Source organism: Rheinheimera pacifica (assembly GCF_024809855.1).
Taxonomy (GTDB): Bacteria; Pseudomonadota; Gammaproteobacteria; order Enterobacterales; family Alteromonadaceae; genus Alishewanella; species Alishewanella pacifica_A.
This window is the reverse complement of record NZ_JANUEM010000012.1, coordinates 1-56,852: the sequence shown is the minus strand read 5'-3', so window position 1 is coordinate 56,852 and position 56,852 is coordinate 1. Positions and strand designations below refer to the sequence as shown.

The following is a 56,852-nucleotide window of genomic DNA, read 5'->3' as shown; positions in this document are numbered from 1 at the left end:
GTTTGGCTGCTCACCTTTAACCTTCGCCTGTACTGTTTTAAACATTTTTACCATAGCGCTGCTGTCGCTGTCCCAATGCTCGCCTTTTTGCACTTTAATTTCCAGCATACCGACATTCGGCGATTTTTTACCGTCAGGAAACCAGGCTGCAACAAACGGGTTCCAGTATTTATTGATCAGCGTTTTATCGCGAGTAGCGCGACCAACGCCGGTCAATGATACATACACCTGATTGTCAGCATCGGCGAAAGTTAAACAAACATCATGATCACGCTCTATTTCCAGCACTTTTTCCGTGGATAAATCAGTATAAAACCATAGTGTGCCGTCGTACTCGTCCTGCACTAACACCATAGGACGGGATCTTAGCTCATCACCGTGGCGGGTTGTCAGCATGGCTGTTTTTATCTGTTTAATAAGCTGCCAGATTTTTTGCTTATGCTCCGGGCTGGACATAATTCCTCCTGTTTGTTTATCGGAATAAGGTTGTTTTTAACCGGTGCTAGTGTTTCAAAATCACATACAGCGCATGGATAATGCCGGGGATAAAGCCAAACAGCGTTAGCAGAATGCTAAGCCAGAAATGGCCTTTAAGGCCTACTTCGAGAAAAACCCCCAGTGGTGGCAGGATTATTGCGAAAATAATTTTAATAGGATCAGTTGCGGTAACGGCCATAACAGGCTCCTTCGGTTATCAGTCAGAGGTTATGCTTGCTTAAACTTTTGTTGCTTACTTTAAACTAAGCACTATCTGTGCCGCTTGCAGTAAAAAGGTATCCTGCAGTGTTTCAGCTTGAGGTGGTATTAGGCTGCAGGGCCTTTCAAATCTGGGGGGGTGCCATTATTACTGCAGAGGGGGCGGCCTGTTATATTTAACAGACATTACCCGTCGTAGTTACCTGGTAGCCGCAGGTAAAGCGCATAATTTATAGCGTAGTGTGCAAACTTTACCGGTAGCTAAATAAATACTTCAGTGCAGCGAAAAACAACAAGCCGGTCAATTGACCGGCTTGTTGTTGTGAGGCAGCTAAATGCTATCAGGCTTTAGTAGCCGTAATATATTCGTCTACCAGTTGCTCTAATACATCCAGCGGCACTGCGCCGTTTTTCAGCACCACATCGTGGAACTGGCGGATATCAAACTTATCGCCCAGCTCAGTTTTGGCTTTTTCGCGTAGTTCGATAATTTTGATCATACCAATTTTGTAAGCCGTAGCCTGGGCGGGCATAACGATATAGCGTTCTATGGCTTTTTCTACTGCTGTTTGTGTATTGGGTGTGTTATCCAGCAGGTATTGTATTGCTTGTTCGCGGCTCCACTTTTTGGCGTGAATACCGGTATCTACCACTAAACGGCAGGCGCGCCACAGCTCCATTGCTAAACGGCCAAAATCTGAGTAGGGATCCTGATACAGGCCGATTTCTTTGGGCAGTAATTCGGTATATAAGCCCCAGCCTTCAATATAGGCGGTGTAGCTGCCAAAACGGCGGAACTTGGGCATGTCTTCCAGTTCCTGTGCTATGGCCAGTTGCATGTGGTGGCCCGGGATCCCTTCATGGTAAGCCAGTGCTTCCAGCTCGTATTTGGGCATATCGCTCATGCGGTACAGGTTGGCGTAGTAAATACCGGGGCGGCTGCCGTCCATCGACGGGCGCTGGTAAAACGCTTTGCCGGCGCTTTGCTCACGGAACGCCTCTACCGCTTTTACTATCATGTCGGCTTTAGGTTTTACTAAAAACAACTCGTCCAGCCGGGCGCGCATATTGTCGATAACGGCAGTAGCTTCAGCCAGGTAGGCCGCTTTGCCCTCTTCAGTATCCGGGTAGTAAAACTGTGGATCGGTTTGCATAAACCGGAAGAAGGCTTTTAAGTCACCGTTAAAGCCGGTTTTTTGCATAATAGCCTGCATTTCTGCATGAATGCGGGCGACTTCATCCAGGCCAATCTGGTGTATTTCATCGGCTGTTAAATTGGTGGTAGTAATGCGTTTTAGCTCATCATTGTAAAATGCGGCACCGTCTTTAAACCGCCATACGCCGTCAACGGTACCGGCTTGTTGTTCCAGCGTATTTAAATAGCGGATTAAGCTGGTATAGGCCGGTTTAACACTGGTTAACAGCGCTACTCTGGCTTCATCCATCAACAATTTTTTCGCGTGATCATCAACGTTAAGCTGGCTAATCTTTTTACTGAAATCGGCCAGTAAGGTACTGTCGGCACCGGTATCAAACGGCGCGCCTTTAATAACATTTTCACTGGCTGACAGTACCAGCGGGAACACAAATTTGGGTGGAATAATACCAAGCTCAGCGCGCTTTTTCAGTTGCTCCTGCAGCTGATTAAATAGTGCAGGTACCGCATTTAACCGGGCGATATAAGCTTTAGCATCACTTTCGCTGCTGATGCTGTGTTGGTTGATTAGCACTGATGGCACCTGCGAGTGTGTGCCAAACATCTGGTTAACCGGGTAGCTATACAGCCGCCATTTGGCTTCATCCAGGTTTTGCTGCAGGTTTTGCTGCATTAGCAAATAACTGATGCGGGTACTGTCGTCCAGTTTGCTGACATCAATGGCTTTTAACATGGTTAAATGCTGTTGGGTAAGGGCGATGTCTGCTTCAAAGTGAGTATCGGATAAATCCTGCCATTTATCGTAGTCATCTTTAATGCCCAGCCGGGTTTGCCGTAGCGGATCACGCCGCACTTCATCCATAAATATTTGTTCAAACAGGGCATTGGCTTTATCTGATTCAGACGGTGTTACCACTGCTGACGGTGTATTGCTGTGCTGTGGGCTCTGGTTTTGCTGCGGGCCGCAGCCTGCCAGTAAAGCTGCTGTGATGGCAAGTGGCAGCAAGGCTTTGCGGGTAAAGGCGGTTTTCATACAGGTTCCTGTCTTATTGTTAGAGTAATGGTTTTATTCTACGCAACTGGCCGCAGATGAAAAGGCAATGTATCGCAATGGTATGTGAATCAGCCCTAGATAAACAAGGTGAGTAAATCGTTCAGGTAGCGTGCGCCTTTGTCGGTAACCTGCCAGTGCGTGGCGCTAACGCTGAGCAGGCCTTTTTGCCCGGCATCGCTAATAGCGCTGGTAACTGTACTAAGCGGTAAACCGGTGTAAGCAGTAAAATCGGCTATCGGGCAGGGTTCCAGCAGGCGAAAACGATTCATAAAAAACTCAAATGGCCGGTCTTCGGCCTCAACCTGTTCGCGGCTGTCCATATAGCCACGGCTGATATCCATATAGCCTTTGGGGTGTTTAATTTTCACTGTGCGTAAAATTGCGTTGCGTGAGGGCAGGGTAATTTTGCCATGCGCACCGCAACCAATGCCTAAGTAGTCGCCGTAGCGCCAGTAGTTCAGGTTATGTTTGCACTGATGGCCGGGTTGGCTGTAGGCCGAAATTTCATACTGCTGATAACCATGTTGCTGCAACAGCGCCAGGCCCTGCTGCTGAATGTCCCACAGCGTATCATCTGGTGGCAGTACCGGCGGGCGCGAGGCAAAGGCCGTATTAGGCTCAATGGTTAGCTGATACCACGACAAATGCGGCGGGGCTAAATCTATGGCTTGCTGTAAATCGGCCAGTGCGCCGCTAACATCCTGCTGTGGCAGGCCGTGCATTAAATCGAGGTTAAAGCTGTCAAGGGGCAGGTTTTGTGCCAGCTGTGCCGCCCGTATAGCTTCGCCGCTATCGTGAATACGGCCCAGCGCTTGTAATTGCGCGGTTTGGAAGCTTTGCACACCAATAGAAAACCGCGTTACGCCTGCCTGCACATAAGCGGCAAAACGTTCGGCTTCTACCGTACCCGGGTTGGCTTCCATGGTGACTTCCATATCGGCATCGCAGTTTAGTCGCTGTTTTACGCCGGTTAAAATCTGGCTAATGCCTGCAGCAGAAAACACGCTGGGCGTGCCACCGCCAATAAAAATACTGCTTAGGCTACGCCCGGTTACTAAGGGCAAGTCTTGCTCTAAGTCGGCCAGCAGGTGGGCAATATACTCCTGCTCAGGAATCCCTTGTTTTACTGCATGCGAGTTAAAGTCGCAGTAGGGGCATTTTTGAATACACCAGGGAATATGAATATACAGCGCCAGCGGCGGTAACTGCAGTGCCACTTTTAATGCGCCTGCAGCTGGTTAAGTAATTGCGCCAGTGCTTTACCGCGATGGCTAAGCTGTTGTTTACGTTCGCGGCTTAGCTCTGCGCTGGTACAGCCTTCTGAGGCAATATAAAACACCGGGTCGTAGCCAAAACCACCATTGCCCGCTGCAGCCAGCGTAATTTCACCGTGCCATATGCCATGGCATACCAGCGGAGTGGGATCTTCAGCATGGCGTAAATATACCAGCACACAATGAAACTGCGCTGTGCGCTGTGCCGGTGGTACATTTTGCAATGCATTTAGCAATTTAGTGATATTAGCGGCATCAGTGGCTGCTTCACCGGCGTAGCGCGCCGAGTATATGCCGGGTGCGCCGCCGAGCGCGTCAACCGACAGGCCGGAGTCATCAGCTATAGCCGGTAAACCGGTAGCCAAAGCAGCATGGCGGGCTTTTAAAATAGCATTTTCAATAAAGGTCAGGCCGGTTTCGTCGGCATCGGTTACGCCAAGTTCAGTTTGTGGCACTATCTGGTAGTGGTGCGGTGCCAGCATTTGCGACAGCTCTGCTACTTTGCCTTTATTGCCGGTAGCCAGCACAATTTTTTGTGTCATCGGAAACTCTTTTTAATCTACGTAAAAGGTCTGGTCGAACTGGAGTAATTGCGATTCATTGCCACTGGCTACGGTAATAGCAAAGCTAAAACGCTGTTCGTTATAAAAGGGTAACTGCGCCAGATAATATACGGCATTGCCTTCTACCACTTCGGTAAATTCCAGTTTACGCTGGCGGCCCTGTAAATCTTTGGCAGTGCCGCTTAGCACCACTTTTTGCGCTTGCTGGCTGTTTTTGTCCAGTACCGAGATATTAATAACCGCATTATATTTACTGCGTTGCAGCTGGTATTGCAGGGCTATTTCCGGTGTTAGCAACGGAGCAGGAAAAGCAATGTAGTGTACGTCCCAATTACCCAGTTGTTTTTTTTGTTCAGCCACCGCGCTAAAGCTAATGGCAAGGCCCAACAACAGGGCGGTAATAATGTGTTTCATGGTTACCTCGGTATTGGCACAGGCTATTAAGTATAGTGGTTTAGGCGGTTGTCAGTTGGTTTTTCACCAGCTCTGGCAACTGATTAGGCGCCATTATCAGTATCGTTTTATGCCGCCCGGTTTCACCTTTTTCAATCACTACCTGCGATTTGGCTACGGCAAAGCTTTTAGCCAGAAACTTTTGCAAATGGGTATTGGCTTTGCCATCTACCGGCGGTGCTGTAATGGCAACTTTGATCTCGTCACCATGCAGCTCAACCCAGGCGTCGCGGCTGGCTTTGGGCTGAACATACAGTTTTAACCGTATATCCGCCCCGCACCGGGTTACTGCAATCAAAAGCCCGGAAACCAGTTACTAAACAGAATGTTTAAAAATTGCAGGCCAATCAGCACAACCAGTACCGATAAATCCAGCCCGCCCAGTGGCGGTAAAATATTACGCACAGGGCGTAATAATGGCTCGGTTAGCTGGTGCATAACATACTCAACCGGGCTGCGGCCCTGGCTAAACCAGCTAAGCAAAGCACGGATCACTAAAATCCAGAACAGTAAGGTAAGTATTTCTTTTACCAGAAAAATAAGCGATAGCACTAAACTGGGCATCAACGCTATCTGGCCAAACTGAATAAGCTGCAACACCAGTAATTTTACCAGCATAATGCTGTATGCCAGCAGCAGTGTTGCGGTATCCAGCCTGCCCAGGCTGGGAATAACCCGGCGTAGCGGTAATACCAGCGGGTTGGTGGCTTTTACCACAAACTGGCTGAACGGGTTGTAAAAGTCGGCACGTACCAGTTGTAACCACAGGCGTAATATCATGACCATCAGGTACAGGCTAAACGCAGTATCAATCAGAAATAGCACAGCTTGCATCAGGCTCTCCGCATCTTAAATTATAACAACGATGAAAATTACAAACTCTGCGCCATTTCCTGCGCCCGTTTAATGGCGGCATACATGGCATCTGAAACCATTTTTTCAAGGCCCTGGTTGGCAAAAGTGGTTACTGCTTCGTGCGTTGTGCCACCTTTTGATGTGACCTGTGCACGCAAATCAGCAAAGCTGTGATCGCTGTTCAGTGCCATGGTTGCCGCGCCCAGCGCGGTTTGCGCTACCATTTGTTTGGCTTGTGCTGCGTCAAAACCCAATTGCTCTGCTACTTGCTGCATGGCCTGCATAAAGAAGAAAAAATAGGCCGGTGAGCTGCCGGTAACGGCAATAACATGGTCTATCTGTACTTCATTGTCTAACCAGACATTCATGCCGGTGCCACTGAACATATGATCAACAAAGGCTTTCTCATAGTTAGAGCAGCCCTGTGGCAGCAGGCCGGTAACGCCTAATCCTACCAGTGACGGCGTATTAGGCATAGCGCGCACCAAACGCACCTTACCCAGCCACTGCTGATAGCGTGCTACGGTAATACCGGCAGCCAGAGTAACAAACAGTTTTTCGGCTATCTCCGGTGCGGCATTGATTAGCGTTTCACACAATTCCTGCATCATTTGTGGTTTAACGGCCAGCACAATTACATCGGCTTTGGTTACTGCTTCAATGTTGTCCAGCGTGGTTTGAATACCAAAATCGGCTGCCAGCGCAGTGAGCTTAGGCTGGCTGCGGTTGGCGGCAATAATGTTTTGTGCCGGATAACCTGCGCGCACCATGGCAGCGATAACGCAGCGGGCCATATTGCCAGCGCCGATAAAGGCGACAGTATTGTCATTCATTTGTGTAGTCATTCCTTGTGATAATCTCTTGCGCCAAAAATTGCGGTACCTAATCGTATCATAGTTGCGCCATATCGCAGAGCCAAAGGCCAGTCATCTGACATGCCCATGGATAATTCATCTGCCTGCGGGTAATGCTGCTGTAATATTTTTGACAGTTGCGCCATGGCCGCAAAGGCCGGTTCGCTCATACCCGGTGCCGGTATGGCCATTAACCCTTTTAGCTGCAGCTGTGGCAGGGCGCTTACACCGGTAGCTAATGGCAGCATATCTGCTGGCGCAATACCGGCTTTGCTGGGTTCATTACTGATATTAATCTGTAGCAGCACCTTAAGTGGCCCGAGCATTGCCGGGCGCTGTGCAGCTAAACGCTCAGCAATTTTAAGCCGGTCGATACTGTGTACCCAGTGCGCGGTTTCCGCTACCAGCCGGGTTTTATTTGACTGTAACGGGCCGATAAAATGCCAGGTAATATCTGCATAACTGTTTAATTGCGCTACTTTTTCGGCTAATTCCTGCGGGTAGTTTTCTGCAAACTGGCGCTGCCCGGCCTGATAGGCGGCAACGATTGCAGATCCCGGTTTGGTTTTACTCACCGCCAGCAGTTGCGGTGTGAATTTAGCCGCTGGCAAAGCCTGCAATTTTTCCGTCAGGTTCTGATAGGCGAGGTTAAGTTGTTCTGCTATGTTATTCATAAAGATTGGCAACGTAGAGTAAAAATTGTCATGGATATTACCGAATTATTAGCCTTTAGTGTGCAACATAAAGCGTCAGACTTACACCTTTCCGCCGGTGTGCCGCCATTGATACGGGTTGATGGTGATGTGCGCAAGCTGAATATTCCGCCGCTGACTCATAAAGACGTGCATGCACTGGTGTACGAGATTATGACTGACAAGCAGCGTAAAGAATACGAAGAACACCTCGAAGCCGACTTTTCTTTTGAAGTGCCCAATCTGGCCCGGTTCCGGGTCAATGCCTTTGTGCAAAACCGTGGCGCGGCGGCAGTATTCCGTACTATACCCAGTGAGGTGTTAACGCTGGATGATTTAGGTGCGCCGGAGATCTTTAAAACCATTGCTGAAAACCCGCGTGGCCTGGTGTTGGTTACCGGGCCGACAGGTTCAGGTAAAAGCACCACCCTAGCGGCGATGATTGACTACATTAACACCATGCGCCATGACCATATACTGACGATAGAAGATCCGATTGAGTTTGTGCACAACAATAAATCCAGCCTGATTAACCAGCGTGAAGTGCACCGCGATACCCATAGTTTCAGCAATGCTTTGCGCTCAGCGCTGCGTGAAGATCCTGACGTAATATTGGTGGGTGAATTACGCGATCTGGAAACGATTCGTCTGGCAATGACTGCCGCTGAAACAGGCCATTTGGTGTTTGGTACCTTGCACACCACATCGGCCCCCAAAACTATTGACCGTATTATTGACGTCTTCCCCGGTGAAGAAAAAGATATGGTGCGCTCGATGTTGTCAGAGTCACTGCGCGCGGTTATTTCACAAACTCTGCTGAAAAAGGTGGGCGGTGGCCGTATAGCCGCACACGAGATCATGGTTGGGTTGCCGGCCATCCGTAACCTTATCCGTGAAGATAAAATTGCCCAGATGTATTCGGTAATACAAACCGGTGCAGCTCATGGTATGCAAACTATGGATCAATGCCTGGTAAATCTGGTAAACCGGGGCTTGGTATCACCAAAAGATGCCGCGGCCAAAGCGCAGGACAAAAACACCTTCGGTGCCATGGGCAGGATATAAACACTTATGCAGCTGGTTGATTTTCTGGAAAAAATGGTAGCTGTAAAAGCATCTGATATGTTTGTTACTGCCGGTATGCCGGTAGCGGCAAAGATAAACGGTGAAATGACGCCTATAGATGAAACCCCGCTGACAGATGCAGCCTCATTAAAATTGGTGCTATCGGCGATGAACGACAAACAGCAGCAAGAATTTATGAGCAGCAAAGAGTGCAACTTTGCTATTGCCAATGAGGCGGGGCGGTTCCGGGTATCTGCATTCTGGCAGCGCGACTGTGCTGGTATGGTTGTGCGGCGTATTATTACTAAAATTCCTAATGTGGACGATTTAGGCCTGCCACCAATCATGAAAGAAGTGATCATGTCTAAACGTGGCCTGGTGCTGTTTGTCGGCGGTACCGGTACCGGTAAGTCAACATCGCTGGCAGCTTTGCTGGGGTACCGTAACCGCAATGCCAAGGGCCATATTCTGACAATAGAAGACCCGATTGAGTTTGTGCATGAACACCATAAAAGTTTAATTACCCAGCGCGAAGTGGGTATCGATACAGAATCATTTGCAGCCGCACTGAAAAGCTCGTTACGTCAGGCTCCGGATGTGATCTTAATTGGTGAAATCCGCAGTCAGGACACCATGGAATATGCCCTGTCGTTTGCAGAAACCGGCCATTTATGTATTGCCACACTGCACGCCAACAATGCCAACCAGGCGATCGATCGTATTATGCATCTGGTGTCCAAAGAGATGCACCAGAAGTTACTGTTTGATTTGTCATTAAACCTGCGTGGTATCGTCGCGCAGCAGCTTATTCCTACTGCCGATGGCCATGGCCGGCTGGCCGCCATTGAGGTATTGCTGAATTCTCCGTTAATTGCCGATTTAATTGCCCGCGGTGAAATGGGCGAAATTAAAGCAGTAATGACAAAGTCACGCGAGTTGGGAATGCAAACCTTTGATCAGGCACTATACGATTTATATCAGCGTGGCCAGATTACTTATGCTGACGCTATTCACCATGCTGATTCACCGAACGACTTACGCCTGATGATTAAACTGCGCAGTGGCGATACCAAAGGGGCCGGGTTCCTGTCTGGTGTTACCATTGAGGGTTTGGAAAATAAAGACAATTAACCAACCGATGTCACAGTGAGGTTGCTATGGCTATTGCACAGATCATGACACATCGCAGCAAACTGGTTACCACTATGGCCGATGCCAGCCTGGCCTCGTTACGTGATGTGTTTTCCAGTGCGGGTTTTCAGCATGTGCCGGTGGTGGATCATACCAACCGTCTTGTTGGTATCGTGTCGGTAAAAGACTACTTCCGTGAACTTAGCCCGGTAATGGATTCTGCCAGTGATCCGGCCATCGGGCTGTTTATCCGCTCGCGCAAAGTGCATCAGGTAATGGTAAGCCCGGTTATTACCGTTAGTGAAACCACTGGCTTAAAGCAGGCTGCCGCTTTACTGTTGCAGCACAATATCAGTTGTTTACCGGTAACTGACGACTATAAGCATTTGCTTGGCCTGGTATCGTGGAAGGATATTATGCGCGCTGCACTGCACAAGCCCGTAGGTTAGCTGTTAACCGGCGCGCTGATAGCGCTTGTGCAAAATAGCCACCCGTTCAACATAGGCCTGTGTTTCGGCAAAAGGCGGAATGCCATTATAACGGCGCACATTACTGCTGCCGGCATTGTAAGCCGCCAGCGCCAGCGGTAACTCACCATTATGCTGTTTTAACAACTGAGCCAGATAACGACTACCGGCAGCAATATTGTGCTCCGGCACACTGGCATCGCTGACGCCAAGCTGCCTGGCTGTGCCTGGCATCAGTTGCATTAAGCCTACCGCGCCTTTACGTGATACTACTGACGGGCGAAAAGAGGATTCGGCATGAATAACTGCGCGGATAAGAGCAGGCTCAAGCTGATGTTCTGCTGCGGCTCTGGCAATAAACTGATCAAAAGGCCGGGTATACAACGGTACGGTATGCCAGTTAACTTTGGAGGCGGGATCGCAAGCAAAGCAGTCAAACCGTACCACCTGATAAGGCAGGTTAAGCGGCTGACGATCCGAAAATAGCGTTGTACCATCGCTTTTTACCGCTTTATATACTGCAATGGTGGGGGCGGTTTTTGTCTGCGCTTGCGGCAATACTGTACTGGCGTTGTCTGGTGAAAGCTTAAGCTGCTTTTTTTCCGGTGCCAGCGGTTCAGCCGTCAGCATCAGGCTGCAGCTTAAAATAAACACAGCAATGGCAGTACCGGCAAATGACAAAGCGACATCCATGCATAAATTCAGCGGACTGAAAGTAAAGCACTAAGCCGGTAAAAGCTCAAGCCATACCGCTTTATAAAAACCTCTAGCGGCTTTTATTCCGGTGTAGCTGGCGGTTCAGCCAAAACAGTACCGCAGCCACAATAACAACCACTACCGGCACACTGATACTTTGCCATTGTTTGGTATTTAGCTGTGGCAGCCAGTAACTCAGCGCATCAATGGCTTTGTCACTAAGCTGCACAGCATAGTAACTGATGGCTACCAGCGATAAACCCTCAACCATTTGCTGCATATTCAGCTGCAGTTTGGCCCGTTTGTCCATAGACGCCAGCAATTGCTGGTTTTGTTGCTCCAGTTTTAAATTAATCCGGGTGCGTAGCAGCTCGGTAGAGCGGCCTAAACGGCCAGATAAAGCATGCTGGCGGTATGCTACCGATTCACTGGTGCGAAACGCCGGTGTTAAGCGCCGCTCGGTAAAATCCTGCAATGACAACAAGCCTTCTATCGGGGTTTCGTTCAGGCTTCTGATCCGGTCCAGTGTTAGCTGGTAATAAGCGGCAGTAGCCTGCAAACGCGAGCTGGTTTCGGCAATCAGATGCTCAGTTTGGGCTGCCATGGTGGTAATTTCGTTAAGTAAATGCTCATCGTCACTCAGGCGCAGCTCTATGCGCTGGGTAATATCCGACAAGCGCTGTTCCAGCATATTCAGCTTGCTAAGTGCCTGGCGTGATTGTGGCCAGCCCAGCAGTGATAATTTGCGGTAATTACCAAGATCAAACAGCTGTTGCACTAAACGCCCTAGCGCCGCGGGGCTTAAGCCCTGATCCAGCAATAACATGCGACCGGCACCTTCGGCATGTTTTTGAAAGTCGGTCCAGATACGGGCTTTTTGCCCGGCCAGCATACTGCTGATGCAATTGTCCGGGTTAAATAACTGGTTGGTGTCAGCATAGCTTGTTAGCTGTGCCGGTGTAATAACGCTGAGCTGAACCACACGGAAAATCTGGCCCGGAATGTTATCCAGCCAGGTCTTCGTGGGTAGAAAGTCCAGTGGATCATCAAACAGCTGCTTTTCGCTGCCATTTTGAATAAAGATATAGCTGGAAAACTCGCCATGTTTTTCAAACCGCAGGTTGCCGCCAAACAAAGGCAGGTTAATGTCATGATCGGTTTCACTAAAATGGCTGCCTTGTGCTGTGGCCAGTTGTTGCATAAAGCTAAGTTCGCTGCTGCGTGAGGCTGGCGATACCGTTAGCATAAACTGACACAGCCGGCTTGGCGCCGTTAGCGCCGGAAAAGTACGTTGCTGCAATTCTTTATCCAGTACATCACGCAGTGGATGGCTGCGGTTATGTAGTCCGGTCATAATAATGCTCCTGAAGGAAGGCACAAAATATAGATGAGCACAAATACCGTTAGCTTAAGCAAAGCAGCTAATGTGCCAAATGCTTGCTTAACGGCAATATGGGCCTAAATGATTGCTGTAAAATGATATTTTCTTTACGTATTGGTGTAATTCCACTGCTTGTTATGCCGGGTAACCATGTGTTTGCCCTGAAATAACGCAGCCGCGGCGTAATTCAGTGCGCACTCAGTTACATTTGGTGTTGGAGGCGGGTTACAATGCCGCTCTTACCTTTTGTGTGTTCTGTCGGGTTTTAAACTTATGTCAATGGTGCTCAATCGTAATCTGGTTGTGGCGGTGGCCAGTGTTTTGCTGGCAATGCTGACTATTCAGTCGGGGGCTTCTATTGCCAAGCAGCTGTTTCCGGTAATAGGCCCAGAGGGCACTACCGCGCTGCGGCTGGGGTTTTCTGCACTGGTGCTGTGGCTGGTATTCCGGCCGTGGCGCAGCTTGCCAACAAACCGGCGTGACTGGAACGCAATAGTGACCTATGGCCTGTGTTTGGGCGGTATGAATATCTTGTTTTATTTAGCTATTGCCCGTATTCCGCTGGGTATTGGCGTAGCACTGGAATTTACCGGGCCTTTGGCCGTGGCACTGTTTTTATCGCGGCGTAAACGCGATTTAATCTGGGTAGCCTGCGCCATTGCCGGTATTTTATTACTGCTACCCGATATGCGCGGCGCCGACGCGCTGGACCCTGTTGGCGTAATACTGGCACTGGGCGCAGGTGCGTGCTGGGCCGGGTATATTTTGTTTGGTAAGCGCACCAATGCGCAGGCTTCTGGCGGTATTACAGTGGCGCTGGGTATGACAGTGGCTGCAGCCTTTTTGGTGCCGATAGGGGCTGTGAGCCAGGGTATGGCGCTACTTAGCTGGCAAGTGCTGCCACTGGGGTTGTTGGTGGGTATTTTATCCAGTGCCTTGCCTTACACGCTGGAAATGGTGGCGCTGCGTAATATGACATCACAAAACTTTAGTGTTTTTATGAGTATGGAACCGGCAATAGCTGCGCTGGCTGGTTTTGTTATTCTGGCAGAATTGCTTACGTTATGGCAGTGGCTGGCAATAGGCCTGGTTATCGTGGCATCGCTTGGCAGTTCGATCAGTTCAAAGCCCGATTAAACGGCAAAAACTTGATCCAGCGCCAATTGAAGGGCTACCTTATGCGGTATAACTGAAAACCTGTTTTAATACGGAGACTGTTATGACTATTACTACTGTAGCCCAATTAATGACGCCAGATCCCTTGTGTGTAACCCGGGAGGCCAGTTTAAAAGATGCACATGATTTAATGCGTGGCAAAAATATCCGCCATATTCCGGTAATAGATGCCGATGGCATTTTGGTGGGTATGCTGACGCAAAAAATTATGATTGCCAAAGTAATGGGCTTAATGGCGCAGTTTGGCGCCACCGCACTGGAGCGTAAAGAAAAACAGCAACTGGTAGCCGATATGATGGCCACCGATTTTGCAGCTGTAACGCCGGAGCAATCGTTAAAAGAAGTAGCAGGCTTTTTTGTGAAAAACCGCCATGGTTGTATGCCGGTGGTAGATGAAAACAATAAACTGAAGGGCATACTGACTTCTTCAGATTTTGTCCGGTTAGCGGCGCAATTATTGGAAAAACAATAAAAAAGCCTGCGTTACAGCTGGCTTATTGGAGAATACTCGCGCCGGTTTACTCACGCCAACGCGCCGTAAACCCATCCTTGGGGGCTCGATTCAGGCATCCATGCCTTCAACGGTTGGCTTAGAGTAAACCTCTGCTCGCTTGTATGTCTTGCTTAGTTGGCTAAGCTAACACCCATTTCTTGTAACAGGTTGTTTGCGCCGTCCAGCTGCATTTGCCACAGCATAAAACGGTGATCTACCTGAATAGAGCGGGTGTTGTCCGGGTTGTAGTCCCAGTCTGAAATGATGGAATCCAGCGTGCCGTCAAAGGCTAAACCTACCAACTCGGCTTTGCTGTTTAATACTGCCGAGCCTGAATTGCCGCCGGTAATATCCAGCGTAGCCAGGTAGTTTACCGGTACAGAATTTAAGCTCTCTACCTTATACGGGCCATATTGTTTGGCTTTTATGGCATCCAGCTGTTTTTGCGGTGCATTAAATTCGCCTTCGCCGGTTGCTTTGGCAGTAATACCACGCAGCGTGGTAAAGGGTGCCCAGGCATTGCCATCTTCATTGCCGTGCGCACGGCCTTTTACGTTACCGTAGGTTACCCGTAGCGTGCTGTTAGCGTCGGGGTAAACCGCCTGGCCTTTAGACTGCATAAAGGCTATTTTGGCGCGCATATAGCTGGCATACGCTTGCTGAATTTTACCGGCCAGTTCTTCTTCTTCGGCTTCACGTTTTAAATCGGTTTTATACAATGCTACTGCAGCTTTAACAAAAGCATCGTTACTTTGCGCAAATTGCTGTGGCGTGCTGTCCAGCAGGGCGGTGCGTTTAGCCAAATCAGTTAAATCGCTGTTGGCGTACCAGCTGTCAATCAGGCTTTTCAGCTGTTCGTTACTCATGCCATCTTCAATACCCATCGCTTTGTCGAAATCGGCGTTACGCTGCTTTTTCGGCAAAGCGGCATATTTGCTCAGGTTGTGCAGATCCAGCGCTTTTTCTACGCCAACATCCAGGTTGCGCTCCATACCTGCAACAAAGGCTTTGTAGCGCGGAATGTCGCGCTGCTGAAAGCCTGCTTTACGCTGTGCATCCGGTTTGGTGCTTTCCTGCGCTAAACGATACAGCGCGCGTGATGCTGCCAGCAGGCGCGGCGTGGCGTTGTTTAGCAGGTAATTGGCCCGTTCTTTAGTTTGGTTTTCTTTTAACAGTTTTTCTATTGCCGTTAAGTCTTTGGCATAAGCTTTTTTATTTTCGCTGTTGCTGTTAATCCAGGCTGTCAGCGCTTTATGCTCTTGTGTTTTACGCTGTAAAAAGTCGCTTTGGGCAAAGCTGTCCAGCATGCCCTGACGGTTTTTCATATAGTTGTTTAATCCGGCCACACGGCTGGCGTACTTTAACTCTGCATCTTTATTGCTGGCCGTTTCGCGGGCAATAATATCCAGGGTGTCTTTAAACTGGGCAACGGTATTGGGGTAGGCCCATTCAAAGGTTTCGCTAACTTCGCTTGGCAAACGGTGGCGGTTAGTGCGGCCTGGGTAACCCAGTGCCATAACAAAGTCGCCTTCTTTTAAGCCGTCTTTGGCCAGCGTTAAATGATAATCCGGCTTATAGGGCACGTTATCTATGCTGTAATCAGCCGATTTGCCTTCAGGGCTGACATAAGCGCGATAGAAACTGTAATCGCCGGTGTGGCGTGGCCACATCCAGTTGTCGGTGTCGCCGCCAAATTTACCTACTCCTTCGGCCGGAGCATGCACTAAACGTACATCTTTAATCTCCAGCTGTTTGATCAGATAAAACTCTAAACTGCCGTAATAGGCGGCTACGGTGCAGCGGTGGCCTTGGTCTTTTTCGCATTCAGCGATAATGGCTTTTTGGTTGGTTTCAATCGCGTCTACACGTTTTTTACCCGTTAATTTGGCAGTTTGGGTGTTAATTACCTGCTCTGTCACATTATCTACCGCTTTGGTGACAAAAATCCGGCTGCCGGGTGCAGCAGCAACTTCATCGCCAGGCTGTTGGGCTAAAAAGCCGTTGGCCAGTAAGTCGTTTTCCGGTGTTGAGTTATACGCAATACTGCCATAAGCACAGTGATGGTTAGTGGCAACCAAGCCATTGGGTGAAACGAAAGAGGCTGAGCAGCCGCCTAAGCTGACAATGGCAGCGGCAGGAAATTCGGTTAACTTGCTTAAGTTAGCCGGGTCCAGCTCCAGCCCGGCGGCTTTTAGTTCGCTGGCAATTTGCGGTAGTTGCTGTGGCATCCACATGCCTTCATCAGCCATGGCAAAACTGCTGGCCAGTGCCAGCATCAGAATGGATTTTTTCATAAGTGCTCTTTGTTTTAATTTTGACAGGAATATTACACGTAAGACGGCAGCTATAGTCGATGCCTGCACTGGCCTTGTCAATACTCGGCCAAGGTTGGGGATGCTGCTATGCGACAGTTATCGTAGTTCAAGCGTTGGGTGCTAGTGGCTTATTTATCCAGAAAACCAGCAAGGCTGGTTACGCCCCTGCCGTTTGGCTTGATACATAGCTGTGTCGGCCTGGCGCAGCAGTTCATCGCTGGTATTGCTACCCTGAAACAATACCAGGCCGATGCTGCAAGCGCATTGATGCATATTGTTTTCAGATAAAGGATAGGGGCGGGAAAGCTCTTGGGAAATTTTGGTGGCAATTTGTTGTATATAGTGTTTGCTGCGATCGGCATCCGTATCAATATCGCGCAGTAATACAATAAACTCATCGCCACCAAAGCGGGCTACGGTATCTGTCTGGCGCACGGTACTAAGCAGGCGGCTGGCTACATCGGCCAGCAAGTTATCGCCTTTTTTATGACCGTATATATCGTTTACCGGTTTAAAGTTATCCAGATCGATAAACATTAAACCACTGTATTTTTGGCTGCGTTGGCTGGATGCTATCGCCTGTAGTAAGTGCTCCTCTAATAAACGGCGGTTGGCCAGGCCGGTAAGGTTGTCGTAAAACGCTAATCGGCGGATCTGTGCGGCGCTGAGGCTGCGGCTAATAGCCAGCTCAGCCAGATTGCTATAGGCTTTAATAATATTAAGCTGGTCAGTTGAGGGGCTAGCCGGTTGATGATGGTAAATAGCAAAGGTACCCAGCACCTTACCCTGAGCATTTTTTACCGGCTGAGACCAGCAAGCCTTTACATCGGCCAACTGTGCCAGCGCCTGATAGGGTTGCCAGTATGGATGTGTGCTGATGTCTGTGACAATAACTGTTTCACCGGTAAACGCCGCAGTACCACAAGAACCTATGGCCATGCCAATGGTAACGCCGTCCAGTGCGTTATTATATTCGTCCGGTAACGACGGCGCTGCGCCGTGGTGCAGGGTTTGGCTCTCTTCGTCCAGCAATAGAATTGAGCACAGCATTTCGGGGTGCAACAGCTCTACCTGGGTCACCAGTGTGTGCAGTATGCTTTTTAGTTCGGCACCTTCGCTAATCTGGCTTAAAATTTGATTTTGTAAGAGTAGCTCTTGCGTGTGCTGCGCTACCTTGCGTGTTGTTTGTTGCAGGTGCTGCTGATAGCGGGTGTTGATCAGGCTGAGTTTTATAATTTGTAGTGTAAGTGTCGCCAGTATTTGCGCTATGCTGTTCAGTTGGGTTTTATCCATATTGCTGTTATTTAGCTGGCGCTTGCCAACCAACAAACTGGCAATATGTTCGCCGTCCAGCATTATTGGCGTGGCGTAATCTTGTTGGTTGTACCCGGCACATATTTCAGTTGCTTGCGCTAAATCATTACGGGCATCTGGCCAGTCAGATGACGCCAGCAGCTTGCCATTTATATCAAGCAATACCACGGGGGATCCTAATAGCTGCCGGGCATTGTTAAAAGCGGTATTAAGTGCAGAAAAATCAATAGTAGCAACCAGTTTGCTTGCTGGTTCGATATCGTCTAAGTACTGCAGTTGAGTGCTGCCGGTAGATACATCCTGCATCTGGGTTTGCTTAGCCTCGGCTTACATATGCGGTGGTTTAATCCTAATAACGTTAACAGTGTAGTCAAGGGACAGTATTGTTGCCACGTTAACTTTAAACCTTATAGTAAGTTAAAACAGCGCCGGTTATATATTCATAACCTGCGCTGGCTGTATAGATGAAAACTACGCCTGTCGTTTTAATTTGACGTTGTTACTTATGCCGCTGTTGCAGCACGTTAATTACGTCGTTTAGTTCAAGCTTCTGGCTGCGTAGCAGTACCAGCAGGTGAAAGATTAAATCGGCGGCTTCATTGGCCAGCTCTTCTTTATCACCAGCCATGGCAGCAAGGGCTGATTCGACACCTTCTTCACCAACTTTCTGCGCAATACGCTTTACGCCTTTGGCAAACAAGCTGGCAGTGTAGCTGCTGGCCGGGTCGCTACCTTCACGCTGTTTTATCACTTGCTCTAAATCATATAAAAACGCCAGTTGCGGGCTGTTGGCGCTGTTATCGTGCCAGCAGGTTTCGGTACCGACATGGCAGGTAGGGCCTTGCGGCAGTGCCAGCACTAAAATGCTGTCGGCATCGCAGTCGCTGTCGAGGCTAACCAGCTTTAAGGTATTGCCCGAGCTTTCGCCTTTGGTCCATAACCGCTGTTTGCTGCGGCTGTAAAACGTTACGTTGCCGCTTTGTAGTGTATGCTGTAGCGCATCGGGGTTCATATAACCTTGCATAAGTACTTTGCCGGAGATGGCATGCTGTACTATGGCTGGCAGAAGTTGGTTTTCGGGCCAGCTTAGTTGGTTAATTGTGTCTTGGTTCATAATTTCCCTTGTTCATTTATTCTGCCAGTCAGGTCTCAAAGCCTGCACCAAACGTCAGGCGCTTCGAACTTCGCCAAGACTCCGTACATTTTTTCTGCGACACGCCATAAACCCTCCCTGGGGCTCGATTCCGGCCATCCATGGCCTCCAACGGTCGCTGAAAAAAGCACATACGCCTTGGCTAGCATAGTTTTAGCCCCAACTAAGGTCTGATACTAATACTATCGGCAATCAGCTTGGCTTTTAACGCCGCTATCTCAATAATACCTTTATGAAACACACTGGCCGCCAGAGCGCCGTCAACGTCGGCTTGTGTAAACACATCGGTAAAATGTTGCATAGTACCGGCACCGCCACTGGCAATCAGCGGCACGGTGCAAATATCGCGGATGCTTTTTAACTGGGCAATATCATAACCCTGGCGCACGCCGTCCTGGTTCATGCAGTTAAGTACTATCTCACCAGCACCACGGCTTAACACCTCAGCCACCCAATCGCGGGTAAGCCATTGGGTTTTCTGCGTGCGGCTCTCATCACCGGTAAACTGATACACCTGGTACTGGCCACTGGTAACATCAAAAAAGCTGTCGATACCTACCACCACGCATTGCTGGCCAAAATGGTGGTTCAGCTCGTTAATCAACCCTGGCCGGGCTAATACCGGGCTGTTAACCGAAATTTTATCGGCGCCCATTTCCAGAATCTTTCCGGCGTCAGCCACTGTTTTAATACCGCCGGCCACGCAAAACGGAATGTCGATCACTTCTGCTATACGGCGTACCCAGCTTTTATCCACTACGCGGCCATCGCTTGATGCGGTAATGTCGTAAAACACCAGTTCGTCTGCACCGGCCTGTGCGTAACGCTGTGCCAACGGCACTATATCGCCGATAATTTCATGGTTACGAAACTGCACGCCTTTTACAACTTTGCCATCGCGTACATCCAGACAAGGAATTAACCGTTTTGCCAGCATGCTATGGCCTCCTCAAGCGTAAACTTACCCTCCAGTAAGGAGCGGCCTAAAATAACGCCAGCTACGCCGCTGCCAATTAAAGCGCGGATATCATTTAATGAGCCAATACCGCCCGAGGCCTGCCACTGAATTTGCGGATACTTTGCTGCCAGCTCTTTATACAACTGCACATTAGCGCCACTTAGGGTGCCGTCTTTGCTGATATCAGTACAAAGCACATGCTGGGCTCCGGCAGTGATATAACCATCCAGCACCTGCTCCAGCGTAATATCAGATTGCTCTATCCAGCCATGCGATGGCAGGGTTTTCTCGCCTTTGTCATTAATGGCAACATCCAGCGCCAGCACAATTTGCTCGCCGCCATATTTATGCACCCAGCTTTGTACCAACTTGCTTTGACGAATGGCCAGGCTGCCAATAACCACACGCCCGGCACCAGCGTCGAGTAAGTCAATCAGGTCCTGCTCGCTGCGCACACCACCGCCAACCTGAATATGTAGTGGTGAGGCGGTCATCAGTTCGGTTAATAATTTCAACTGACGTTTGCCGGCATCTTTGGCGCCGGATAAATCAACAATATGCAGCCAGTCAGCACCTGCACCGGCATACTGATTGCGCAGCCCAATAGGGCTGAAATCATATTGGGTGGTATTGTCATAGCGGCCCTGATACAGCCGCACCACATTGCCGTCGATAAGGTCAATTGCCGGAATAATCATAATTGCCACTCCAGAAAATTCTGTAATAAGCGCGCGCCGGTTTTACCCGAGCGCTCGGGGTGAAACTGGGCTCCGGCAACATTATCTTTGCCAATTACCGCCGCAAAATCGTTGCCATAATGGCACTGTGCCAGGCTGTAGCTGTCTGGCGCTACGGCAAAACTATGAACAAAATACATATAGTCTGTTTCGGTAAAACCCTGCATTAACGGATGGCTGCTGATATTTTTCAGCGTATTCCAGCCCATATGCGGCAGGCGCAAGCCTGCGCTTTGCATTGGCAGCACTTCACCTGGAATAAGGTTTAAGCAGGCAACGTCGCCTTCCATGCTATGGCGGGTAAGCAGTTGCATACCCAAACAAATACCCAGCATGGGTTGTTGCAGGCTTTGTAAGGTGTCTATCAATTCAGCCTGTTGCAGCTTCGCCATGGCATTGTGCGCGGTGCCTACGCCCGGCAGCAGTACTTTATCTGCCGCTTTAATTACCCTGGCATCGCTGCTGATGCTGGCGTTAACGCCTAAGCGTTTAAACGCAAAATACACCGAGCTGATATTGGCGCAGCCGGTGTCAACAATCACCAGTTGCATTACAGTACCCCTTTTGAGCTGGGCAGCGCTTCGCCCGATACAGTAATAGCCTGGCGCAGTGCGCGGCCGAAAGCTTTAAACAGGCCTTCAACTTTGTGGTGCTTATTACCTTCGGTGATGCTTAAGTGCAATGTCATTAGCATGGCATCGCTTATTGACCTGAAAAAGTGCGGCACCATCTCCAGGGTTAAGCCGCCAACCGCACCGTCGCCCAGCTCACCGTTAAAGACAAACAGTGGCCGGCCGGATAAGTCCAGCACACATTCAGCGCGGCACTCATCCATTGGCAGCACAAAGCCAAAGCGGTTGATGCCACGTTTATTGCCCAGCGCCTGCTTTAATGCCTGGCCAAGCGCCAGTGCGGTGTCTTCCACGCTGTGGTGATCGTCAATATGCAAATCACCGCTTACTTTTACCTGTAGTGAAAAACCGCCGTGGGTGGCAATTTGCTCCAGCATATGGTCGAAAAAGCCGACGCCGGTGCCAAAAAAGTTATTGCCGCTGCTGTCCAGATCCACTGAAATTTCAATATCCGTTTCGCGCGTGGTGCGTCGCACTGTGGCTTTGCGACCGCGGCTTAGTAAGCGCTTGGTAATCTCGCCCCAGCCCAGATTCTCGCGGTTATATTGAAATGACGGCAGGCCCATATTTTCTGCCAGTTGCACATCGGTTAGCCTGTCACCAATTACATAAGAGCTGGTAAAGTCGATTTTGCCCTGCTGCAGGTAGTCTTTTACCAGCCCTAGTTTAGGCTTACGGCAGCTACAGTTGTCTTTATCAAAGTGCGGGCAAATCAATACATCGTCAAACTGAATACCCTGTGAAGTGAGTAACTGCATCATTTTATTGTGCGGTGCATCAAAGGTATCACGCGGGAAACTGCTGGTACCCAGCCCATCCTGATTGGTAACCATTACTAACCGATAACCAGCCGCCTGCAGTTTTAACAAAGCAGGCACCAGGCCAGGCTCGTAGACCAGTTTTTCCAGACTGTCGAGCTGTTTGTCTACCGGCGGTTCTTCTACCATGGTGCCGTCGCGGTCGATAAATAAAATAGGTTGGCCACTCATGCGCGTTCTCTCTGTGCTGTTTGTTGCCGGGTTACCAGCGAGTTAAAATAGTTATCCATTACGCTGTATAGTGCCTGCATTTCGGCCGGGCTGCCGACCGACACCCGTACTACCTGCGACAACCCCAACTGGCTGGATTGATTACGAATTAAAATGCCTTGTTGTGCCAGTGCCGCTACGCATGCTGCCGCATCGTCTACCTGCAGCAATACGTAGTTGGCATTGCTGGGCCACACTTTACTAATGCCGCTGCGCTGTCTGGCATAAGCGATAAACTCAGCCCGCAAGGTGTTTATTGTTGCTACTGTACTTTGCATTACTGCGACAGATTCAGCTGTTAAAGCTTGTGCGGCAATTTGCGCTACCGGTTCAGCAAGCGGGTAGGGTGCGATCATTTGTTTTAGCGCATTAATAATATCCGGAGCAGCCAGGGTAAAACCGCAGCGCAAACCTGCCAGGGCAAAGGCTTTAGACAGGGTGCGTAGTATCACCAGGTTTGGATACAGTGGCAGTAAATCCACTACTGACGCGTGCAGGGCAAACTCAATATAAGCTTCATCCAGCACCACTAAGGCGCTGTCTTTATAGTGCTCCAGAACGGCAATAATTTGTTCGCGCGGGATTAAATCTCCGGTGGGGTTATTCGGGCTGCAAATAAACACCAGTTTGGGCGTAGTTGAAAATAACGCCGGTAAATCCAGCGTGAAATCGGCGGTAAGCGGTACTATATTCACCGGTACCTGATTACTTTGCCCACTTATGGCATACATGCCATAAGTGGGCGGGCAAATGCTGATGCTGTCTTGTTTCGGCTCACAAAAGCTGCGGATCAACAGCTCAATGCCTTCATCGGCACCCCGGCTTACCAATACCTGTTCTGCAGCTACACCGGCGTAAGCGGCATAGCTTTCGATCACCGCTTTGGGCTGGCACGACGGATAACGGTTAAAGCTGCCATTTAAACTATATTCCGGTGCCAGCGCGTTTTCATTAGCGTTCAGCCAGATCGCGCCGCCACTCATACTGCTGCGGGCTGAGGCATAGGGCACTATGGCTTTTACTGCGTCACGGGCCAGTGAGTTGATACTGTTACTCATGGTTTAATCCTTTGTTTGATCTGTCAGGGCTGCCAGGCGCAGTGTTACAGCATTGGCGTGCGCCTGCAGGCCCTCTGCACTGGCCAGCACTTCAATGGCCGGGCCGATATGGCGTATACCGTCGGCAGATAACTTTTGTACTGTGTAGCGCCGGTAAAAGTCGGTTAACGACAAACTGGATACGGTTTTGCTGTAGCCGTAAGTGGGCAACACATGGTTGGTGCCGCTGGCATAATCGCCGGCAGATTCAGGCGTCCACTGACCAACAAAGATACTGGCGGCGCTGGTAAATGTATCAACCAGCGCATCGTCACAAGCAGTTTGCACAATTAAGTGCTCTGGTGCGTAGGCGTTGGTTACCGCTACTGCCTGAACGAGATCCGCGGTTAAAATATAGCGGCTATGGCTAAGTGCGGCGGCGGCAATCTCTTTACGTGGCAGCTGTGCTAACTGAATGGCTACTTCTGTCTGCACTGCGCTGATCAAGTCAGCATTGTCGCTTACCAGGATAACCTGAGAATCCGGGCCATGTTCGGCTTGTGACAGTAAATCGGCGGCAACAAAGGCCGGGTTGGCGCTGCTATCGGCCAGTACCAGCACCTCAGACGGGCCCGCCGGCATATCGATTATGGCGCCCTTTGCATCCTGGCTTACCTGTTGTTTGGCCTCGGTAACATAGCGATTACCCGGGCCAAAAATTTTATCTACTTTTGCAATAGTGTCTGTGCCATAGGCCAGTGCGGCTATCGCCTGGGCACCGCCAATGGTGTAAATTTCGTTGATGCCACACAATTCGGCCGCGTACAGAATCTCCGGTGCGATATCACCCGCTTCAGGCTTACCCGGTGGGGTAACCAGTACTATACGGTCACAGCCTGCCAGTTGTGCCGGTACACCCAGCATTAACACCGTGGAGGGCAGTGGGGCGCTGCCGCCCGGAATATATAAACCGACAGCAGCAATAGCGCGGCTTTTTAGCTGACACACTACGCCGGCACTGGTTTCTACTTCGATATCACGCGGTAACTGCGCAGCGTGGAATTTGCGGATATTGTCATAGGCCAGTTCTATCGCCGCTTTGCACCCGGGCAATAACTTATTTAGCTGTGCCAGTTTTGTTTCCACACTTAAGCGCAGCGGATTTGCGTTTAAACCATCAAACTGACGGCTGTATGCAACCAGTGCCTCATCGCCTTGCTGGCGCACTGTGTCAATAATAGTGCGCACCTGGCCGCTTAAACTGGCAGAATCGGCAAGTTCTGGCCGTGCCAGTACAGCCTGCTGTTCGCTTTTTGATAACTGCGCCCAGTTAATTACCCCGACCATAGCTACTCCATCATCTTTTCAATTGGCAGCACTAAAATCGAGCTGGCGCCCAGTGCTTTTAACTGTTCCATGGTTTCCCAAAATAACGTTTCGCTGCTAACCACATGAATGGCTACCATATCGTTGTTACCGGCCAGCGGCAGCATTGTCGGGTTTTCTGCACCTGGCAGCAGCGCAATGACTTCGTCTAAGCGGGCGCGTGGCGCATGCAACATAATGTATTTACTTTCATTGGCTTGCATTACGCCGTTAATACGTGGCATTAGCTTGCTGATCAGTTTCAGCTGGCGCTCGTCGGTAAGGTTTTTGCGCTGAATAAGCACCGCTTTGCTGCGGTAAATCACATCAACTTCTTTTAAACCGTTAGCTTCAAGCGTAGCGCCGGTAGACACCAGATCACAAATGGCATCGGCTAAACCGGCGCGGGGGGCTACTTCTACTGAACCTTTTAAATTAACAATACGGGCGTTTACGTCTTGTTGTTTTAAATAACGGGCCAGCAGGCGCGGGTAGGTGGTGGCAATCGTTTTGCCTTCCAGTGATGCTGCGCCGCTGTAGTTTTCTTCCTGCGGCACGGCGATAGATAAACGGCAACCACCAAAATCGAGCCGTTTTAGTACGGTGTAATCAAAACTGTCGTTGTCGAGTTTGCGCTGCAAGGATTCTTCTTCCAGCACATTTTCGCCAACGATGCCTAAATCACAAACACCGTCCATCACCAGGCCCGGGATATCGTCATCGCGTACCCGTAGAATATCAATGTCCATATTCTCGACATGGGCAATAAGACGCTGCTCGCGCAGGTTAATTTTTAAACCGCAACTGGTAAGCAGGGCTTGGGAGTCGACTGATAAACGGCCTGACTTCTGCATGGCGATACGTAAGCGTTTAGATTCTGTTGCCGGACTCATACTGGTCTCCGTGACGATATTTAAAGTGTTAAAAGCATAAAAACAAAAACCCCGGCCTGGGCGCGGGGTTCTGTTTATTACTTTACCACCGGAGCGCCAGACCATAGCCCTCCGACAAAGCGGACGGCTAGTACCTATGATGATGGCGCAGTACAGTAATAATATTCATACTCAGGGTTTTGCTGGTTAAGTTGCTATACAAGTTACCCTTGTGTGGCAGCAAGTGCAAGCCTATTTTGGTTTTGAGTATATTTCGGGTGTGATTTTAAAGTGTTGAAATTTATTTGTTTTGTTTGTTTTTCGGCCATGGGCGACAATAAATTATTTTCTTCAAAAGTTCAGCTGCAGGAATTTTAAGTTTAAAAAGTGGTCAACTTGTATAGTCAATGCGGGTGGTGGGGTAAAGTTTTCCGCCAAACGGCCGATATAGGGTAAATCGCTTTGAGGAGAAGCTGATGGATGCTTTTATGCCTTTTATACAACGTGTGCCGGGTACGCCAATAGAGCAGGATCCGAAAGTTGTGGTGCCGGTTTTTAAAGAAGCCCGCTTAAGCCCGATTAAGCCCAATGAACAAAAGTACCTTATTTTAACCCGGCCTGTGCGCAAGCATGATCCACGCCAGCAAGAATACCCCGATGCGCCTTACACCACGCCGGAAGAAGACCAACATGCAGATAAAGATGGTCATCTGGATATTTTTGTCTGAATTTCCCCGCCATTAAGGCATAATAACCGCCTTATTTTTCTGCCGGTTGTTTCAGTGCTGTCTACTTTCTTTACTCACAATCTGAGCTGTTATGCGTAAGCAGGTTGCCAATGCCTTTGCGCCTGGCGGTGCTTTAGCTGCACATATTGCCGGTTTTAATGCCCGCGAAGCGCAATTAGAAATGGCGCAGGCGGTAGCGGGAGCCATTGAAACACCTGCCGCTCTGGTGGTAGAGGCGGGCACAGGCACTGGTAAAACTTACGCCTATTTAGTACCTGCGCTGCTAAGCGGTAAAAAAGTAGTGTTATCTACCGGCACCAAAAACCTGCAGGAACAGCTGTATTTCCGTGATTTGCCCAAAGTAGTTAAAGCCCTGGCCAGCCCGTTGCAACTGGCGTTACTTAAAGGCCGCAGCAACTATCTGTGCCTGTTTCGCTTAGAGCAGCATTACAACCATGTGCCGATGCAGGACGATCAGTTGATCCAGGATTTAAGCCTGATCAAAAAGTGGTCGGCCGAAACCCAAAGTGGCGATATTGGTGAGTTAAGCTATATCAGCGAAGACTCCAAAGCCCTGCCTTATGTTACCAGCACCACAGATAACTGTCTGGGTAAAGACTGCCCGGTGTATGAAGACTGCCATTTGTTAAAAGCCCGTAAAAAAGCCCAGGCTGCTGATTTGGTAGTGGTAAACCACCATTTGTTTTTTGCTGATCTGGCATTAAAAGACACCGGCTTTGGTGAGCTGTTGCCACAAATGGATGTGATTATTTTTGACGAAGCACACCAGTTGCCGGATATTGCCAGTGACTATTTTGGCGAAAATGTTTCCAGCCGCCTGCTACTTGATCTGTGCCGTGATATTGATGTTGCCTGTAAAACCGAACTGCGTGATCACCCGCAACTGGCGAAAACTGCCGATAAAGTAGCGCAGTTGATCAAAGACTGGCGCCTGCAGTTTGGCAATGACGCCACCAAAGGCAATTGGCGCGAGGCTTATCAAAAACCAGAAATGCAAACGGCACTGAACCGCGTTAGCGAAGCCATAGATATGCTGTATCTGGTAATGAAAAGCAGCCTTGGCCGCAGCGATTTAATTGACAATGCCTTTGAGCGTTTAGCGCTGTGTAAAGCGCGCCTGTTAAAGCTGACCGACATGCAGCAAAACGGTGTTAGCCTGTGGTACGAAACCACCCGCTTGCACGTTAGCCTGCATTTAACCCCGCTGAGTATTGCAGATAAGTTTCGTGACATAGTCGCGGCCGATAACCGTAGCTGGGTATTTACTTCTGCTACTTTGTCGGTAAATAACGGTTTTAGCCACTACACGGCGCAGATGGGGCTGAATAACGCCAAAACCCTGCTGCTGGAAAGCCCGTTTAACTATACTGAGCAGGCATTATTATGTGTGCCGCGCTATATGAGCGAGCCGCACGAGCAAGGCATGGCACGGCAGTTACTGCAAATTGCCGTAAGGCTTATTGAAGCCAATAACGGCCGTTGTTTCTTTTTATTTACCAGCCACCGCATGCTGCAAATGGTGGCAAAGCAACTGCCTGATCTGATCCGTCAGCCGGTGCTGGTGCAGGGCAGCACCGGCAAACGCTTATTGCTGGATCAGTTTGTTAAACTGGATAATGCTGTACTGTTAGGTACCGGTAGTTTTTGGGAAGGCGTTGATGTACGTGGTGATACGCTAAGCTGCGTTATTATTGATAAATTGCCTTTTGCTTCACCGGATGAACCACTGCTACAAGCGCGCAGTGAAGATTGCACCATGCGTGGTTTGGACCCCTTTGCGCAAGTGCAGTTACCGCAGGCAGTTATCACCTTAAAGCAGGGCGTAGGCCGCTTAATTCGCGATGTTACCGACCGTGGTGTCATGGTAATTTGCGATAACCGCCTGGTTACTAAGCCCTATGGCGAAGTATTCTTAACCAGCTTACCGCCGATGCGCCGCACCCGCTCATTGGATGAAGCCGTAAACTTTTTACAACAAATGAAACAGGACCATTAAGTTGAACAAAGCCACCATTAAATTACTTGCCCTTGATACCTCAACTGAAGCTTGCTCAGTAGCTTTGCAGGTTGGCACAGATATTTTAACGCTGGACGAAGTTTGCCCGCAGCAGCATAGCAAACGCGTGCTGCCAATGGTGCAGCAGTTGCTAAGCCAGGCCGGGATCAGCCTGAACCAACTGGACGGTATCGTATTTGGCCGCGGCCCCGGCAGTTTTACCGGGGTGCGTATTGGTGTAGGAGTAACCCAGGGGCTGGCCTTTGGTGCCGACGTGCCGGTATATGGTGTGTCTACTCTGGCGGCAATGGCGCAGGCTGCAAAGCGTTTACACAGTGCAACACAGGTGGTGGCTGCGATAGATGCCCGGATGGCGGAAGTGTATATCGGCAGCTTTGTGTTACAAAATGGCCTGATGCAGCCAGGCAGCAGCGAAGTTGCTATTAAACCACAGGATATCAGTGGCTTTGATCTCAGTGGTAAAGTGCATGCTGTCGGTACCGGCTGGCAAACCTATGCTGATGTACTGCTGCAAAAGCAGCCTGCTATTATCGCCGGGGATATTTTGTATCCGTCGGCGCAGGATATGCTGACGCTGGCGCAGCCCGCACTTGCGGCCGGGCAGTTTATCGCCGCAGAGCTGGCTGAGCCGGTGTATGTGCGTGATGATGTTACCTGGCAAAAACTACCGGGAAGGGATACCCGTCCTACTTGAAACTGCAGCGGCGTTGGCTGCAGCTCCAACTAGTTAGGGTATAAAATAACTTGGTTATTAATGCTTTCTGGTTATAATTAAGCCAGTTTGCTTAAGTGATGATGCTATGACGTTAAACGTTAATCAGAGCCTGAATGCTTCCACCAACATTAGCAGCGTGTTTGCCGGTAATGAGGCTCGCCGTGCGCTGCCGCGCAATGAAACCGCTACCGAAGTGCCGCAAGGCCGCGGTGTGCGTGCCAGCAATGAGGTGATAAGCCAGCTTGACGACGAGCGCCGTCAACAAACCAATTTCCGCTCAGCTACAGACAAACGTAGCCAACAAGCCATAGATGCCTACCAAAGCCAGGCCAATGAACAACGCCGCAGTGAAGTGCAATCAATGCTCGGTGTCGATCTTTACGCCTGAATAAAACCAATCATCATTTATCACCGTAGTTTAAGCAGAGAAATTCTGCATAGAGACGGTTATGACTTCTGTTTGTTTAATTACGGGTGCCAGTTCCGGCATCGGCCGCGAATTAGCGTTGCATTACGCCGCCAATGGCTGGACAGTTTATGCGGTGGCGCGCTCTGCCGATAAGCTGCATGAGCTGGCGCAAAACCCTGCCATCCGGGCTTTACCGCTGGACCTTACCGACAACACCGCATTGCAAAGTACCGCCCGGCAATTAGCCGATGATGGTGTGGTGCTGGATTTACTGCTGCTTAATGCCGGTACCTGCGAGTATGTTGATGCCAGCAACCTCGACCTTACTGCATTTGAGCGCACCTTTGCTATTAACTTTCACGCTGTGGTGGCGGCTACCAAATACTTTATGCCACTGCTAAAAGCGTCTTTAACACCGCAGTTGGCAATCGTCAGCTCTATGGCGTACTTTTTTCCCTTTACCCGCAGCGAAGCCTATGGCGCCAGTAAGGCTGCCGTCAGTTATTTTGTTGATAGTTTACGGGTAGACCTAGCCGGTAGCGGTATTCATATCAGTTTAATTGAACCGGGTTTTGTTGATACGCCCCTAACGCAAAAGAACGATTTTGCTATGCCATTTTTGGTACCGGTAACGCAGGCTGCCAGCCGTATTTACACCGCTTTAGCGAAAGGTAAAAGCCGTATCCGCTTTCCGCGCCGGTTAAGCCTGCTGTTAAAGCTGTTGTCATTATTACCCTATGATTTACGCAACAGCGTTGCCAAAAGGATGAAGCAATAGTGGCAGGCGCTCACGGTTTTAACTGGCGTGCTCTGGTTGGTTTTGAGCTGTGTTGGTTTGTATTGGTGTATTTTCAGCAATTGGCGGTGTTGCCGGTATTCGCCTATTTAGCTTATGGCTTATGGCAACTGGATAAAGCGGGGCGCATTGCCGTGTTGCTGATATTGCTGGCAGGTACCGGTATAGACACGCTGTTGCTGCGTCTGAACGTTATAGCGTTTAGCGCTGGTCCGCTACTGCCATTGTGGTTTGTATTATTGTGGGCAGTGTTTGCTCTGGCTGCGGTGGAGTTTATGGCCAAAATGCTGACTAAACCCTGGCTGGCTGCCATATTGGGCGCCAGCGGCGGGCCTTTATCTTACTGGGGTGGGGCGGCGTTAAGTGGTGGTGCTTTGCAGTTTCCGCTGCAGTTTTACTCTGCACTGGTATTAATTGTGGTTTGGGCGCTTATTGCCATAGCGCTTGGCCAAAGCAGGAGGTGGTATGTTAAAGCCGTATAGTCTGTTGTTGCTGTTGGGTTTAGCCGGTGGTATTGGTTTTAATGCTGCAGCAGTGCCTGAGCTTACAACAGTTGGCGAGGGGTCGTATCGTTATATGTTCTGGCAGTTGTACGATGCCCGTTTAGCCAGCGAAAATGGTAAGTTTGAAAATTACCGGCAAAGTACGCCTTTATTGCTGGAGCTAACTTATAAACGTGATATTACCAAACAGCAGTTTATTGATGCTACGGTAGATGAATGGCAAAAGCTGGGCCACAGCAGCAAAGCACAGCAACAGCAATGGGCGCAGCAGTTACACAACCTGTGGCAGGACGTGAAAAAGGGCGATACGCTGGCGGCATTGCTGCACGCAGATGGCAGTGTGACATTTTATTTTAATGGCACTGAAACGGGCATGCTGGAGGATACTGCATTTGGCCCGGCGTTTTTTGATATCTGGCTGCACCCGGATACCAGCGCACCGAAGTTGCGCCGCCAGTTAATTGCAATAAATTGAGCTTTTGTCTCAGTGAGAACCAATTTGCTCTAAGCTAACCGTTGAAGGCATGGATGCCTGAATCGAGCCTACATGGACGTATTCACGGCGTGTTAGCGTGAGCAAACTGGTTCGTCGATGCTTAATCCGTTTTTGCTACTTAGTTTGCTGAATATATTGCATCAGCTTTTTCGCAATCTGGGTATTATCCTGAAAACCGACAAACTCTTTAGCATTTTTGCCATAAGCTAGTACGGCTACATCAGCAGCGGTGTGGCCGCCTGTGGTCCAGCCGGTGTAGGAATACTTTGCTACCAACTGGTTTGACAGTTTGCGCAGCGTAGTTTCATCCTGTTGCCGTGCAGCTAACAATGCCTGCTGCTCTTCAGTAGTTAAACTGATGGAGGTTAGTTTTGCCCACAGCGCCAGAGCGGCTTTGTCTGACTCTGCTTGTTTCAGCTGCTGTGCAATACTACGGCCGGTAGCGCTGACTTTGCGTACTACATCGGGCAGCCATTGGTACTCACCGGCAGCACCCAATGACATCCCACCGGTTTCGTGGTCAGCGGTAATCACCAGAATCGTATCAGGGTGCTTATCAACATAAGCTTTAGCCACGGCAATGGCTTTGGCAAAATCATCCATTTCGGCCATAGCGCAGGCGATATCGTTATCATGGCCGCACCAATCTATCTGGCTGCCTTCTACCATCAATACAAAGCCTTTTTCTGCCGGCGTTAACAGTTGCAGAGCTTTTTCTGTCAGCGTAGCCAATTGGTTATCCTGTTGGCTATTTAATACTGCAGGCAGAGCTGACTCTGCCAACAACGCCATTGCAGGCGCTTTAGTTAACGTATTCAGTTGTTGCCAGCTGTCGGTGTACTGAAAACCCAGTTGTTTAAATTCGCTGACCAGATTACGGTCATCACGGATAAAATATTGTGTGCCACCGCCTAAAATAACGTCGGCAACAGTTTTGCCTTCGATGCGGTAGTCGATATACATATCGGCTATTTCGTTGTAATTACGCCGGCTTTTATTGTGTGCTAAAAAAGACGCCGGTGTGGCGTGGTTAACCTGAGAGCTGGCGACAATACCGTTGGCTTTGCCCAGTTTTTTTGCCAACTGCATCATAGTGCCGATAGGGATATGCTGACGGTTTACCGAAATAGCCCCATTGTAGCTTTTAACGCCGGTAGCCAGCGCAGTTGCACCTGCGGCTGAGTCGGTAACATAGGTATCATCGTCCGGGTAGGTACTTGCCATGCCCAGCCACAGCTCGTCAAAAATAGTGTTTTCAACTTCGGCGGTAGCTTTGTCATCACTGAAATAACGATAACCGGCCAGATATGCCGGGCCCATACCATCGCCAATCATATAAATAATATTTTTCGGTGCAGCCAGTGCTACAGCGGGTGCCAGTAATAAAGATAACGATAACAAATGACGGCGCATGCAGGTTTACCTTATATAGAGCTTGATGTTCTGATTTGCTAGTGTACTTTATACCGGTGCGATGACAAACCTATGTCGATAAAACGCTATTTTGTCAGGCTTAATGCTTTACGTTGTATTCAGGAACTATTCAGCTAAATTTGCTGCAGGTAAATGGAACTGAATTAAAGCTGAACAATCGAAGCTCTGGTAAAAGTGTGTAAATACGTATAAATGTGCCATAAGTATGCATAGTCAAGCCGTTGATAGCGGCGCTATGTGATGTCTGCAAATTAGTAAGGTTTGGTGTATGTCGATTATAACTACAAGAAAGACAGTCATATTTTCTCTTTTCCTTGCCGGGGTAACCTGGCTGTGTCCCCCTGTTGTGGCTGAAGAGCCTAAATTGGTATTACAGCAACTGGCTGATGCCGAGCAACGTAGTAAAGAGCATAAACTGCGCAATAAATACCGTCATCCGGCCGAGACACTGCAGTTTTTTGGTATTGGGCCTCAGATGTCTGTATTGGAAATCTGGCCCGGTCATGGCTGGTATACCGAGATCCTGGCGCCTTTTCTTAAAGATCAGGGCAAACTGACACTGGCGCAGTTTCGCCATAACGATGGTTCGTTAAAAGATGAACGCAGTATTTTCTGGGCCCGTGTCAGTGAGCGGCTGGTACAGCGTGTTGCCGAACAAAGTGATTACTTTGGCGAGGTAACCAATATTGAACTGGACCCACCCCGGTTTTCTCCACCACAGCAAGAGCAGTTTGATATGGTGCTGACTTTCCGTAACGGACATATCTGGAACGAAAGCGGCCATTTATACGGCACTTTGCAGAGTGTTTTTCAGGCATTAAAACCCGGTGGGGTATTAGGCATGGTTGAGCACAGAGCAGCCCGTTTATCTGACATTTCCAGCTCTGCAGTGGAAGGCTATCTGGATGAAGCCTATGTTATTCAGGCAGCAGAACAGGCCGGGTTTGAACTGGTGGCAAGCAGCGAAATAAATGCTAATCCGGCAGATACCAAGAATTACCCGAAAGGAGTTTATGCCCTGCCGCCAACGCTGGCGATGGGCCAGTACAATAAAACGCAGTATATGGCCATTGGGGAAAGTGACCGTATGACACTGAAATTTATAAAACCGCTGGAATAAACGGCGCTAATTGTGCAATGCCAGCAATTATGGGATGATTGGCTGTTAGAGTAAAAACTCCAATAAACACTATTTGAGCAATAAAGCGCAGCAACAGATTGCGTGCTTATGGTTTTAAACCTATACAATAATAACCTTAGACAAGAGGAGAAGACGGTGGATAGAGTTTGGTTAAAACGTTACCCGTCAGGCGTACCCGCAGAAATTAATGCCGATCATTACCCGTCATTATTAAGTATCTTTGAACAAAGCATTGCCCAATACCCGGATAAAACCGCTTTTATTAATATGGGTAAAAGCATCAGTTACCGTGAGCTGGATCAGCAAAGCACCGCTTTTGCCGCTTACCTGCAGACAGAGCTGGGGCTGAAAAAAGGTGATGCTGTTGCCATTATGATGCCTAACCTGTTGCAATACCCGATAGCACTGATGGGGGTGTTGCGTGCCGGTTGTGCAGTGGTAAATGTGAATCCGCTATACACTCCCAGAGAGTTGCAGCACCAACTCACAGACTCTAAAGCAAAAACTATTATTATCGTAGAGAACTTCGCGCATACGCTGGCTGCGATTGAAGGCCAGGTAAAACTTGATCATGTTATTCTGACCAAGATGGGTGACCGTCTGGGTACCTTAAAGGGGGCGGTGGTCAATCTGGTGGTTAAGTATATTAAAAAGCTTATCCCGGCGTATAAACTGACAAAGTTTATCCGTTTCAATACTGTGTTAGAGCAAGGCGCTGCGCTTAAATACACGAAGCCTGATATGCAGGGTTCAGATATTGCGTTTTTGCAGTATACCGGTGGTACTACCGGCGTATCAAAAGGGGCAATGTTAACGCACCGCAATATGGTTGCTAACCTGGAACAGGTCAGCGGCTGTTTAGATAATTTGCTGGAAAAAGGCGCCGAGCAAGTGGTTACCGCACTGCCGCTTTATCATATCTTTGCCTTAACGGCGAATTTCTTCACGTTTTTTAAATATGGTGCAACCAACCTGCTGATTACCAACCCACGTGATATGAAAGGCTTTGTTAAAGAGCTGCAGAAGTTTCACTTTACCATTTTCACCGGGGTTAACACCCTGTACAACGGCTTATTGAATACCCCTGGCTTTGCCGAGTTAAACTTTAGCGGCCTTAAAGCCTCTATTGGTGGCGGTATGGCGGTGCAACGGCCTGTGGCTGAGCGTTGGCAAAAAGTAACCGGTACCCGCCTGATGGAAGGTTATGGCTTAACGGAATGCTGCCCGCTGGTAACAGTAAGCCCTTATGACTTAACCGGTTTTAATGGCAGTATCGGTTTACCTGCACCTTCTACCGATATTCGTCTGGTTGATGAAGACGGTAATGAAGTTGCCGCCGGAGAACCCGGTGAAATGCTGGTAAAAGGCCCGCAGGTAATGTTGGGATATTTGAACCGGCCGGAAGAAACTGAAAAAGTATTGCGGGACGGATGGCTTTATACCGGCGACATTGCCCGCATGGATGAAGAAGGCTTCTTTTATATCGTAGATCGCAAAAAAGACATGATCCTGGTATCAGGCTTTAACGTGTACCCTAACGAGATAGAAGAAGTAGTCGCCATGAGCGATAAAGTACTTGAAGTCGCCGCTGTTGGTGTGCCGAACGAAACCACCGGCGAAGCGGTTAAACTGTTTATTGTGAAAAAAGACGCCAGCCTGACTGAGCAGGAAGTGATCCAGCACTGCCGGCAACATTTAACGGGCTATAAAGTACCTAAACTGGTAGAATTCCGCACAGAATTGCCAAAAACCAATGTTGGTAAAATTTTGCGGCGTGAACTGCGCGGATAACGTGCAACACTACAAAAAGCCGGCCTTCAGCCGGCTTTTGTTTTAGCGTATAACGGGTAACAGATGATTGGTGTAATCACAGATAACAACGCGTTGGCAGCCTATTGTCAGCAGGTAGCAAACAGTCAGTTACTGGCGGTAGACACTGAGTTTATCCGCCAAAGTACGTTGTTTCCCAAACTGGGGTTAATTCAATTATACGACGGTAATCAGCTGGCGCTGGTAGATCCGTTATCCGTTACCGACTGGCAGCCGCTACAACAGCTGTTTGCCAAACCGGAGCTAATTAAGTTATTACATTCCTGCAGCGAAGATATCGAAGCGCTGGCCACCATTGGCATTATGCAGATAACCCCTCTTTTTGACACCCAACTGGCAGCTGAGCTGTTAGGCTGGGGCAGCAGCATGGGCTATGCCAGGCTGGTAGAGCAGCTAAGTGGCGAGATACTGGATAAAAGTGAATCCCGTACTGACTGGCTGGCCCGGCCATTGTCACAAACTCAGCTGCAATATGCGGCAAATGATGTGCATTTTTTGTTTCCGCTGTATCAGCACCTTACCGCGCAAATGTCTGCTGAGCAACAGCGTTTGTTACTGGCAGAAGGGCAACAGTTAATGCAGCGGCGTGAGCAACAATTACCGCTGGAATTTAAGTATCTGGAAATTAAAAACAGCTGGCAACTTACGCCAAGAGAGCTGGCGGTACTGCGTGAGCTCGCAGCCTGGCGTCAGCAATATGCAATGCAGCGGGATCTGGCGTTGGGGCTTATTATCAAAGATATTCAGCTTGTTGAACTGGCCAAACGCCGCCCGGCAACAGCAGAAAGCCTGCTGAATATTCCTGGTATGCCACCGCGTGAACTGCGGCGCCATGCCAAAGCACTGATCGAGCTGATTAGCACAGCGAAAGAACTACCACCGGCTGAATGTCCGCAACGTTTTTACCATCCGTCGCAGTTTGCCGGTTATAAAGAAACGGTCACTCAACTTACAGCCGCGGTTAAACAAGCCTCGACTGAACATAATATTCCGGCTGAGTTTATGTCAGTGAAACGCCAGTTAAATGAATACCTTAACTGGTGCTGGCGGGTAACAGATCAAGAACGTGAGCAATTGCCTGTACCAGAGTTTTTAAAAGGCTGGCGTGCTGAGTATTTGCAACCATTTTTGCCTGTTCCGGCACATATCTCCTTTTAAAAGAGCGGGCTCTACGTTATTCCTGTAGCTTTGGATTAGTGCTTTTTTTCGACATCTTTATTCGATTTTTGTTGTAAAACAGGGCTGATCCTTAGCAAAAAACCTGGCGTAACACTTCAGCAATTCACAACTGAAGGGTTACAACAATGAATGAAATAAAAAGCTTTGCTTTACCTGCAGTGCTGGCAATATCGCTTACAGGTTGCTGGCTAGATGATGATGACGATGCGGCTCCAACACCAGAGCCCCCTCCGCCGGTAGTGGTTAACGCTTCTGTGCAGGTAGTTCATACTTCGATAGACGCACCTGATGTTAATGTGCTGGCCAACGGTGATACCGCCATAGAAAGCCTCGCCTTTGGCGAGGCATCTGAAGTGTTGTCGTTGCCACCTGCTACTTACAGCATTGCAGTGGATGCTATTTTGCCGGGCGAAGACAACACTGCTACGGTAATAGGTCCACTGGATTTAGCACTTGAAGAAGCCACCCGTTACACTGTATTTGCGGTTGGCAAAGTGGCTGAGGAATCACTTGAGCCTTTAGTGGTTACCGGCACTGTGGATGATGTAGCTGCTGGCAAAATCCGCCTGCAGGTAGTACATGCTGCTTCTACCGCGCCTGAAGTCAGTGTACATGTTACCGCACCAGACGCCGAACTTGGCACCCCGGCAGTGACCTTCTCATTTAAAGACTTTACTGATCCGTTAGTGTTGGACCCGGCACAGTACCGCGTACGTATTACCCTGCCAGACAATGAAACGGTGGTGTTTGATAGCGGTACACTGGATTTAAGCACTGCCGGTACTGATTTCGTGGTGGCAGCTGTTGATAGCCAGTATTCAGGTGAATCACCGGTTTCACTGTTAGCCGTAGCGCAGGACGGCAGCGAGCTGGCCATTCTGGATGCGGGTGCTACGGCATCAGTACGGGTAGTGCATAATGTGTCGGATGCGCCGGCGGTAGATGTGTTAGTTAACGACGCTATAACGCTGGTAGATGCGCTGGCATTCCCTGATTTTACCGAATATGTTGCAGTAGAGCCTGATACTTACAACGTAAAAGTGGCTGCCGATGCCGATAATAGCGTAGTGGTGATAGATGAAGACGTCACTGTAGAAGTCGGTGCTTTTTACAGTGTGCTGGCAGTAGGTTCTTTAGGTGAGAATACAATTGAACCGCTAATCCTGACAGATATGCCGCGGCGGGTGGCAACTGAAGCCAAAGTACGTATTGTGCACGGCTCTACGCTGGCCGGGAATGTAGATATTTATGTTACGGCTGATGGCGATATTGCCACCACAACACCGGCTTTTAGCAATGTGCTATTTAAAGCTGAAACTGGCTATGTTGCACTGGCTGGCGGTGACTATGTGGTTACCGTAACACCAACCGGTACTAAAACCGTAGCCATTGAAGCACCGGTAAGTTTGGAGGCAAACAGCATTTACACTGCCATAGCGCGTGATGGCATAAATCTGGATGCCACCATGATAGGTTTAATCCTGATGGATGATTTTGTTACTGTGCCGTGAGTGTAAAACTGGCACTGCCATAACATAATATTGAAGCCCGCATTAAGCGGGCTTTGTTTTTATAAACAGATAAAGAAATATTTTGCTGAGTTAAACCGGTTTTGCTAATGTGCAGCAGCATTATTGATAAAATCAGGAATAATAATGAAAGGATGCATAAGTATAGTATTGGCTCTGTTATTTAGTGTGGTTAACGCTGCAGAATTACCGGTAGAAGCTTTTGCCAGCGCGCCGAGTATCGACATGCTGAAGTTATCGCCCGACGGCACTAAGTTATCCATGATCCAAACCGTTGATACAGAAAAAGAGCAGCTGGTGCTGGTAAAATTGTTTGATCTGGAAACCGGAAAGCAGAAGTTTTTGGTAAAAGCTGATAGCCGGGACCTGACAATTTATTCGGTTGTCTGGGCCAATAATAAACAGCTATTAATGAAAGCTGCTTATGCCTCTCACCGCCAGGGTACGCCGGTAACTGAAACCCGTTTAGTAGTAATTGACACTGAGACCGGTAAAAATCGTAGCGTTATCCGGGGGCAATTGCAGCGTAAACTGGTACGTACACCACAATTTCAATCGAATATTGTGGCGTTAATGCCGGAAGATGAAGAGCATTTTTTGCTGGCACTAGACGGCTTTAATCACGGTGTGGGCACCAGTGTGGTTAAAATTAGTCTCAATGGTGCTATGTCTGAGATTGTTGCGCATTCCCGTGAGAACCTGATCGATTGGGTTGCCGACAGGCAGCATAAGCCTCGTATTGCCATTTTTCGTGACGATGCCCAGTTTCAGATAAAAGAAAAAAAACCAAACAGCAACGAATTCCGTTTACTGTGGCAGTTTGAAGCTTTGTCAGAAGATACGATCTGGCCGATAGGCTTTGATGAAGATCCAAACCTGCTATATGTGTCGGCTTACCATAATGGCAAAAAAGCCATATTTAAAGTTGATCTGGCTAAAGACAAACCAGAGCCTGAGCTGGTAAAAACTAATCCTGATTACGACGTTCCTGCCGATATTTCTTACTCCTGGCAGGACAAAAAGATTATTGCCATTGGTGAAGAATATATAGATCCCAAGTATCAGGCTTTTCAAAAGGCAGTAGATGACGCCTTACCGGATGCCGATAATTATATTGTTAGTATGAGCCACGACCAAAACCGCTATATAGTATTAACCAGCAGTGAAACCAACGCCGGTGCTTATTTATTAGGCGATCGTAAAGCCAGATCTATGCAGTTTTTGCTGCCTAAATTCAGCCAGTTAGAACCTGAGCTGATGGTGGCAAAACAAAAAATTCAATATAAAGCCCGCGACGGTTTAACGATAGAAGGTTATCTGACCACACCAAAAGGCTATCAGCAGGGTACATTGCCAACGATTATTTTCCCGCACGGTGGGCCGATATCTTTTGATGATGATGGCTTTGACTACTGGACACAGTTTTTTGCTAACCGTGGTTATGCCGTGTTACAGATGAATTTTCGCGGTTCTTATGGTTATGGCTTTGACTTTATGCAAATGGGCCTGCAGGGCTGGGGCTTGCAAATGCAGGATGACGTAGAAGATGGCACGCGCTGGTTAATTGAACAAGGCATAGCGGTACCCGGAAATATTTGCATAGTGGGTGCTAGCTACGGTGGTTATGCAGCGTTAATGGGGGCAGTAAAAACGCCGGATTTATATCAATGCGCAGTGAGTTTTGCTGGTGTTACTGATGTGGAAGCTTTGGTCAAGTCGCACCGCAATTATACCAATTATGAAATTGTCAAAAAGCAAATAGGTGATAATTTCGCCCTGCTGGAGCAACGCTCACCGTTGACACATGCTGATAAAATCCAGGTACCGGTATTGTTAATACATGGTACTAAAGATCGCTCCGTGCCGGTGAGGCAAAGCACAGCGATGTTCAGAGCGCTGAAAAGCAAGAAAAAATCGGTAGAATATATTGAACTGGAAGACGGCGATCATTACCTCAGCACCAACAGCCACCGGCTGGAAACCTTTAAAGCGATGGATCGTTTCCTGAAAAGCCATCTACAGCTGCCTGTGCAGCATGTTGTAGCTAATTGAGTTGAAAATTTACGTAACTTCAAATAATAAGCCCGCATTAAGCGGGCTTTATTTTTAAGTATCTGAAAATTAACGCTTATCTTCCGGGAAGGTAACGTTTAGCTCCAGCACCGACAGTTCGTCGCCGCGCTGCTCCAGTGACACGGCGATATCTTCCGGCGAAATATCCACGTATTTGCGGATCACCTCTAAAATATCACGCTCCAACTGTGGCAGATAATCCGGGCTGTTACGTTTTCTGCGCTCGTGCGCCACAATAATTTGTAAGCGCTCTTTGGCAGTATTGGCGGTGTTCTTCTTACTCGAGCGAAAATAATCCAGTAATGACATCCTTTATCCTCCAAAAATCCGTTTTAACAGGCCCTTTTTCTCTACTGTTAAAAAGCGAAACGGCACTTTTTCACCCAGCAGGCGGTCAACGGTATCTAAATATGCCTGGCCGGCATCGCTGTCTTTATCCAGGATCACCGGCTGGCCGGAGTTTGACGCATTAAGCACGGCTTGTGATTCCGGAATAACACCCAGCAAATCAATCGACAGAATTTCTTTTACATCATCTACGCTGAGCATTTCGCCTTTTTCTACTCGCTCGGGGTTGTAGCGTGTTAGCAGCAGGTGTTCTTGAATGGCGTCCAGCCCTTGTTCGGCACGGCGCGATTTACTCGACAGCATACCGAGAATACGGTCAGAGTCGCGTACCGAGGATACTTCGGGGTTGGTCACTACTACGGCTTCATCAGCGAAATACAGTGCCATCATGGCACCTGCTTCAATACCAGCGGGTGAGTCACATAAAATAAAGTCGAAATCTTTTGCCAGCTCGTTTAATACCCGCTCTACGCCTTCTTTGGTCAGTGCGTCTTTATCGCGGGTTTGCGAGGCAGGCAAAATAAACAGGTTTTCAATGCGTTTATCTTTAATCAGAGTTTGTTTTAAATTGGCTTCGCCGTTAATTACGTTAACAAAGTCGTATACTACGCGCCGTTCGCAGCCCATAATCAAATCTAAATTACGCAGGCCAATATCAAAATCGATAATAACGGTTTTTTTGCCTTTTAACGCCAGGCCTGTACCAATGGCAGCACTGGAAGTGGTTTTACCTACGCCGCCTTTTCCTGACGTTACTACTATGATTTTTGCCATAGTGAAATCCTTACGCTAATTCTGCTAATACCAGTTGGTCGTCTTGTAATCTTATACAAGCCGGCTTACCCCAAAAATTGCCCTGCAGGCTGTCGCTAAGCCAGTAATTACCAGCAATAGACACCAGTTCAGCCTGTAAGTTGTAACAAAAAATACGTTTAGTGCTGTCACCGCCTGCACCGGCAATCGCTTTGCCACGCAAGGTGCCATAAATATGAATATTGCCATCAGCTATTACTTCAGCACCTGCACCAACAGTACCTTTAACAATTAAATCAGTACCTTTGGCATATACCTGCTGGCCGGAGCGCACAGTTTGCTCAACAATTTTGCTGTCCATCGGTACATTAACTGTGCTGGTTACCACTGCTGTCTGGCGTGTATTGTTGCTGGTGGTTACTGCTGTTTTGCTGTCTTTGGCCAGTTGTAAAGCGGCCAGGCCAGCTTGCTGTGCTTGTTGCTTTAACTCACTGCTGGCACCACAAACACCTACCAGTACCAGTTTTAACTCGGTAAAAAGTTGTTTTATCGCATGAAAATCAGGAGCTTGCTGTACATCCGCTAAATTAAGAATAATAGGCGCCTGATAAAAAAAGGCCGGAGCCTGAGCCAGCTTTTGCTTAAGTTGCTGTGAGAGTGAACTGACACTGAGATCGGCACATGACAACACCGATAAAGGAAATAAGCTGCCTTTTAATTCCAAAGACTGATCTGACATAAGGGTATAGTGCGCACTTGTTATTATTTACCATAACCGGGTGTTCTCACTTAGCCAAACCCCGGCATTTATTTGCGTTGCCGCAGGTTGGCGGGTACGCAATACAAGGCTGTCATGTTATAGTTTAGCCCTTAGTTAAGCAAGGTTGATGCGTGGTTTTATTCGATGCTGTGTGCCGTTTATAAAAGTGTGCGAAAAGACAGTACCTATCTGTATGTTGAACGCCGGGATGATTTTAGCAAAGTGCCTGAAGCACTGCTGCAAACCTTTGGCACGCCAGTGCTGGTTACACTGATTAATTTGGCAGGGCGGGAACATTTAGCGCTGGCAGATATCGATAAGGTAAAGCAGCAATTGCAGCAGCAGGGTTATTATTTACAGATACCGCCGCCGGTAGACAACTTACTGGCAGAACACAAAAAGCTGTTACAGCAGTAATTTTTCATTATCAATGGGTTTTTTTATGTTTAGATCTCTTATCTGTGTTGCCGTAAGTACCTTTTTTAGCATGGCTGTAATAGCTCAGGAGCAAACCACCGACAGCAAACCAAGCTTTGCAGACTACACCGCAACGCTAAAGCAGGAAGCATTAAGTAAAGGTTATGCGCCGGAATTACTTGAGCCGGTGTTTGCTTCGCTGACATTCCATGAGCGCATTGTTTCTGCTGATAAAAGCCAACCGGAATTTGTTGAAACCTTAAGCACTTATTTACCCAAGCGCGTAAGCGAAACCCGTATCAGAATGGCGCGCGAGCGTTATCAGCAATATTTACCTGAGCTGGAAAAAATTGGCGAGAAATATGGCGTGCAACCGCGCTTTATTGTTGCGTTATGGGGCCTGGAAAGCAGCTTTGGCCGCATTATGGGCAACTATTCGGTGCCATCGGCATTAGCTACACTGGCGTATGAGGGGCGGCGTGAAACCTTCTTTAAACAGGAGTTTTATCATGCGCTGGATATTTTGGCGCAGGGGCATATCAGTCTGGATGATATGAAAGGCTCCTGGGCCGGTGCTATGGGACAAAGCCAGTTTATGCCCAGCTCTTTTATGGCCTACGCACAAGACGGCGATGGCGATGGTAAAAAAGATATCTGGACTAATCAGCTAGATGTATTTGCCTCTATTGCCAACTACTTAAAGAAACAAGGCTGGGATAACAGCAAAACCTGGGGCCGCGAAGTAATATTGCCTGGCGGTTTTGATGCGGCAAATGCTATTGCCAGAGGCAGTCTGCAGCGTAATGAATGGCTGGGGCGCTGGTCGCAATCTGAGCGCAGCCTGGCTGACTGGAATAAGCTGGGAGTGCTGCGGCTAAATAACACCGCTTTGCCAGAGCGTGATATTAATGCCGCGCTGGTTTTACCTGACGGCGAAGGCGGCCGTGCCTTTCTGGCGTACGACAACTACAAAGTGCTGATGCACTGGAACCGCTCTTATTACTTTGTTACCAGTGTGGGTTATCTGGCTGATTTAATTGTGGCTGAGGATTAATATTAATGGCGTATCAACACCTGGATATTAATGGAAACTCCGTCGACTTGCCTGTCGGTAAAGTTGTTTGCATCGGCCAGAACTACCAGGACCATATTGCCGAAATGCAAAGCAAAACGGCCCCTGAAGCGTTGTTTTTTATTAAACCTTCTACTGCGCTCTGTGTTATCAGCCCAGGTTTTGCTATTCCGGCTGGACAGGGCGCCGTGCATAACGAAACAGAGCTTGCTGTACTGATTGGTAAGCCGTTAAAGCAGGCCGGTTATGCAGAGGTAAATGATGCAATCTGGGGCTACAGTTTAGCGCTGGATCTGACGCTTAGGGACGTTCAGGCGCAATTAAAACAGCTGGGCCGGCCGTGGGAGATAGCCAAAGGTTTTGATGGCGCCTGCCCGGTAGCCGGTTTTGTTGAAAAAAGCCGGGTACAGCACCCTCAGCAACTGGAGTTTAGCCTAACCGTTAATGGCACACCGCGCCAGCAAGGTAATACTGCCAATATGATCCGTGGCATTAGCCAGCTTATCAGCGAAATGAGCCAGCATTTTACCCTGCTACCCGGTGACATTGTGCTTACCGGCACCCCGGCAGGGGTTGGCCCGCTTAGCTCTGGCGATACGCTACAGTTGCAACTTTCTGATATTTTTACAGTAAACAGCAAGGTAAATTAAAGATGGCGTTAGCAGAGAGGTTCTGGGAAACAAAAAGCCTGGACGAAATGAACACTGAAGAGTGGGAAGCTTTATGCGATGGCTGCGCCAAGTGTTGTTTAAATAAGTTTATTGACGACGAGGAAGAAGGCCCGACGGCAGTGCTGCATCAGAATGAGCAGGTGCATTATACTAATATCGCTTGCCGCTATTTAAACAGCCATAAATGCGAGTGTACCGAATATACCCAGCGTACCGTGCTGGTACCCGACTGCATAGCGCTGACAAAAGAAAACCTGAAACACATTTTCTTTATGCCCACCAGTTGCGCTTACCGGCGTTTACATGAAGGGCGCGGCCTGCCGCATTGGCATCCGTTACTCAACGGCGGTAAAAAAAGCCTGATGCATAAAAAACAAATGTCAGTGCGCAATAAAACCATTTCTGAGTTACAGGTAAACCTGGACGACTTTGAAGACTTTATCGTGCGCTGGCCGTTAAACGATCTGGATTAATAAGCAACGCTTTCTGTTGGAGTTCTATCTTGTCATTTTTGCAATATTCCCGTGAGCTGATGCAGCAATTCAGCCCGGTTTCAGTGCAACTGATTATCAGTGCGCTGGCCGTAATACTGTATTTTATTATCAGCCGCCGCATTATGCCGCTGCTGTATCAGGTTATTGCCCATAGCAATCTCAAAGCTGAGATGAACAAGCGTGCGGCAGTGGTATTTCATATTTTGCTGGTGCTACTGCTGGTTGTGGTGCTTAGCATAGTTTGGGGTGTTGATATCCGCGGCTTGTTGGTGCTGGCATCGTCAATGATTGCCGTAGTAGGGGTAGCGTTATTTGCTGCCTGGAGCCTGCTTAGCAATATTACCGCATTTTTTATTTTGCTGGGGCAAAAGGCTTTTGCCGAAGGCATGGAAGTGCGGGTAATAGACGGCGGAAACTATCTTGAAGGGCGCATTGTTGAAATTAACCTGTTTAGCACGGTGCTGCGCACTAAAGACAATGAGCAGGTGGTCTACCCTAACAACCTGCTTATTTCGCGCCCGGTGGTGGTGTTTCCGAAAAAAAGCCGTAAGGCCGTCACCAATACTGTAGCAGATAAAGCCCAGCGCTGGCGGCGTAAGATGTTGATTAGCCGGAAAAGAGATTGATTTTTTCGTGACAGTGCAGATGGCCGCTGGTACATTTTGCCTAACGCAATGATAACCCCAAAGCAATGATAAAAATAACACTATGCTGTCCAGATGCGCTTAAAACAAATCAAACTGTCCGGCTTTAAGTCGTTTGTTGACAGCACCAGTGTACCCTTTCCACAGCAGATGACAGCTGTGGTTGGCCCCAATGGTTGCGGTAAATCTAACGTTATTGATGCGGTGCGCTGGGTGCTGGGTGAAAGCTCAGCAAAAAATCTGCGTGGCGACGCCATGACAGATGTTATTTTTAACGGCTCGTCGCAGCGCAAACCGGTGTCTCAGGCATCGGTAGAGCTGGTATTTGAAAATACCGAAGGCCGCCTGGCAGGAGGCCTGGCCGATCGCAGCGAAATAGCCATTAAGCGCATCGTTACCCGTGATGCACAGTCGAATTACTTTTTAAATGGCAGCAAATGCCGCCGCCGCGATATTACCGACATTTTCCTTGGCACCGGCCTTGGGCCGCGCAGTTACGCCATTATTGAACAGGGCATGATTTCGCGTCTTATAGAGTCCCGGCCGCAAGAGCTGCGGGTGTTTATCGAAGAAGCCGCTGGTATTTCCAAATATAAAGAGCGGCGCCGCGAAACTGAAAACCGTATTAAACACACCCGCGAAAACCTCGACCGGCTGGCTGATGTGCGTGAAGAACTGGGTAAAAACATTGAAAAGTTAAAACGCCAGGCCACAGCAGCACAGCGTTATAAAGAGCTAAAAGCGCAAGAGCGTAAATTAAAAGCAGAGCTGACAACGATAAAATGGCTGCATTACAGTAACCGGCTTACTGCACTGGACAAGCAGTTACAGCAACAGCAAACCGAACTGGAAAAATACCAGTCGCAGGAGCTGGGTGATCAGCGCGTATTGCTGGAATTAAAACAGCAGGCGCAGGAAGGCAGACAGCAGTTGGATCAGGTGCAAAGCCGGTTTTATCAGCAAGGTGCCACTATCAGCCGTCTGGAACAGCAAATTTTGCATCAGCGTCAGCAACAGCAAACGCTCAGTGCGCAAATGCAGCAGGCTAAACACAGCCTGAGCCAGGCTGAAGATTTTATCGCCACCGAGCAGGCGCAACAGGCAGAGTTGCAAGAGCAGTTACAACAAGATGAACCACAACTGGCCTTGCTTAGTGAGCAGTTGGACGAACTTAGTCAACAACTGCAGCAACTTGAAGATGAACAACTACAACAGCAGCAGGCATTTCAGCACTGGCAACAGCAGCATTTTCGCCTGCAACAACAGCAGCAACAACAACAGCTGCAGTTACAAAACCAGCAGCAACAACTAAACCAGTTGCAGCAACACCAGCAGCAACTGCAGCAGGAAACCGCAGAGCTGTCACTTGAACCGCTGCAGCAGCGCATCAGCAAGCTAACTGCTGAACTTGAAAAGACCACAGAGTTGCTACAGCAACGTACGCAAGAGCATAGCCAGGCAGAGGCAGCGTTACAGCAACATGAGCAGCTAAGCCGACAACTGGAAGCGGAGCTGCTAAACGCTAACAGTGAGCTGCAGATGCTGCAGCGCGAACAGCAAAAATTACAGCAACAACAACAGCAGCAGGACAACGAGCAACAACAATTGTTGCGCCAGTTGCAGGTTAAACCCGGCTGGGCTGCTGCCGTTGCACTGGTGTTGGGGCAGTTGCAGCATGCGACTGTTGCTGCACAGCTTCCGGCGCAACCGGCTACTGTAGTCATGGCTAATACGCAGCCTGCCGTAGCAGGCACGCTGGCCGAGGTGATACTGGCAGGCGTTTATCCCGACAGTTTTAACCATATTTTATTGTCAGAAACTTTAACCGCAGCGCAGCAGAGTGTTGCAGCTCTTAAAGCCGGACAGTCAGTTATTTGCCCGCAGGGTTACTGGCTTGGCAGCAACTGGGCACTGCTGGCCAGTGCCGCCGCACAAGACAGCTATTTACTGCGCCAGGAACGTTTAACACAACTGGTTACTGAACTGGCCGCAGCACAGCAGCAACAGCAAAGCATTACCGCTCAGTTCGCCGCTCAACAGCAGGTGCAGCAACACGCTGCTGATAAGCTGCAACAGGCGTTGCAAACTTTGCAGCAGATGCAGCGGCAACTACAACAGCAACAAACCGGCTTGTTGCTCGCTCAGCAAGAGCTGCAGCAAACACAGAAGCAGGCGCAAAAACTGGCAACCGAGCGCGAACACCTGCAATTGCGCCAGGCGCAGCTGGAAGAAAGCATAGAGCAGCTTATGCTGGCACAAGAGCACAGCGCTGAGCAGTTACTTGAGCATGAAGCCGGGCAGCAGTTGCTGCACAGCCAAAGCGGCATACAACAGCAGCAGTTACAGCAACTGCGTGCACAGTTTGAACAAAAGCGTAGCCAGCAACAACAATTACTGATGCAGCAAAAAGTCGCCGAGCAACAATTGCATGCGCTGCAGCAAAGCCTGCAGCGGGCCAAAGTGCAACAACAACAATTGCAGGAGCAGCTAAACCAGCTAAGTAATAAATTGCAGCCAGACGACGAGCCCGAGCTGATATTGCAGGAGCAACTGCAACAAAGCCTGCTGGAGCGCGAAGAGGCTGAACAACAGATGATTGCACAGCAGGAATTGCTGGGCGCTACCGAGCAACAAATCCGCCAGTTAGAGCAGGGGCAGCATGGTGTAGTGCAAATACTGAACAAAAAACGCAGCGAACTTGAAGAGCTACGCCTTGATAGCGAAGGCTACCGTGTGCGCGCTAACAATATGCTGGAGTTACTGCGTGAGCAGCAAGCCAGTATGAAAGATATTTTGCCGCAATTGCCAGCAGATGCCGAAGAGGCGGTATGGCAGCAGCAACTGGATAAAACCGTTGACGCAGTTGGCCGGCTTGGGCCTATAAACCTGGCGGCTATTGAAGAGTACGAACAGCAGGCCGAGCGCAAGCAGTATCTGGATGCGCAGAATGCCGACTTAACCTCAGCGATGGAAACACTGGAAACAGCCATTCGCAAAATAGATAAAGAAACCCGGCAGAAGTTTAAAGACACCTTTGAGCAGGTAAACGAAGGCTTAAAAACGCTGTTTCCGAAAGTATTTGGCGGCGGCAGTGCTTATTTAGCCCTAACCGAGGATGACTTACTGGAAACCGGTGTTACTATCATGGCGCGACCGCCGGGTAAAAAAAACAGTACAATACATTTATTATCGGGTGGTGAAAAAGCCTTAACCGCTTTATCATTGGTGTTTTCGATTTTCCGGCTTAATCCGGCGCCATTTTGTATGTTAGATGAAGTAGATGCGCCACTGGACGACGCCAACGTTGGCCGGTTTTGCAATCTGGTGCGGGAAATGTCAGAAACAGTACAATTTATTTATATTAGCCACAATAAAATTGCCATGGAAATGGCGGCACAGTTAATGGGCGTGACAATGCAGGAGCCCGGCGTGTCACGTGTTGTTGCTGTCGATGTGGATGATGCTGTTAAAATGGCAGCAGCCTCTTAATTAAAGGTAACCTTATGGCTGACGAATTACGTTTGGTTTTTATTATTATCGGCGCCCTGGTATTAGGTGCATTGTTGTTGCATGGCTTATGGACAGTGCGTAAAAACGCCGGCCAGCCCAAACACCGGTATTACGATGAGCAAGCGGGTAATGCCGCGGATGAAAAAGCAGATGGCTTTGATGAGCTGGGTGTAGGTGCTGTGCGGGTGGTAAAGGCTGGCGAGAGAACTGCAGCAGTAAAGCCTGCCGTTTCACCGGCAAAAACGCCGGCGTTTAAACGTGCTGAAACTGCAGCAATAAAGCGCCAGCCAGCCTCGCCGGTAAAGGCTGAAGTACAAAGCGAACTGCAGTTTGACGAGCCCAAAGAGCCGCAACTGAATTTCTCAGCGCTGGCCGATGACGATGAGCCCAGGCTGCACGCAGAGGCCGATTATGCTGTTGAGGCTGAACCAGAGGCGGAGCCGCAAACCGAAGCCGTTGCGGAAGAAGAGCCAGCCGAAGTGCTGATCCTGTATGTATTGTTACCCGAAGACAAAGAGATGAAAGGGCCGGATCTGCTGTCGTCATTACTGACACTGGGCTTTAAATACGGCGAAATGGATATTTTCCACCGCCATACGGACAGCGCAGGCTCGGGCGCGGTGTTATTCAGCCTGGCCAATATGTTTAACCCCGGCACTTTTGATTTGGAAAACATCGAAAAACTGGGCACCCGTGGTGTAAGTTTATTTATGACACTACCTGGCCCGGGCGAGCCGCTACAAAACTTTAATCTGATGCACAATGCGGCAAAAAAACTGGCAGAAGAGTTCGGCGGCCAGGTACTGGATGGCCAGCGCAGCGTGTTAACAGTACAAACCGTGCGGCACTATGTAGATAAAATCCGCGAATTTCAGCGCCAGCGTTTGATACACGGCTAAAGCTGGCAGCTAACGGCGAAAATAACATCAGCTAAAACGGCAGGCAGTAGTCCTGCCGTTTTTGTTATGGCAAACTCAGGCGTAAATTTTTACAGGCAAAGTTATTTTATGAGTCAGGCTATTTTGCAGCAACTGCAACAACTGCGTCAGCAACTGGAAGAGTACAGTTATCAGTATTATGTGTTAGATAACCCCACAGTGCCCGATGCCGAGTATGACCGTTTGTACCGCCAGTTACAGCAACTGGAAACAGAGTATCCGCAGCTTATTACCTCTGATTCACCCACCCAGCGGGTTGGTGCTGCTCCGCTGGCAAAGTTTGGCCAGGTAAGCCATAGCATTCCGATGTTATCGCTGGACAACGCTTTTGATGCCGCCGATTTCAGTGCGTTTTATAAACGTATGGCCGAGCGGCTAGATAACAGCACCGAGTTCAGCTTTTGTTGTGAGCCCAAGCTTGATGGCCTTGCTGTTAGCATCCGCTATGAAAATGGCGTATTAGTGCAGGCCGCCACCCGTGGCGATGGCTATATCGGCGAAGATATTACCAGCAACGTAAAAACCATTCGTGCGGTACCGTTAAAGCTAAAGGGCAAAGCAGTTCCGGCTGTGCTGGAAGTGCGCGGTGAAGTGTTTATGCCGCTGGCCGGTTTTATGCAAATGAATGATAAGGCCCGTGCGGCCGGTGAAAAGGTGTTTGCTAACCCGCGAAATGCAGCCGCAGGTAGTTTACGCCAGCTTGATCCTAAGATCAGCGCACAGCGGCCATTAATGTTTTATGCCTATGCGGTAGGCGCAATTGACGATCCACAAGGGCAGCTTAATAGCCAAAGCCATTATCAGCGTTTAATGCAGTTAAAAGACTGGGGTTTACCGGTATGCCCGGAAATCCGGCTGGTAACCGGGGCAGAGCAGGCGCTGGCTTATTATCAGGATATTCTGCAGCGGCGCAGCCAGCTGGCTTATGAAATAGACGGTGTGGTGATCAAAGTGTCAGATTTAGCCCAGCAACAGGCACTGGGGTTTGTGGCACGGGCACCGCGCTGGGCCATTGCATTTAAGTTTCCGGCGCAGGAAATGCTGACAACCTTGCTGGATGTTGAATTTCAGGTTGGCCGCACCGGTGCTATTACGCCGGTGGCGAGGCTGGAGCCTGTAGTGGTGGGCGGCGTGACTGTCAGTAATGCAACCTTACATAATCAGGGCGAGATAGCGCGGCTGGGCGTTAAAATAGGCGACAGCGTAATAGTGCGCCGGGCCGGGGATGTGATCCCGCAAATTGTCTCGGTAGTGCTGGAGCAACGCCCGCAAACCGCGCAGGATATTGTCTTTCCACAGCAGTGCCCGGTATGTGGTTCAAAGATAGAGCGGGTTAGCGGCGAAGCCGTAGCGCGTTGCAGCGGTGGTTTATTTTGTGCAGCGCAGTTAAAAGAATCAATTAAGCACTTTGTTTCGCGCAAAGCCATCGATATAGAAGGCCTTGGCGATAAACTGGTAGAACAACTGGTTGATCAGCAACTGGTTAAAACCCCGGCAGATATCTATCAGCTTGAAATGCCTGCGTTGGTGGGGCTGGAGCGGATGGCTGAGAAGTCGGCGTTAAAGCTGATGTCGGCTATTGAGCAGTCAAAGCAAACAACTTTGCCGCGTTTTATTTATGCACTGGGTATACGTGAAGTGGGCGAGGCAACGGCGCTTAATCTGGCAAATCACTTTGCTACTTTAGCTAACCTGCAACAGGCCACGCTGGAGCAACTTCTGGACGTTGCCGATGTTGGCACTGTGGTGGCCGAGCATGTTAAAAGCTTTTTTGCCGAGCCGCATAACCAGAGCGTTATTGCTGCCTTAGTCAGTGCCGGTATTAACTGGCCGGTTATAGAGCAACTGGCGCAAACTGAGCAGCCTCTGGCCGGGCAAACCATAGTGCTTACCGGTACATTAGTCAGCATGGGGCGTGATGACGCCAAAGCCAAACTGCAGCGTCTTGGTGCTAAGGTATCCGGCTCGGTGTCGGCGAAAACCCATGCCGTAATTGCCGGTGACAATGCAGGCTCTAAGCTGGCCAAAGCCACCGAATTGAATGTACCTGTGTGGACTGAACAACAGATGCTGGATCTATTTGTGCAGTACGGAGTGAACTAAGATGCCGGATTTTCTTTATCAGTTGTTATTGGATTGGGGCAGCTTTTTCCGGCCTTATGTGCGGGATATTGCCCTGGCTATGGTGGCAACCTGCCTGGTGGTATTTGGTGATGATTTAAACCGCTTTGTACGCCGCCAGATTGCCAATATGCATTTTATCTGGCGTACCGGTATTTTTATTCTGCTGTGCGCTTTTGGCTATGGCGCCCTGACAATTTTACTGACACCGCTGGTAGCTGGCCAGCTTGGTAAAGTAACTAACCTGTGGCTGCCGTGGGTTTGCCTGGCAATTTTTACCTTGCTGGGCATACTGGCACAACGTAAGCGCCAGTTATGACACCACAACAGCTATGGCCGGTGCTGGACGATAACGGCCTGCATAAAGTGCCGCTGCGTTTTTACTGGTTATTACTGCTACTACTACGGCCTTATATCTGCTGGGTACTGGTGTTAACCCTGCCGCAGGCACAGCGCGATATGCTGGCGCTGTTTTATCCGCGCCAGGCTGATTTTATCCTTGCCTGTGCAGTGGCCGCCCCGCTGCTGTTGCTTATTGCCGCCCTTAGCCAGCGTAAACCGAAAGGCTATGCCGGATGGCGCCATATCTGGCGCTTTGGCCGCGGTTTAATGCTGTTTGTAGCCGTGCCGGATCTGCTATTAACCATATTACATTTGCCATCACAGGTGATGCTGGACGCTCCCTGGCGTATATTATCGCCAGTGCTGATAATGGTTGGCTGTTTGTGGTTGCTACGCTCGCGCACGCTTAAAGCGGTGTTTGCCGAATGGCCGGAGGCGGATCGCAGCAAGAGTAAATCTTAAACGGCTGTTTCGCTTAATTATTTTGGCCGATATTGCCCTCGTTCGCACCAAAGGCTTTCAATTAAAGCAGATATACCGCTGATGACGAGGGTTTAACCGAATCGTGTAAGGTTTATCAAAACGCACTGTGGGGCCAGGTATGGCGGATCACATTCTACATTGAGCCGATAACTCATTTTTTGTAGTTTCCGTTACATAACTATTGTTTGTTAATATCAAAATAAAATTAATTTGCTTATTTTGCAGAAATAAATTACAACTTTGCGTTGTGTACAAAATGCTTCGTCATTCAGGGGCATTATTATTCAAGGATGAGGAAGTATGCGACGTTGGATATTAGCATTATTGTTTGTATTTCCATTGGCTAGCCAGGCAGTTAGCTTTACCCAGTACCCTACCTCTACCAATATGTCCCGTTCATACCGTTCGCATGATTGGGGTGGATAAAAACAGCCGGATTTTGTTTGATATTTAAACAATTTCCGGTTGTCGGCAATTAAAAGTCTGGCGGTTTATGCAGGTTTTTAATCGCTTTTGCTCTTTTACAAGCTGATTTTCTGTTTTCCAAGCAGGGGAAAGCGGCATTCTGTGTGAACGCTGTTTTTTTACCTGCCGGAACATGGTTGTTGTTAATCCGGCATATAATAGCCACATAACACGCCTTGCCAAGCGCTGACCCACTTGGCTTGTTCTGCATTTGTGTTTTGCTTACCACGCCAGACTTCGGTGGGAGTTAAACCACCGAGATTGGAATGGGTTCGTATGCTGTTATACCAGACGCGGTAAATATCCAGTTCGGTCTGAAGATGGCAGTGGTTAAAATCCAGTTGTCTGAACTTTTCTTTAAGGGTGCCGAAAAATCGTTCGATACGTCCGTTCATCCAGGGGCTGGCAATGTTCGTAGTTTGGTGTTTAATGCCCAATAATTTCAGGCAACTATTTAGCCACCATGAGTTAAAGCAGGCCTCGTTGTCAGTTCGGATAAACTTGGGAAAGCCGAAGTGCCTTATTGTCTGCACCACTTCCAGCATAATAGCAGCGGAGTGTTTTGACTTCAGTTGCTGTAGTTTCAGGTTCAGCCTTGAGCCGTGGTCAACAATACCCAGAAGCAGCTTTTGCCGTTTATTCAGCGTTACTGTCGTTAAATCCATGCCCCAGGCTTGGTTAACCGGTGTAGTTCCGGGAGGTTTGTTTCTAATGTTTCGGCGTAGAATGCGTATCTGGTACTGCTGATTTTTTATCTGATAATAAACAAAGGTTTTGCTGACACTATCACCATTATGGCCGTAGCGTTGGTTAAAGAGTTCAGCCACTTTACCAGCCCCGTAGCCGGAAATGGCGGCCAGATATAATACCTTGTCGATAATCCACTGCGGCTTTTTCCGGTTCTTATAATAGGGCCGAACTGACAATGTTGCTGAAATGGGTCTGGCATAAAAAGGTTTAGTTGGCTTTCTGGTAAAACATGGGTTGATACTGAGCAAAAATACCCGCACCGTTTCCCATAGTAATTGACGTAAAAAGTGCCAGTATTTAATCAGGCAGGACAAGAAGCTTTTCCAAAATAAAACCAGCGTAGCATGATGTGAGCTACACGGTGCCAACGCCGTACGGCAAGTCGTAAAACTGAATAACAGCATCGTAAACTTTAGCTACGACAACCAGGGCAACTTAACCGCAGGAGACGGCTTAAGTATCAGTTACAACAGCTTTAAACAGCCCACACAGATAAGCCGAAGCGGCAACAGCTTCGCCTTTACCTATGGTGCTAACCTGGAGCGGTTAAAAGAAGTCCGCAACGGTGTAACCACTTACGAGATAGACAAGCTGTATGAAGAAGAAAGCAACGGCAACTGGCGAATATACCTGCAAGACATCGCTATTATTAAATACGATGCGACCAACCAGCACCAAATACGCTATACGCATAAAGACCGTTTAGGCAGCACCTTAACCTACACCGACCATAACGGCCAGGTAACCGACCGGCGGATGTTTGATGCATTTGGTAAACCCAGAGCGACAGATGGCAATACCCTTACGCCGCCAAGGCTGCAAAACCTCACATTAAGCCGTAATGGTTTTACCGACCATCGGCATTTGGATGAGGTAGAGTTAATCCATATGAACGGCCGGGCGTATGATTACAACCTCGGCAGGTTCTTAAGTGTTGACCCGGTAATTCAAAGTCCGGGTAACAGCCAATCACTTAACCCGTATTCATACATTATGAATAACCCGTTGGCGGGGACAGACCCTACAGGCTATGCGGCAGAGATAATAATCTGTCAGAACGGAAAGAGCGTTGTTGACTGTGGTGGTGCGCCTAGTAATCAAGACAGCTCAGGGAAAAGTGGTAGTGGTGGTTCAGGTCCAGATGGGCGGCCAAGGGAAAACACTGGCCCAGGAAATGGTGCTACATCAACTCGGCAGATACCAAATCAAGCAACTACAGATATTGGCAGCCAACTAAATACAACAAATGTTGCATCATCTGGTAGAAATGGTCAGCAAGGTGCATCTACATCTGAAGCGATATCCTTTATGTGGAACTCGTTCTGGGACCATCGTGGTGAGGTTGTTTCAGGAGCGGTAGCTGGAGCTGCTGATGTAATCACTCAAAACTCAGGCGGATGGATTGATGGTGGTACGTTAACAGACCTGACAGGCATAAATGCTGCATCAGAAGCCCTAATAGCAGGCAGTTATGGCGAATGGGCGGGGATGAGTGCTGCTACCGTTGCAGTTATTGCGGGGAGATTTAAAACCGTTGGGCATACACTAGAAAATATTGCAGGCAGTGGAAGAAAATTCTGGGCTAACTCTAAGATGTTTAACGGGAACAAGGTTTTTCAGCGAAACGATCTCATTAATCCTAAGTTGACGGATTCTCGTACTGGCCTAACAAACGTGGAGTTAATGCGTTCTGGTCGTGCTCCTATTGGCCCTGATGGGAAACCAATTAACTTACATCACATGACTCAACGTCACGAAGGTGCTATCGCCGAGGTTAGCCAAACATTCCATCAACGGAATAGCAATATTATTCACATAAACCCGTCCACTACTCAATCCGGAATAAATCGTGCAGACTTTAATAAGTGGCGCTCTGAGTATTGGAAGTCACGAGCAAATGATTTTTAGGAGCTGATGATGGCCTATTATATTGATGATGTTATTAAAGAGTTGAAGGCGCTTTCCATTGATACGCCGAGGAAACCTAAACTACCTGATGACAAGCTGCTGGATAAGTATGAAGCTAAAATCGGATTTCGATTTTCAGATGATTACAGGAAGTTTCTAAAGCAGGCGAGTGACGTATTTGTGGGAGTCTTAAATCCACTGATTGTTACTGAAAGTGGTGATGCCACCAGCGAACTTGCCATTGCCTTGTCTGAAGCTAGAGAAATGGGTTTACCAAATGGCTGGTTGCCAATATGCGAAGATAATGGGGACTATTATTGTTTGATTGAAAATGGGAAAGTGTGTTTTTGGTCACATAACGGCACAACTGATGAGCTCTGGCCAGATTTAGCTACATGGATTAAAGTTGTGTGGATTGAAGAAAGTTAGTTGGCTTCCCGTTGTTGAGTTCATAACGTTCGCATGGTCGGAATGAATAAATCAACCAGCTTTATTTGAGATTTAATCAATATTCGGTTGCTGGCTATCAAAAATATGGCGGTTTTCCAGTTCTAATGGCTTTTTCTTTTATAAACTGATTCTCTGTTTCACAGATGTCAGAGGCGAGTATATGAGCGACTATGTTGAAGAAATTAAAATTTATCTAGTTTCAAAGAGCTTGCGCTCTAGGAAGGTACTACAAAAAACCTTGAAGAATATGGGTTATATATCTGAGGATGATTTTTACTATTTTAATAGATGTGACTCTGTGATGCCTTGGCAAGCGGAGGAATTATTTACTTTAGATATCAGGCTAAATAACTGTTCCAAACAGTAGATCACCAAAACGAAGGAACTCAATGCGGTTTACGCGATCAGATCGGTCGCCAAACTAATAAGCCACAAAAC

At 48.8% G+C, this 56,852-nt stretch carries 56 protein-coding genes (1 of these 56 running past the window's edge); 29 read left to right on the top strand and 27 right to left on the bottom strand.

The window, feature by feature from the left end; translation table 11 throughout:
- The 10 genes from M2404_RS14915 to M2404_RS14870 form a co-directional block, all read right to left on the bottom strand.
- On the bottom strand, positions 1-456 hold the 5' portion of the coding sequence (locus tag M2404_RS14915) for a pyridoxamine 5'-phosphate oxidase family protein (protein ID WP_259240565.1). 33 nt of this gene lie to the left of the window's left edge; 456 of the gene's 489 nt are visible here — the first part of the coding sequence; its start codon is at positions 454-456; its stop codon lies beyond the left edge, outside the window.
- A 46-nt stretch (positions 457-502) separates the two neighbouring features.
- Positions 503-676, bottom strand: a complete 174-nt coding sequence (locus M2404_RS14910) for a YqaE/Pmp3 family membrane protein (protein ID WP_092791688.1) — start codon at positions 674-676, stop codon at positions 503-505.
- A gap of 361 nt (positions 677-1,037) precedes the next feature.
- Positions 1,038-2,885, bottom strand: a complete 1,848-nt coding sequence (locus M2404_RS14905) for a DUF885 domain-containing protein (RefSeq protein ID WP_259240564.1) — start codon at positions 2,883-2,885, stop codon at positions 1,038-1,040.
- Positions 2,886-2,980: 95 nt separating this feature from the next.
- Complete coding sequence (hemW, locus tag M2404_RS14900; protein WP_259240563.1) at positions 2,981-4,123, bottom strand: radical SAM family heme chaperone HemW; 1,143 nt, start codon at positions 4,121-4,123, stop codon at positions 2,981-2,983.
- Positions 4,124-4,125: 2 nt separating this feature from the next.
- Positions 4,126-4,722 carry an RdgB/HAM1 family non-canonical purine NTP pyrophosphatase gene (rdgB, locus tag M2404_RS14895; protein ID WP_259240562.1) on the bottom strand — a complete coding sequence of 199 codons (597 nt, stop codon included), beginning with the start codon at positions 4,720-4,722 and terminating at the stop codon, positions 4,126-4,128.
- Between the two features lie 12 nt (positions 4,723-4,734).
- Positions 4,735-5,157 (bottom strand): DUF4426 domain-containing protein, encoded by a 423-nt coding sequence (locus M2404_RS14890; RefSeq protein WP_259240561.1) that lies wholly within the window; start codon positions 5,155-5,157, stop codon positions 4,735-4,737.
- A 40-nt stretch (positions 5,158-5,197) separates the two neighbouring features.
- Complete coding sequence (gene yggU / locus M2404_RS14885; RefSeq protein WP_259240560.1) at positions 5,198-5,494, bottom strand: DUF167 family protein YggU; 297 nt, start codon at positions 5,492-5,494, stop codon at positions 5,198-5,200.
- Positions 5,491-6,030, bottom strand: a complete 540-nt coding sequence (locus M2404_RS14880; protein WP_259240559.1) for a YggT family protein — start codon at positions 6,028-6,030, stop codon at positions 5,491-5,493. The genes yggU and M2404_RS14880 overlap by 4 nt, the downstream gene beginning before the upstream one ends.
- 38 nt (positions 6,031-6,068) lie before the next feature.
- Entirely contained in the window at positions 6,069-6,884 is an 816-nt protein-coding gene (gene proC, locus M2404_RS14875) for a pyrroline-5-carboxylate reductase (RefSeq protein WP_259240558.1), read from the bottom strand.
- Positions 6,885-6,892: 8 nt separating this feature from the next.
- Positions 6,893-7,579 (bottom strand): YggS family pyridoxal phosphate-dependent enzyme, encoded by a 687-nt coding sequence (locus M2404_RS14870; protein WP_259240557.1) that lies wholly within the window; start codon positions 7,577-7,579, stop codon positions 6,893-6,895.
- Between the two features lie 30 nt (positions 7,580-7,609).
- On the opposite strand from M2404_RS14870, the gene M2404_RS14865 reads away from it, so the two are divergent.
- Genes M2404_RS14865 through M2404_RS14855 form a run of 3 tightly spaced genes read left to right on the top strand, consistent with a single transcriptional unit; the run spans position 7,610 to position 10,242 of the window.
- Entirely contained in the window at positions 7,610-8,662 is a 1,053-nt protein-coding gene (locus M2404_RS14865) for a type IV pilus twitching motility protein PilT (RefSeq protein WP_259240556.1), read from the top strand.
- 6 nt (positions 8,663-8,668) lie between these two features.
- Positions 8,669-9,793 carry a PilT/PilU family type 4a pilus ATPase gene (locus tag M2404_RS14860; protein ID WP_259240555.1) on the top strand — a complete coding sequence of 375 codons (1,125 nt, stop codon included), beginning with the start codon at positions 8,669-8,671 and terminating at the stop codon, positions 9,791-9,793.
- Between the two features lie 26 nt (positions 9,794-9,819).
- Positions 9,820-10,242: a CBS domain-containing protein gene (locus M2404_RS14855; RefSeq protein WP_259240554.1), complete on the top strand. Its 423-nt coding sequence runs from the start codon at positions 9,820-9,822 to the stop codon at positions 10,240-10,242.
- Between the two features lie 3 nt (positions 10,243-10,245).
- Here the strand turns inward: M2404_RS14855 and M2404_RS14850 are convergent, their stop codons facing one another.
- Both M2404_RS14850 and M2404_RS14845 read right to left on the bottom strand, forming a co-directional pair.
- Positions 10,246-10,941 (bottom strand): lytic transglycosylase domain-containing protein, encoded by a 696-nt coding sequence (locus M2404_RS14850; RefSeq protein ID WP_259240553.1) that lies wholly within the window; start codon positions 10,939-10,941, stop codon positions 10,246-10,248.
- Positions 10,942-11,026: 85 nt separating this feature from the next.
- The gene (locus tag M2404_RS14845) at positions 11,027-12,310 is read right to left on the bottom strand and encodes a DUF3422 family protein (RefSeq protein ID WP_259240551.1); all 1,284 of its coding nucleotides are present in this window, start codon (positions 12,308-12,310) and stop codon (positions 11,027-11,029) included.
- 300 nt (positions 12,311-12,610) lie between these two features.
- On the opposite strand from M2404_RS14845, the gene M2404_RS14840 reads away from it, so the two are divergent.
- Complete coding sequence (locus tag M2404_RS14840; protein WP_259240550.1) at positions 12,611-13,474, top strand: EamA family transporter; 864 nt, start codon at positions 12,611-12,613, stop codon at positions 13,472-13,474.
- An 82-nt stretch (positions 13,475-13,556) separates the two neighbouring features.
- Positions 13,557-13,985 (top strand): CBS domain-containing protein, encoded by a 429-nt coding sequence (locus tag M2404_RS14835; RefSeq protein WP_259240549.1) that lies wholly within the window; start codon positions 13,557-13,559, stop codon positions 13,983-13,985.
- A gap of 152 nt (positions 13,986-14,137) precedes the next feature.
- Here the strand turns inward: M2404_RS14835 and M2404_RS14830 are convergent, their stop codons facing one another.
- From M2404_RS14830 to hisG, 10 genes are all read right to left on the bottom strand, one after another.
- Positions 14,138-16,300: a S46 family peptidase gene (locus tag M2404_RS14830; RefSeq protein WP_259240548.1), complete on the bottom strand. Its 2,163-nt coding sequence runs from the start codon at positions 16,298-16,300 to the stop codon at positions 14,138-14,140.
- Positions 16,301-16,453: 153 nt separating this feature from the next.
- Entirely contained in the window at positions 16,454-17,941 is a 1,488-nt protein-coding gene (locus M2404_RS14825) for a diguanylate cyclase domain-containing protein (protein ID WP_259240547.1), read from the bottom strand.
- 193 nt (positions 17,942-18,134) lie between these two features.
- Entirely contained in the window at positions 18,135-18,749 is a 615-nt protein-coding gene (gene hisIE / locus M2404_RS14820; protein ID WP_259240546.1) for a bifunctional phosphoribosyl-AMP cyclohydrolase/phosphoribosyl-ATP diphosphatase HisIE, read from the bottom strand.
- A 202-nt stretch (positions 18,750-18,951) separates the two neighbouring features.
- Complete coding sequence (gene hisF, locus M2404_RS14815) at positions 18,952-19,725, bottom strand: imidazole glycerol phosphate synthase subunit HisF (protein ID WP_259240545.1); 774 nt, start codon at positions 19,723-19,725, stop codon at positions 18,952-18,954.
- On the bottom strand, positions 19,707-20,444 hold the full coding sequence (gene hisA / locus M2404_RS14810; RefSeq protein ID WP_259240544.1) for a 1-(5-phosphoribosyl)-5-[(5-phosphoribosylamino)methylideneamino]imidazole-4-carboxamide isomerase: 738 nt from the start codon (positions 20,442-20,444) through the stop codon (positions 19,707-19,709). Before hisA ends, hisF begins: the two co-directional genes overlap by 19 nt.
- Complete coding sequence (gene hisH, locus M2404_RS14805; protein ID WP_259240543.1) at positions 20,441-21,034, bottom strand: imidazole glycerol phosphate synthase subunit HisH; 594 nt, start codon at positions 21,032-21,034, stop codon at positions 20,441-20,443. The genes hisA and hisH overlap by 4 nt, the downstream gene beginning before the upstream one ends.
- Positions 21,034-22,104, bottom strand: coding sequence for a bifunctional histidinol-phosphatase/imidazoleglycerol-phosphate dehydratase HisB (hisB, locus tag M2404_RS14800; protein ID WP_259240541.1), 1,071 nt, complete (start codon positions 22,102-22,104; stop codon positions 21,034-21,036). The genes hisH and hisB overlap by 1 nt, the downstream gene beginning before the upstream one ends.
- Positions 22,101-23,201, bottom strand: a complete 1,101-nt coding sequence (hisC, locus tag M2404_RS14795; RefSeq protein WP_259240540.1) for a histidinol-phosphate transaminase — start codon at positions 23,199-23,201, stop codon at positions 22,101-22,103. The genes hisB and hisC overlap by 4 nt, the downstream gene beginning before the upstream one ends.
- A gap of 3 nt (positions 23,202-23,204) precedes the next feature.
- Positions 23,205-24,527, bottom strand: coding sequence for a histidinol dehydrogenase (gene hisD / locus M2404_RS14790; protein ID WP_259240539.1), 1,323 nt, complete (start codon positions 24,525-24,527; stop codon positions 23,205-23,207).
- Between the two features lie 2 nt (positions 24,528-24,529).
- Positions 24,530-25,438 (bottom strand): ATP phosphoribosyltransferase, encoded by a 909-nt coding sequence (gene hisG / locus M2404_RS14785; protein WP_259240538.1) that lies wholly within the window; start codon positions 25,436-25,438, stop codon positions 24,530-24,532.
- A 455-nt stretch (positions 25,439-25,893) separates the two neighbouring features.
- Here hisG and M2404_RS14780 point away from each other — a divergent pair, with 455 nt between their 5' ends.
- The 7 genes from M2404_RS14780 (at position 25,894) to M2404_RS14750 (ending at position 31,081) form a co-directional block, all read left to right on the top strand.
- Complete coding sequence (locus tag M2404_RS14780) at positions 25,894-26,145, top strand: hypothetical protein (protein WP_259240537.1); 252 nt, start codon at positions 25,894-25,896, stop codon at positions 26,143-26,145.
- 91 nt (positions 26,146-26,236) lie between these two features.
- Positions 26,237-28,162 (top strand): DNA repair helicase YoaA, encoded by a 1,926-nt coding sequence (locus M2404_RS14775; protein ID WP_259240536.1) that lies wholly within the window; start codon positions 26,237-26,239, stop codon positions 28,160-28,162.
- Position 28,163: 1 nt separating this feature from the next.
- Complete coding sequence (tsaB, locus tag M2404_RS14770) at positions 28,164-28,877, top strand: tRNA (adenosine(37)-N6)-threonylcarbamoyltransferase complex dimerization subunit type 1 TsaB (protein WP_259240535.1); 714 nt, start codon at positions 28,164-28,166, stop codon at positions 28,875-28,877.
- A gap of 106 nt (positions 28,878-28,983) precedes the next feature.
- The gene (locus M2404_RS14765) at positions 28,984-29,286 is read left to right on the top strand and encodes a hypothetical protein (RefSeq protein ID WP_259240534.1); all 303 of its coding nucleotides are present in this window, start codon (positions 28,984-28,986) and stop codon (positions 29,284-29,286) included.
- 61 nt (positions 29,287-29,347) lie between these two features.
- Complete coding sequence (locus tag M2404_RS14760; RefSeq protein ID WP_259240533.1) at positions 29,348-30,085, top strand: SDR family NAD(P)-dependent oxidoreductase; 738 nt, start codon at positions 29,348-29,350, stop codon at positions 30,083-30,085.
- Entirely contained in the window at positions 30,085-30,585 is a 501-nt protein-coding gene (locus M2404_RS14755) for a DUF2878 domain-containing protein (protein WP_259240532.1), read from the top strand. Before M2404_RS14760 ends, M2404_RS14755 begins: the two co-directional genes overlap by 1 nt.
- Positions 30,569-31,081 carry a chalcone isomerase family protein gene (locus M2404_RS14750; RefSeq protein ID WP_259240531.1) on the top strand — a complete coding sequence of 171 codons (513 nt, stop codon included), beginning with the start codon at positions 30,569-30,571 and terminating at the stop codon, positions 31,079-31,081. The genes M2404_RS14755 and M2404_RS14750 overlap by 17 nt, the downstream gene beginning before the upstream one ends.
- Before the next feature lie 135 nt (positions 31,082-31,216).
- On the opposite strand, the gene M2404_RS14745 is transcribed toward M2404_RS14750, so the two are convergent.
- Entirely contained in the window at positions 31,217-32,515 is a 1,299-nt protein-coding gene (locus M2404_RS14745; protein WP_259240530.1) for an alkaline phosphatase, read from the bottom strand.
- Between the two features lie 289 nt (positions 32,516-32,804).
- On the opposite strand from M2404_RS14745, the gene M2404_RS14740 reads away from it, so the two are divergent.
- The 5 genes from M2404_RS14740 to M2404_RS14720 all read left to right on the top strand — a co-directional run bounded on the left by M2404_RS14740 (position 32,805) and on the right by M2404_RS14720 (position 40,267).
- Entirely contained in the window at positions 32,805-33,656 is an 852-nt protein-coding gene (locus tag M2404_RS14740; protein ID WP_259240529.1) for a class I SAM-dependent methyltransferase, read from the top strand.
- Between the two features lie 156 nt (positions 33,657-33,812).
- Positions 33,813-35,468 (top strand): long-chain-fatty-acid--CoA ligase FadD, encoded by a 1,656-nt coding sequence (gene fadD / locus M2404_RS14735; protein WP_259240528.1) that lies wholly within the window; start codon positions 33,813-33,815, stop codon positions 35,466-35,468.
- 63 nt (positions 35,469-35,531) lie between these two features.
- Entirely contained in the window at positions 35,532-36,665 is a 1,134-nt protein-coding gene (gene rnd, locus M2404_RS14730; protein WP_259240527.1) for a ribonuclease D, read from the top strand.
- Positions 36,666-36,811: 146 nt separating this feature from the next.
- Complete coding sequence (locus tag M2404_RS14725) at positions 36,812-38,197, top strand: DUF4397 domain-containing protein (protein ID WP_259240526.1); 1,386 nt, start codon at positions 36,812-36,814, stop codon at positions 38,195-38,197.
- 144 nt (positions 38,198-38,341) lie between these two features.
- A complete protein-coding gene (locus tag M2404_RS14720) occupies positions 38,342-40,267 on the top strand; it encodes an alpha/beta hydrolase family protein (protein WP_259240525.1) in 1,926 nt (641 codons plus the stop codon).
- A gap of 69 nt (positions 40,268-40,336) precedes the next feature.
- On the opposite strand, the gene minE is transcribed toward M2404_RS14720, so the two are convergent.
- From minE to minC, 3 genes are read right to left on the bottom strand one after another with little or no spacing between them, the layout of a single operon-like run.
- Positions 40,337-40,597: a cell division topological specificity factor MinE gene (minE, locus tag M2404_RS14715; RefSeq protein WP_259240524.1), complete on the bottom strand. Its 261-nt coding sequence runs from the start codon at positions 40,595-40,597 to the stop codon at positions 40,337-40,339.
- A 3-nt stretch (positions 40,598-40,600) separates the two neighbouring features.
- Positions 40,601-41,410, bottom strand: a complete 810-nt coding sequence (minD, locus tag M2404_RS14710; protein ID WP_259240523.1) for a septum site-determining protein MinD — start codon at positions 41,408-41,410, stop codon at positions 40,601-40,603.
- 10 nt (positions 41,411-41,420) lie between these two features.
- The gene (gene minC / locus M2404_RS14705) at positions 41,421-42,128 is read right to left on the bottom strand and encodes a septum site-determining protein MinC (RefSeq protein WP_259240522.1); all 708 of its coding nucleotides are present in this window, start codon (positions 42,126-42,128) and stop codon (positions 41,421-41,423) included.
- Positions 42,129-42,293: 165 nt separating this feature from the next.
- Here minC and M2404_RS14700 point away from each other — a divergent pair, with 165 nt between their 5' ends.
- The 10 genes from M2404_RS14700 (at position 42,294) to M2404_RS14655 (ending at position 52,820) form a co-directional block, all read left to right on the top strand.
- Positions 42,294-42,566, top strand: a complete 273-nt coding sequence (locus tag M2404_RS14700) for a YcgL domain-containing protein (RefSeq protein ID WP_259240521.1) — start codon at positions 42,294-42,296, stop codon at positions 42,564-42,566.
- A 25-nt stretch (positions 42,567-42,591) separates the two neighbouring features.
- Positions 42,592-43,620 carry a lytic murein transglycosylase gene (locus tag M2404_RS14695; RefSeq protein WP_259240520.1) on the top strand — a complete coding sequence of 343 codons (1,029 nt, stop codon included), beginning with the start codon at positions 42,592-42,594 and terminating at the stop codon, positions 43,618-43,620.
- A gap of 5 nt (positions 43,621-43,625) precedes the next feature.
- The gene (locus M2404_RS14690; protein WP_259240518.1) at positions 43,626-44,288 is read left to right on the top strand and encodes a fumarylacetoacetate hydrolase family protein; all 663 of its coding nucleotides are present in this window, start codon (positions 43,626-43,628) and stop codon (positions 44,286-44,288) included.
- A 2-nt stretch (positions 44,289-44,290) separates the two neighbouring features.
- On the top strand, positions 44,291-44,782 hold the full coding sequence (locus tag M2404_RS14685) for a YcgN family cysteine cluster protein (RefSeq protein ID WP_259240517.1): 492 nt from the start codon (positions 44,291-44,293) through the stop codon (positions 44,780-44,782).
- A 29-nt stretch (positions 44,783-44,811) separates the two neighbouring features.
- The gene (locus M2404_RS14680) at positions 44,812-45,429 is read left to right on the top strand and encodes a mechanosensitive ion channel family protein (RefSeq protein WP_259240516.1); all 618 of its coding nucleotides are present in this window, start codon (positions 44,812-44,814) and stop codon (positions 45,427-45,429) included.
- A gap of 93 nt (positions 45,430-45,522) precedes the next feature.
- Positions 45,523-48,936, top strand: coding sequence for a chromosome segregation protein SMC (gene smc, locus M2404_RS14675; RefSeq protein ID WP_259240515.1), 3,414 nt, complete (start codon positions 45,523-45,525; stop codon positions 48,934-48,936).
- A gap of 14 nt (positions 48,937-48,950) precedes the next feature.
- Positions 48,951-49,856: a cell division protein ZipA gene (gene zipA, locus M2404_RS14670; RefSeq protein WP_259240514.1), complete on the top strand. Its 906-nt coding sequence runs from the start codon at positions 48,951-48,953 to the stop codon at positions 49,854-49,856.
- A gap of 108 nt (positions 49,857-49,964) precedes the next feature.
- Positions 49,965-51,998: an NAD-dependent DNA ligase LigA gene (ligA, locus tag M2404_RS14665; protein ID WP_259240513.1), complete on the top strand. Its 2,034-nt coding sequence runs from the start codon at positions 49,965-49,967 to the stop codon at positions 51,996-51,998.
- Between the two features lies 1 nt (position 51,999).
- On the top strand, positions 52,000-52,335 hold the full coding sequence (locus M2404_RS14660) for a DUF3392 domain-containing protein (RefSeq protein ID WP_259240512.1): 336 nt from the start codon (positions 52,000-52,002) through the stop codon (positions 52,333-52,335).
- The gene (locus M2404_RS14655) at positions 52,332-52,820 is read left to right on the top strand and encodes a DUF2919 domain-containing protein (protein WP_259240511.1); all 489 of its coding nucleotides are present in this window, start codon (positions 52,332-52,334) and stop codon (positions 52,818-52,820) included. The genes M2404_RS14660 and M2404_RS14655 overlap by 4 nt, the downstream gene beginning before the upstream one ends.
- A gap of 629 nt (positions 52,821-53,449) precedes the next feature.
- Here the strand turns inward: M2404_RS14655 and M2404_RS14650 are convergent.
- Complete coding sequence (locus M2404_RS14650; protein ID WP_259240510.1) at positions 53,450-54,370, bottom strand: integrase core domain-containing protein; 921 nt, start codon at positions 54,368-54,370, stop codon at positions 53,450-53,452.
- A gap of 442 nt (positions 54,371-54,812) precedes the next feature.
- Here M2404_RS14650 and M2404_RS14645 point away from each other — a divergent pair, with 442 nt between their 5' ends.
- Together M2404_RS14645 and M2404_RS14640 are read left to right on the top strand one after the other, a co-directional pair.
- The gene (locus M2404_RS14645) at positions 54,813-55,964 is read left to right on the top strand and encodes an HNH/ENDO VII family nuclease (protein ID WP_259240508.1); all 1,152 of its coding nucleotides are present in this window, start codon (positions 54,813-54,815) and stop codon (positions 55,962-55,964) included.
- Positions 55,965-55,970: 6 nt separating this feature from the next.
- Positions 55,971-56,393 (top strand): SMI1/KNR4 family protein, encoded by a 423-nt coding sequence (locus tag M2404_RS14640; RefSeq protein ID WP_259240507.1) that lies wholly within the window; start codon positions 55,971-55,973, stop codon positions 56,391-56,393.
- Positions 56,394-56,852 lie beyond the last annotated feature (459 nt).

What these genes read in the sequence shown, in the direction of transcription:
- hisC (WP_259240540.1), bottom strand. Translation starts at nt 23,201, where the DNA reads ATGAGTAACAGTATCAACTCACTGGCCCGTGACGCAGTAAAAGCCATA.
- M2404_RS14760 (WP_259240533.1), top strand. Translation starts at nt 29,348, where the DNA reads ATGACTTCTGTTTGTTTAATTACGGGTGCCAGTTCCGGCATCGGCCGC.
- M2404_RS14860 (WP_259240555.1), top strand. Translation starts at nt 8,669, where the DNA reads ATGCAGCTGGTTGATTTTCTGGAAAAAATGGTAGCTGTAAAAGCATCT.
- rnd (WP_259240527.1), top strand. Translation starts at nt 35,532, where the DNA reads ATGATTGGTGTAATCACAGATAACAACGCGTTGGCAGCCTATTGTCAG.
- minC (WP_259240522.1), bottom strand. Translation starts at nt 42,128, where the DNA reads ATGTCAGATCAGTCTTTGGAATTAAAAGGCAGCTTATTTCCTTTATCG.
- M2404_RS14645 (WP_259240508.1), top strand. Translation starts at nt 54,813, where the DNA reads ATGTTTGATGCATTTGGTAAACCCAGAGCGACAGATGGCAATACCCTT.
- M2404_RS14830 (WP_259240548.1), bottom strand. Translation starts at nt 16,300, where the DNA reads ATGAAAAAATCCATTCTGATGCTGGCACTGGCCAGCAGTTTTGCCATG.
- M2404_RS14840 (WP_259240550.1), top strand. Translation starts at nt 12,611, where the DNA reads ATGTCAATGGTGCTCAATCGTAATCTGGTTGTGGCGGTGGCCAGTGTT.
- M2404_RS14775 (WP_259240536.1), top strand. Translation starts at nt 26,237, where the DNA reads ATGCGTAAGCAGGTTGCCAATGCCTTTGCGCCTGGCGGTGCTTTAGCT.
- M2404_RS14720 (WP_259240525.1), top strand. Translation starts at nt 38,342, where the DNA reads ATGAAAGGATGCATAAGTATAGTATTGGCTCTGTTATTTAGTGTGGTT.
- M2404_RS14685 (WP_259240517.1), top strand. Translation starts at nt 44,291, where the DNA reads ATGGCGTTAGCAGAGAGGTTCTGGGAAACAAAAAGCCTGGACGAAATG.
- M2404_RS14880 (WP_259240559.1), bottom strand. Translation starts at nt 6,030, where the DNA reads ATGCAAGCTGTGCTATTTCTGATTGATACTGCGTTTAGCCTGTACCTG.
- M2404_RS14745 (WP_259240530.1), bottom strand. Translation starts at nt 32,515, where the DNA reads ATGCGCCGTCATTTGTTATCGTTATCTTTATTACTGGCACCCGCTGTA.
- smc (WP_259240515.1), top strand. Translation starts at nt 45,523, where the DNA reads ATGCGCTTAAAACAAATCAAACTGTCCGGCTTTAAGTCGTTTGTTGAC.
- M2404_RS14750 (WP_259240531.1), top strand. Translation starts at nt 30,569, where the DNA reads ATGTTAAAGCCGTATAGTCTGTTGTTGCTGTTGGGTTTAGCCGGTGGT.
- M2404_RS14660 (WP_259240512.1), top strand. Translation starts at nt 52,000, where the DNA reads ATGCCGGATTTTCTTTATCAGTTGTTATTGGATTGGGGCAGCTTTTTC.
- M2404_RS14655 (WP_259240511.1), top strand. Translation starts at nt 52,332, where the DNA reads ATGACACCACAACAGCTATGGCCGGTGCTGGACGATAACGGCCTGCAT.
- M2404_RS14765 (WP_259240534.1), top strand. Translation starts at nt 28,984, where the DNA reads ATGACGTTAAACGTTAATCAGAGCCTGAATGCTTCCACCAACATTAGC.
- M2404_RS14910 (WP_092791688.1), bottom strand. Translation starts at nt 676, where the DNA reads ATGGCCGTTACCGCAACTGATCCTATTAAAATTATTTTCGCAATAATC.
- hisA (WP_259240544.1), bottom strand. Translation starts at nt 20,444, where the DNA reads ATGATTATTCCGGCAATTGACCTTATCGACGGCAATGTGGTGCGGCTG.
- M2404_RS14700 (WP_259240521.1), top strand. Translation starts at nt 42,294, where the DNA reads ATGCTGTGTGCCGTTTATAAAAGTGTGCGAAAAGACAGTACCTATCTG.
- minD (WP_259240523.1), bottom strand. Translation starts at nt 41,410, where the DNA reads ATGGCAAAAATCATAGTAGTAACGTCAGGAAAAGGCGGCGTAGGTAAA.
- rdgB (WP_259240562.1), bottom strand. Translation starts at nt 4,722, where the DNA reads ATGACACAAAAAATTGTGCTGGCTACCGGCAATAAAGGCAAAGTAGCA.
- M2404_RS14780 (WP_259240537.1), top strand. Translation starts at nt 25,894, where the DNA reads ATGGATGCTTTTATGCCTTTTATACAACGTGTGCCGGGTACGCCAATA.
- M2404_RS14905 (WP_259240564.1), bottom strand. Translation starts at nt 2,885, where the DNA reads ATGAAAACCGCCTTTACCCGCAAAGCCTTGCTGCCACTTGCCATCACA.
- minE (WP_259240524.1), bottom strand. Translation starts at nt 40,597, where the DNA reads ATGTCATTACTGGATTATTTTCGCTCGAGTAAGAAGAACACCGCCAAT.
- M2404_RS14890 (WP_259240561.1), bottom strand. Translation starts at nt 5,157, where the DNA reads ATGAAACACATTATTACCGCCCTGTTGTTGGGCCTTGCCATTAGCTTT.
- M2404_RS14870 (WP_259240557.1), bottom strand. Translation starts at nt 7,579, where the DNA reads ATGAATAACATAGCAGAACAACTTAACCTCGCCTATCAGAACCTGACG.
- M2404_RS14855 (WP_259240554.1), top strand. Translation starts at nt 9,820, where the DNA reads ATGGCTATTGCACAGATCATGACACATCGCAGCAAACTGGTTACCACT.
- proC (WP_259240558.1), bottom strand. Translation starts at nt 6,884, where the DNA reads ATGAATGACAATACTGTCGCCTTTATCGGCGCTGGCAATATGGCCCGC.
- M2404_RS14835 (WP_259240549.1), top strand. Translation starts at nt 13,557, where the DNA reads ATGACTATTACTACTGTAGCCCAATTAATGACGCCAGATCCCTTGTGT.
- hisF (WP_259240545.1), bottom strand. Translation starts at nt 19,725, where the DNA reads ATGCTGGCAAAACGGTTAATTCCTTGTCTGGATGTACGCGATGGCAAA.
- M2404_RS14725 (WP_259240526.1), top strand. Translation starts at nt 36,812, where the DNA reads ATGAATGAAATAAAAAGCTTTGCTTTACCTGCAGTGCTGGCAATATCG.
- zipA (WP_259240514.1), top strand. Translation starts at nt 48,951, where the DNA reads ATGGCTGACGAATTACGTTTGGTTTTTATTATTATCGGCGCCCTGGTA.
- M2404_RS14865 (WP_259240556.1), top strand. Translation starts at nt 7,610, where the DNA reads ATGGATATTACCGAATTATTAGCCTTTAGTGTGCAACATAAAGCGTCA.
- M2404_RS14740 (WP_259240529.1), top strand. Translation starts at nt 32,805, where the DNA reads ATGTCGATTATAACTACAAGAAAGACAGTCATATTTTCTCTTTTCCTT.
- M2404_RS14640 (WP_259240507.1), top strand. Translation starts at nt 55,971, where the DNA reads ATGATGGCCTATTATATTGATGATGTTATTAAAGAGTTGAAGGCGCTT.
- M2404_RS14690 (WP_259240518.1), top strand. Translation starts at nt 43,626, where the DNA reads ATGGCGTATCAACACCTGGATATTAATGGAAACTCCGTCGACTTGCCT.
- hisG (WP_259240538.1), bottom strand. Translation starts at nt 25,438, where the DNA reads ATGAGTCCGGCAACAGAATCTAAACGCTTACGTATCGCCATGCAGAAG.
- M2404_RS14825 (WP_259240547.1), bottom strand. Translation starts at nt 17,941, where the DNA reads ATGCAGGATGTATCTACCGGCAGCACTCAACTGCAGTACTTAGACGAT.
- M2404_RS14695 (WP_259240520.1), top strand. Translation starts at nt 42,592, where the DNA reads ATGTTTAGATCTCTTATCTGTGTTGCCGTAAGTACCTTTTTTAGCATG.
- M2404_RS14845 (WP_259240551.1), bottom strand. Translation starts at nt 12,310, where the DNA reads ATGACCGGACTACATAACCGCAGCCATCCACTGCGTGATGTACTGGAT.
- hisIE (WP_259240546.1), bottom strand. Translation starts at nt 18,749, where the DNA reads ATGAACCAAGACACAATTAACCAACTAAGCTGGCCCGAAAACCAACTT.
- hisB (WP_259240541.1), bottom strand. Translation starts at nt 22,104, where the DNA reads ATGAGTGGCCAACCTATTTTATTTATCGACCGCGACGGCACCATGGTA.
- hisD (WP_259240539.1), bottom strand. Translation starts at nt 24,527, where the DNA reads ATGGTCGGGGTAATTAACTGGGCGCAGTTATCAAAAAGCGAACAGCAG.
- hisH (WP_259240543.1), bottom strand. Translation starts at nt 21,034, where the DNA reads ATGCAACTGGTGATTGTTGACACCGGCTGCGCCAATATCAGCTCGGTG.
- ligA (WP_259240513.1), top strand. Translation starts at nt 49,965, where the DNA reads ATGAGTCAGGCTATTTTGCAGCAACTGCAACAACTGCGTCAGCAACTG.